The sequence below is a fragment of the Nocardia sp. NPDC127579 genome, assembly GCF_042672005.1.
GTDB lineage: Bacteria > Actinomycetota > Actinomycetes > Mycobacteriales > Mycobacteriaceae > Nocardia.
On record NZ_JBHXVZ010000011.1, the window covers coordinates 56,148 to 111,283 of the forward strand.

General features: G+C 68.6%; 58 protein-coding genes (2 of these 58 cut by a window edge). 24 read left to right on the forward strand and 34 right to left on the reverse strand.

Annotated features, from left to right (window positions below; translation table 11 throughout):
- Positions 1 to 1,065 carry the end of a protein kinase gene (locus tag ACFVMC_RS29915; RefSeq protein ID WP_379215804.1) on the forward strand. Its footprint begins 1,164 nt before the window's first position, so 1,065 of the gene's 2,229 nt are visible here — the last part of the coding sequence; its start codon lies off the left edge, out of view; it ends in the stop codon at positions 1,063 to 1,065.
- A gap of 7 nt (positions 1,066 to 1,072) precedes the next feature.
- Here the strand turns inward: ACFVMC_RS29915 and ACFVMC_RS29920 are convergent, their stop codons facing one another.
- On the reverse strand, positions 1,073 to 1,438 hold the full coding sequence (locus ACFVMC_RS29920; RefSeq protein ID WP_379215806.1) for a hypothetical protein: 366 nt from the start codon (positions 1,436 to 1,438) through the stop codon (positions 1,073 to 1,075).
- A gap of 175 nt (positions 1,439 to 1,613) precedes the next feature.
- Here ACFVMC_RS29920 and ACFVMC_RS29925 point away from each other — a divergent pair, with 175 nt between their 5' ends.
- Both ACFVMC_RS29925 and ACFVMC_RS29930 read left to right on the forward strand, forming a co-directional pair.
- Positions 1,614 to 1,838: a hypothetical protein gene (locus tag ACFVMC_RS29925; RefSeq protein ID WP_379215807.1), complete on the forward strand. Its 225-nt coding sequence runs from the start codon at positions 1,614 to 1,616 to the stop codon at positions 1,836 to 1,838.
- Complete coding sequence (locus ACFVMC_RS29930) at positions 1,835 to 3,058, forward strand: hypothetical protein (protein WP_379215809.1); 1,224 nt, start codon at positions 1,835 to 1,837, stop codon at positions 3,056 to 3,058. Before ACFVMC_RS29925 ends, ACFVMC_RS29930 begins: the two co-directional genes overlap by 4 nt.
- A 65-nt stretch (positions 3,059 to 3,123) precedes the next feature.
- Here the strand turns inward: ACFVMC_RS29930 and thpD are convergent, their stop codons facing one another.
- The 11 genes from thpD to ACFVMC_RS29985 all read right to left on the reverse strand — a co-directional run bounded on the left by thpD (position 3,124) and on the right by ACFVMC_RS29985 (position 12,714).
- Positions 3,124 to 4,059: an ectoine hydroxylase gene (thpD, locus tag ACFVMC_RS29935; RefSeq protein WP_379215810.1), complete on the reverse strand. Its 936-nt coding sequence runs from the start codon at positions 4,057 to 4,059 to the stop codon at positions 3,124 to 3,126.
- A gap of 14 nt (positions 4,060 to 4,073) precedes the next feature.
- Positions 4,074 to 4,469, reverse strand: a complete 396-nt coding sequence (locus ACFVMC_RS29940) for an ectoine synthase (protein WP_379215812.1) — start codon at positions 4,467 to 4,469, stop codon at positions 4,074 to 4,076.
- Positions 4,470 to 4,542: 73 nt separating this feature from the next.
- Positions 4,543 to 5,829, reverse strand: a complete 1,287-nt coding sequence (gene ectB / locus ACFVMC_RS29945; protein WP_379215814.1) for a diaminobutyrate--2-oxoglutarate transaminase — start codon at positions 5,827 to 5,829, stop codon at positions 4,543 to 4,545.
- Positions 5,826 to 6,380 (reverse strand): diaminobutyrate acetyltransferase, encoded by a 555-nt coding sequence (ectA, locus tag ACFVMC_RS29950; protein ID WP_379215816.1) that lies wholly within the window; start codon positions 6,378 to 6,380, stop codon positions 5,826 to 5,828. The genes ectB and ectA overlap by 4 nt, the downstream gene beginning before the upstream one ends.
- A 160-nt stretch (positions 6,381 to 6,540) precedes the next feature.
- Positions 6,541 to 7,254: a response regulator transcription factor gene (locus ACFVMC_RS29955; RefSeq protein ID WP_379215818.1), complete on the reverse strand. Its 714-nt coding sequence runs from the start codon at positions 7,252 to 7,254 to the stop codon at positions 6,541 to 6,543.
- A gap of 254 nt (positions 7,255 to 7,508) precedes the next feature.
- Positions 7,509 to 7,892, reverse strand: coding sequence for a hypothetical protein (locus ACFVMC_RS29960; protein ID WP_379215820.1), 384 nt, complete (start codon positions 7,890 to 7,892; stop codon positions 7,509 to 7,511).
- 87 nt (positions 7,893 to 7,979) lie between these two features.
- Entirely contained in the window at positions 7,980 to 8,765 is a 786-nt protein-coding gene (locus tag ACFVMC_RS29965; RefSeq protein WP_379215822.1) for an RNA polymerase sigma factor SigF, read from the reverse strand.
- On the reverse strand, positions 8,755 to 9,186 hold the full coding sequence (locus tag ACFVMC_RS29970) for an anti-sigma factor (RefSeq protein ID WP_379215824.1): 432 nt from the start codon (positions 9,184 to 9,186) through the stop codon (positions 8,755 to 8,757). The genes ACFVMC_RS29965 and ACFVMC_RS29970 overlap by 11 nt, the downstream gene beginning before the upstream one ends.
- A 77-nt stretch (positions 9,187 to 9,263) precedes the next feature.
- On the reverse strand, positions 9,264 to 9,914 hold the full coding sequence (locus ACFVMC_RS29975; protein WP_379215825.1) for a PAS and ANTAR domain-containing protein: 651 nt from the start codon (positions 9,912 to 9,914) through the stop codon (positions 9,264 to 9,266).
- A gap of 108 nt (positions 9,915 to 10,022) precedes the next feature.
- Positions 10,023 to 10,448 carry an STAS domain-containing protein gene (locus ACFVMC_RS29980; protein ID WP_379215827.1) on the reverse strand — a complete coding sequence of 142 codons (426 nt, stop codon included), beginning with the start codon at positions 10,446 to 10,448 and terminating at the stop codon, positions 10,023 to 10,025.
- Between the two features lie 145 nt (positions 10,449 to 10,593).
- On the reverse strand, positions 10,594 to 12,714 hold the full coding sequence (locus ACFVMC_RS29985) for a catalase (protein WP_379215829.1): 2,121 nt from the start codon (positions 12,712 to 12,714) through the stop codon (positions 10,594 to 10,596).
- Positions 12,715 to 12,844: 130 nt separating this feature from the next.
- Between ACFVMC_RS29985 and ACFVMC_RS29990 the strand changes: the two genes are divergently transcribed.
- The gene (locus ACFVMC_RS29990; RefSeq protein ID WP_379215831.1) at positions 12,845 to 14,068 is read left to right on the forward strand and encodes a glycosyltransferase; all 1,224 of its coding nucleotides are present in this window, start codon (positions 12,845 to 12,847) and stop codon (positions 14,066 to 14,068) included.
- Here the strand turns inward: ACFVMC_RS29990 and ACFVMC_RS29995 are convergent.
- Positions 14,065 to 14,568 carry a DUF6328 family protein gene (locus ACFVMC_RS29995; RefSeq protein ID WP_379216086.1) on the reverse strand — a complete coding sequence of 168 codons (504 nt, stop codon included), beginning with the start codon at positions 14,566 to 14,568 and terminating at the stop codon, positions 14,065 to 14,067. The genes ACFVMC_RS29990 and ACFVMC_RS29995 overlap by 4 nt on opposite strands.
- Before the next feature lie 107 nt (positions 14,569 to 14,675).
- Between ACFVMC_RS29995 and ACFVMC_RS30000 the strand changes: the two genes are divergently transcribed.
- From ACFVMC_RS30000 to ACFVMC_RS30015, 4 genes are read left to right on the forward strand one after another with little or no spacing between them, the layout of a single operon-like run.
- Positions 14,676 to 15,266: a nucleotidyltransferase family protein gene (locus tag ACFVMC_RS30000; protein ID WP_379215833.1), complete on the forward strand. Its 591-nt coding sequence runs from the start codon at positions 14,676 to 14,678 to the stop codon at positions 15,264 to 15,266.
- Positions 15,267 to 15,530 (forward strand): BON domain-containing protein, encoded by a 264-nt coding sequence (locus ACFVMC_RS30005; protein ID WP_379215835.1) that lies wholly within the window; start codon positions 15,267 to 15,269, stop codon positions 15,528 to 15,530.
- Positions 15,531 to 15,535: 5 nt separating this feature from the next.
- Entirely contained in the window at positions 15,536 to 16,270 is a 735-nt protein-coding gene (locus ACFVMC_RS30010) for a metallophosphoesterase (RefSeq protein ID WP_379215837.1), read from the forward strand.
- Between the two features lie 19 nt (positions 16,271 to 16,289).
- Positions 16,290 to 16,574, forward strand: coding sequence for a hypothetical protein (locus ACFVMC_RS30015; RefSeq protein ID WP_379215839.1), 285 nt, complete (start codon positions 16,290 to 16,292; stop codon positions 16,572 to 16,574).
- A gap of 57 nt (positions 16,575 to 16,631) precedes the next feature.
- On the opposite strand, the gene ACFVMC_RS30020 is transcribed toward ACFVMC_RS30015, so the two are convergent.
- Entirely contained in the window at positions 16,632 to 16,880 is a 249-nt protein-coding gene (locus tag ACFVMC_RS30020) for a CsbD family protein (protein ID WP_379215841.1), read from the reverse strand.
- Between the two features lie 333 nt (positions 16,881 to 17,213).
- Between ACFVMC_RS30020 and ACFVMC_RS30025 the strand changes: the two genes are divergently transcribed.
- Complete coding sequence (locus tag ACFVMC_RS30025) at positions 17,214 to 17,741, forward strand: hypothetical protein (RefSeq protein ID WP_379215843.1); 528 nt, start codon at positions 17,214 to 17,216, stop codon at positions 17,739 to 17,741.
- A 2-nt stretch (positions 17,742 to 17,743) separates the two neighbouring features.
- Here ACFVMC_RS30025 and ACFVMC_RS30030 read toward each other — a convergent pair whose 3' ends face one another.
- The 8 genes from ACFVMC_RS30030 to ACFVMC_RS30065 form a co-directional block, all read right to left on the reverse strand.
- Positions 17,744 to 18,397 carry an FHA domain-containing protein gene (locus ACFVMC_RS30030; protein WP_379215845.1) on the reverse strand — a complete coding sequence of 218 codons (654 nt, stop codon included), beginning with the start codon at positions 18,395 to 18,397 and terminating at the stop codon, positions 17,744 to 17,746.
- Positions 18,397 to 19,683 carry a VWA domain-containing protein gene (locus ACFVMC_RS30035; RefSeq protein WP_379215847.1) on the reverse strand — a complete coding sequence of 429 codons (1,287 nt, stop codon included), beginning with the start codon at positions 19,681 to 19,683 and terminating at the stop codon, positions 18,397 to 18,399. The genes ACFVMC_RS30030 and ACFVMC_RS30035 overlap by 1 nt, the downstream gene beginning before the upstream one ends.
- A gap of 23 nt (positions 19,684 to 19,706) precedes the next feature.
- On the reverse strand, positions 19,707 to 20,852 hold the full coding sequence (locus ACFVMC_RS30040) for a protein phosphatase 2C domain-containing protein (protein WP_379215849.1): 1,146 nt from the start codon (positions 20,850 to 20,852) through the stop codon (positions 19,707 to 19,709).
- Positions 20,849 to 23,245, reverse strand: a complete 2,397-nt coding sequence (locus tag ACFVMC_RS30045; RefSeq protein ID WP_379215850.1) for a tetratricopeptide repeat protein — start codon at positions 23,243 to 23,245, stop codon at positions 20,849 to 20,851. The genes ACFVMC_RS30040 and ACFVMC_RS30045 overlap by 4 nt, the downstream gene beginning before the upstream one ends.
- Positions 23,242 to 24,414: a hypothetical protein gene (locus ACFVMC_RS30050; protein WP_379215852.1), complete on the reverse strand. Its 1,173-nt coding sequence runs from the start codon at positions 24,412 to 24,414 to the stop codon at positions 23,242 to 23,244. The genes ACFVMC_RS30045 and ACFVMC_RS30050 overlap by 4 nt, the downstream gene beginning before the upstream one ends.
- A gap of 11 nt (positions 24,415 to 24,425) precedes the next feature.
- Positions 24,426 to 25,388, reverse strand: a complete 963-nt coding sequence (locus tag ACFVMC_RS30055; protein WP_379215853.1) for a glutamate ABC transporter substrate-binding protein — start codon at positions 25,386 to 25,388, stop codon at positions 24,426 to 24,428.
- Positions 25,385 to 26,656, reverse strand: a complete 1,272-nt coding sequence (locus ACFVMC_RS30060) for a hypothetical protein (protein WP_379215855.1) — start codon at positions 26,654 to 26,656, stop codon at positions 25,385 to 25,387. Before ACFVMC_RS30060 ends, ACFVMC_RS30055 begins: the two co-directional genes overlap by 4 nt.
- A 192-nt stretch (positions 26,657 to 26,848) precedes the next feature.
- Positions 26,849 to 27,709, reverse strand: a complete 861-nt coding sequence (locus ACFVMC_RS30065; protein WP_379215857.1) for an SDR family oxidoreductase — start codon at positions 27,707 to 27,709, stop codon at positions 26,849 to 26,851.
- A gap of 205 nt (positions 27,710 to 27,914) precedes the next feature.
- Here ACFVMC_RS30065 and ACFVMC_RS30070 point away from each other — a divergent pair, with 205 nt between their 5' ends.
- From ACFVMC_RS30070 to ACFVMC_RS30080, 3 genes are all read left to right on the forward strand, one after another.
- Entirely contained in the window at positions 27,915 to 28,568 is a 654-nt protein-coding gene (locus tag ACFVMC_RS30070; RefSeq protein WP_379215859.1) for a DUF6285 domain-containing protein, read from the forward strand.
- On the forward strand, positions 28,561 to 29,835 hold the full coding sequence (locus tag ACFVMC_RS30075; RefSeq protein ID WP_379215861.1) for a phosphotransferase family protein: 1,275 nt from the start codon (positions 28,561 to 28,563) through the stop codon (positions 29,833 to 29,835). The genes ACFVMC_RS30070 and ACFVMC_RS30075 overlap by 8 nt, the downstream gene beginning before the upstream one ends.
- Before the next feature lie 75 nt (positions 29,836 to 29,910).
- On the forward strand, positions 29,911 to 30,417 hold the full coding sequence (locus ACFVMC_RS30080) for a DUF4442 domain-containing protein (protein ID WP_379215863.1): 507 nt from the start codon (positions 29,911 to 29,913) through the stop codon (positions 30,415 to 30,417).
- Here the strand turns inward: ACFVMC_RS30080 and ACFVMC_RS30085 are convergent.
- Positions 30,386 to 30,994, reverse strand: a complete 609-nt coding sequence (locus tag ACFVMC_RS30085) for a hypothetical protein (RefSeq protein ID WP_379215864.1) — start codon at positions 30,992 to 30,994, stop codon at positions 30,386 to 30,388. The genes ACFVMC_RS30080 and ACFVMC_RS30085 overlap by 32 nt on opposite strands.
- Before the next feature lie 139 nt (positions 30,995 to 31,133).
- Here ACFVMC_RS30085 and ACFVMC_RS30090 point away from each other — a divergent pair, with 139 nt between their 5' ends.
- Entirely contained in the window at positions 31,134 to 31,685 is a 552-nt protein-coding gene (locus ACFVMC_RS30090; protein ID WP_379215866.1) for a dihydrofolate reductase family protein, read from the forward strand.
- Between the two features lie 148 nt (positions 31,686 to 31,833).
- On the opposite strand, the gene ACFVMC_RS30095 is transcribed toward ACFVMC_RS30090, so the two are convergent.
- The 3 genes from ACFVMC_RS30095 to ACFVMC_RS30105 all read right to left on the reverse strand — a co-directional run bounded on the left by ACFVMC_RS30095 (position 31,834) and on the right by ACFVMC_RS30105 (position 34,305).
- Positions 31,834 to 32,871: an AraC family transcriptional regulator gene (locus ACFVMC_RS30095; RefSeq protein ID WP_379215868.1), complete on the reverse strand. Its 1,038-nt coding sequence runs from the start codon at positions 32,869 to 32,871 to the stop codon at positions 31,834 to 31,836.
- A gap of 186 nt (positions 32,872 to 33,057) precedes the next feature.
- Positions 33,058 to 33,705: a TetR/AcrR family transcriptional regulator gene (locus ACFVMC_RS30100; protein WP_379215869.1), complete on the reverse strand. Its 648-nt coding sequence runs from the start codon at positions 33,703 to 33,705 to the stop codon at positions 33,058 to 33,060.
- A gap of 3 nt (positions 33,706 to 33,708) precedes the next feature.
- Positions 33,709 to 34,305 (reverse strand): TetR/AcrR family transcriptional regulator, encoded by a 597-nt coding sequence (locus ACFVMC_RS30105; protein ID WP_379215871.1) that lies wholly within the window; start codon positions 34,303 to 34,305, stop codon positions 33,709 to 33,711.
- Between the two features lie 274 nt (positions 34,306 to 34,579).
- On the opposite strand from ACFVMC_RS30105, the gene ACFVMC_RS30110 reads away from it, so the two are divergent.
- Genes ACFVMC_RS30110 through ACFVMC_RS30145 form a run of 8 tightly spaced genes read left to right on the forward strand, consistent with a single transcriptional unit; the run spans position 34,580 to position 42,391 of the window.
- Entirely contained in the window at positions 34,580 to 35,377 is a 798-nt protein-coding gene (locus ACFVMC_RS30110; protein WP_379215873.1) for an ABC transporter permease, read from the forward strand.
- The gene (locus ACFVMC_RS30115; RefSeq protein WP_379215875.1) at positions 35,377 to 36,243 is read left to right on the forward strand and encodes an ABC transporter permease; all 867 of its coding nucleotides are present in this window, start codon (positions 35,377 to 35,379) and stop codon (positions 36,241 to 36,243) included. Before ACFVMC_RS30110 ends, ACFVMC_RS30115 begins: the two co-directional genes overlap by 1 nt.
- A gap of 4 nt (positions 36,244 to 36,247) precedes the next feature.
- Complete coding sequence (locus tag ACFVMC_RS30120) at positions 36,248 to 37,276, forward strand: MlaD family protein (protein ID WP_379215877.1); 1,029 nt, start codon at positions 36,248 to 36,250, stop codon at positions 37,274 to 37,276.
- Positions 37,273 to 38,295: an MCE family protein gene (locus tag ACFVMC_RS30125; protein WP_379215879.1), complete on the forward strand. Its 1,023-nt coding sequence runs from the start codon at positions 37,273 to 37,275 to the stop codon at positions 38,293 to 38,295. The genes ACFVMC_RS30120 and ACFVMC_RS30125 overlap by 4 nt, the downstream gene beginning before the upstream one ends.
- Positions 38,283 to 39,299 (forward strand): MlaD family protein, encoded by a 1,017-nt coding sequence (locus tag ACFVMC_RS30130; protein ID WP_379215880.1) that lies wholly within the window; start codon positions 38,283 to 38,285, stop codon positions 39,297 to 39,299. Before ACFVMC_RS30125 ends, ACFVMC_RS30130 begins: the two co-directional genes overlap by 13 nt.
- 1 nt (position 39,300) lies before the next feature.
- The gene (locus ACFVMC_RS30135) at positions 39,301 to 40,386 is read left to right on the forward strand and encodes an MlaD family protein (RefSeq protein ID WP_379215882.1); all 1,086 of its coding nucleotides are present in this window, start codon (positions 39,301 to 39,303) and stop codon (positions 40,384 to 40,386) included.
- The gene (locus ACFVMC_RS30140) at positions 40,383 to 41,414 is read left to right on the forward strand and encodes an MlaD family protein (RefSeq protein WP_379215884.1); all 1,032 of its coding nucleotides are present in this window, start codon (positions 40,383 to 40,385) and stop codon (positions 41,412 to 41,414) included. Before ACFVMC_RS30135 ends, ACFVMC_RS30140 begins: the two co-directional genes overlap by 4 nt.
- Positions 41,411 to 42,391 carry an MlaD family protein gene (locus ACFVMC_RS30145; RefSeq protein WP_379215886.1) on the forward strand — a complete coding sequence of 327 codons (981 nt, stop codon included), beginning with the start codon at positions 41,411 to 41,413 and terminating at the stop codon, positions 42,389 to 42,391. Before ACFVMC_RS30140 ends, ACFVMC_RS30145 begins: the two co-directional genes overlap by 4 nt.
- A 33-nt stretch (positions 42,392 to 42,424) precedes the next feature.
- On the opposite strand, the gene ACFVMC_RS30150 is transcribed toward ACFVMC_RS30145, so the two are convergent.
- Together ACFVMC_RS30150 and ACFVMC_RS30155 are read right to left on the reverse strand one after the other, a co-directional pair.
- A complete protein-coding gene (locus tag ACFVMC_RS30150; protein WP_379215887.1) occupies positions 42,425 to 44,272 on the reverse strand; it encodes a protein kinase in 1,848 nt (615 codons plus the stop codon).
- Positions 44,269 to 46,092 carry a serine/threonine-protein kinase gene (locus tag ACFVMC_RS30155; RefSeq protein WP_379215889.1) on the reverse strand — a complete coding sequence of 608 codons (1,824 nt, stop codon included), beginning with the start codon at positions 46,090 to 46,092 and terminating at the stop codon, positions 44,269 to 44,271. Before ACFVMC_RS30155 ends, ACFVMC_RS30150 begins: the two co-directional genes overlap by 4 nt.
- 185 nt (positions 46,093 to 46,277) lie before the next feature.
- On the opposite strand from ACFVMC_RS30155, the gene ACFVMC_RS30160 reads away from it, so the two are divergent.
- Positions 46,278 to 47,531 carry a serine hydrolase gene (locus ACFVMC_RS30160; protein ID WP_379215890.1) on the forward strand — a complete coding sequence of 418 codons (1,254 nt, stop codon included), beginning with the start codon at positions 46,278 to 46,280 and terminating at the stop codon, positions 47,529 to 47,531.
- A gap of 5 nt (positions 47,532 to 47,536) precedes the next feature.
- On the opposite strand, the gene ACFVMC_RS30165 is transcribed toward ACFVMC_RS30160, so the two are convergent.
- Entirely contained in the window at positions 47,537 to 47,815 is a 279-nt protein-coding gene (locus ACFVMC_RS30165; RefSeq protein WP_379215891.1) for a hypothetical protein, read from the reverse strand.
- Between the two features lie 211 nt (positions 47,816 to 48,026).
- Between ACFVMC_RS30165 and ACFVMC_RS30170 the strand changes: the two genes are divergently transcribed.
- Positions 48,027 to 48,308 (forward strand): hypothetical protein, encoded by a 282-nt coding sequence (locus ACFVMC_RS30170; RefSeq protein WP_379215893.1) that lies wholly within the window; start codon positions 48,027 to 48,029, stop codon positions 48,306 to 48,308.
- A gap of 6 nt (positions 48,309 to 48,314) precedes the next feature.
- Here the strand turns inward: ACFVMC_RS30170 and ACFVMC_RS30175 are convergent, their stop codons facing one another.
- From ACFVMC_RS30175 to ACFVMC_RS30190, 4 genes are all read right to left on the reverse strand, one after another.
- Positions 48,315 to 48,608 (reverse strand): hypothetical protein, encoded by a 294-nt coding sequence (locus tag ACFVMC_RS30175; protein WP_379215895.1) that lies wholly within the window; start codon positions 48,606 to 48,608, stop codon positions 48,315 to 48,317.
- Positions 48,609 to 48,679: 71 nt separating this feature from the next.
- Positions 48,680 to 49,567 (reverse strand): hypothetical protein, encoded by an 888-nt coding sequence (locus ACFVMC_RS30180; RefSeq protein WP_379215897.1) that lies wholly within the window; start codon positions 49,565 to 49,567, stop codon positions 48,680 to 48,682.
- Positions 49,568 to 49,582: 15 nt separating this feature from the next.
- A complete protein-coding gene (locus ACFVMC_RS30185; RefSeq protein WP_379215899.1) occupies positions 49,583 to 49,897 on the reverse strand; it encodes a type VII secretion target in 315 nt (104 codons plus the stop codon).
- 1 nt (position 49,898) lies between these two features.
- On the reverse strand, positions 49,899 to 50,567 hold the full coding sequence (locus tag ACFVMC_RS30190; protein WP_379215901.1) for a hypothetical protein: 669 nt from the start codon (positions 50,565 to 50,567) through the stop codon (positions 49,899 to 49,901).
- Between the two features lie 213 nt (positions 50,568 to 50,780).
- Here ACFVMC_RS30190 and ACFVMC_RS30195 point away from each other — a divergent pair, with 213 nt between their 5' ends.
- Positions 50,781 to 52,157 carry an ABC1 kinase family protein gene (locus tag ACFVMC_RS30195; protein WP_379215903.1) on the forward strand — a complete coding sequence of 459 codons (1,377 nt, stop codon included), beginning with the start codon at positions 50,781 to 50,783 and terminating at the stop codon, positions 52,155 to 52,157.
- Positions 52,158 to 52,160: 3 nt separating this feature from the next.
- On the opposite strand, the gene ACFVMC_RS30200 is transcribed toward ACFVMC_RS30195, so the two are convergent.
- Positions 52,161 to 55,136 carry the 3' portion of a tetratricopeptide repeat protein gene (locus ACFVMC_RS30200; protein WP_379215904.1) on the reverse strand. Its footprint extends 465 nt past the window's final position, so 2,976 of the gene's 3,441 nt are visible here — the last part of the coding sequence; its start codon lies beyond the right edge, outside the window; the stop codon is at positions 52,161 to 52,163.

The following is a 55,136-nucleotide window of genomic DNA, read 5'->3' on the forward strand; positions in this document are numbered from 1 at the left end:
CTGTGGGAACTGCTCACCGGCGCGAAGCCGTTCGCCGACGACGGCGTCACCGGCGGTGACCGCACCACGCTGGACGGCATGCTGCGCCGCCGCGCGGCGAGCCCGGCGGCGCTGCCGTACCAGGCCCTGCCCGAGGACTGTCCGGCGGCGCTGCGCCGCGCGCTGGCCCGAGCCTTGGAGCCGGATCCCGATCGGCGCTGGGCGAACGGCGCGGAGCTGGCGCAGCAGCTGGAGGTGTCCCTGGATGCCCGCGCCCGCGATCTGGTCGACCCGCCGCCGCACAGCGCGCGCCGCCGCGCCCGCATGTTCATGCATCCGATCATGGCCTGCGCCATCGCGATTCCGAACGCGCTGGCGATCTGGTACAGCTACCACCACAATCGGACGCTGATCGTCGCCAAGTTCGACGCGCAGGCCCAGCACCGGTTCGATCAGATCGCGCTGACCACCTACGGTCTGTGTTTCCTGGTCGGTTTCCTCGTCACCAATCTGTTGCTCGCCCGGCTGTGGTCGACCGCGCGCGGGTTACGCCGCGGCACGGTGTACGACGCACCCACCCTGGCCCGGGTGCGGGCCGACACACTCCGCCTCGGCACCCGCAATGTCCTCACCTGTTTCGCGCTGTGGGCGCTGGCGGGCGTCGTGGTGCCGTTGAGCGTGCGCCTGTCCGGCAATCAGCTCGGCGCCGCGGACTATCTGCACTTCTTCATCACCCAGATCGTCTGCGGCGCCATCGCCATGGCCTACCCGTACTTCCTGGTCACCTTCTACGCGGTGCGCTGCCTGTATCCGATGTTCCTGCCGCACGGCGGCATCGGCGGCACGGACGCCCGCCGCCTGGCACAGCTGGATCGCCGCAGCACCTACTTTCTGGCAGTCGCTGCGGCCGTCCCGCTGCTCGGCGTCGCCGGGGCCACCTTCATTCCGATCGACGACATGGGCGGGGTGATCGTGGCGATCCGGGTGTTGTGCGTGGGCAGCGCGCTGGCCTTTCTCGCTGTCTACTGGCTGTTCCGCATGCTGGAGCAGGACCTGAACGCGCTGCAACGCATCGTCGTTCGCTAGGGCGCGGTCAGTTCTCGGTCTTGGCGGGCGCGACATCGGGTTTGCCGCACAGCGCGTGCTTCGCATCGTTCACCTGCGGGACGAAGGGGGCGACCATGCCGTCGGCCCGCAGCACCATGCCGACCTCGAGATCGTTGACCGAGCCGACGTAGGCGCTGTCGACCTTCGCCTCGGTGAGCAGCGCGACCGCCTCGGTGGTGTGCTGCGCGTCGATGGCGGCCTGCTTCATACCCGCGGTGGTGCAGATGGCCGACGGCGCTTCGCCGGCCTTGCCCGCCACGACGACCAGCTCGTGGTCGGCGAGGGCGGTTCCGGCCATGGCGACGAGCAGACCGGCGACCGCGACGACCGCACCGAGTGCACGGAATTTCATGGAGTGCCTTTCCGAACCGTTGATCTTCGAGCGTGAGCTCGGCTCGGGCAGGTCCCGAGCACCAGGGTGATTCGGTTCGGCGGATGAGACGGATGGGTCCGCTTTGTGAACATCCCAGCTTTCTGAGTGAATCCGCGGAATATGATCGAGATGTCAACGCGCGCAGGGGAGAATTATGACCGCCAGAGCCGAACTCGAACGCGAGCTGGGTGGCCCGATCGAGGCCCTCGACCTGCTCTCCGACGCCGAGATACGGGAATTACTGATGACCTTCCGCACCGCGCGGCGCATCGAATCGGACATGCTCGGCGAGTCCGTCGACAGTGTGGTCGGCACGCTGCCGTGGCCGCTGCGCCGGCCCGCGAAGAAGATCATGTTCGGCAATCGGCTCGGCCGATGACGGATCTGGTCACCAGGGCCCAGCTGGTGCTGCTCGCCCGTACCCTGCACGTGCCCGTGGAGCGCCTGACGCATCTGGAACGGATCGGCGCCGCGGGATTGCACGAATTGCAGCAGCGGATGGCGGCGGTGATCTTCGCCCAGCACGCCGCGACCTTCGAGCGGATCAGCAAGCTGGTGCCGGTGATTCCGCTGAATATCTCGATTCCCTTGGTACAGCGGCTGGTTCCGCCCATGATGACCGGGCGCGCCGCGGGCGCGGTGGGTGTGAAGTATCCGAAGAAGGCCGCCGACGCGGTGTGGATGCTCGAGCCCGGCTACGCCGCCGATTGCGCCCCCTACCTGGACCCGCACACGGTCGGGCAGCTCGCGGACATCGCCCCGCCGGAACCGCTGGTGCGGATCGTGAACGAGATGCTGCGCCGCGGCGACTATGTGACGGCCGGACCCTTTCTCGCCTATGCCACGACGGCGCTGATCCGCGCCGTGGAGGCGGATGTTCCCGACGACGAAGGCCTGATCCGTTCGGCGGCCTACGCGTACTCGGGTGAGAACCTCAGCGATGTCATGCGTCAGCTCCTGCACGGGCGATCGCATCGGATTCCGCGGATGGTGGCGACGGTGCTGGCCGGGTCGGCGGAGCTGCGGCTGGCGGCGCTGTCGGTGTTCGCCCGGTGCGACAGCGATGTGGTGGGCGCGGTCGGCGAGCTGATGTTCGAGTTCGGATCGACCACCGAGGTCACCGAATTGCTCTGTACCGCCGTGGATTACGGCGCGATACCGGAGCTGCTGCGTTTCGCCGGCAGCCTGCGCCCCTCGGCGCTGGACAGTCTGGCCGCCAACCCCATCCTCGGCGACGACGCCCGGATGTCGACGGTGGTGGCGGCGTTGGAGGGCGCCGACGAGCCCGCGTTGTGGCGTGGGTTGCTGTGCTGGATCGAGCGCGCCGATTTCGAGGTCCAGCGCCGGATCGCCGCGATGATCACGGATCTGACCGATCCTACGCTGCTGGCGGTGCCGGGCGCGGCCAGCGAAGCGCGGATCTGGCCGGCGCTGCTGCGGGTCCTGGCCGAATCCGATGCCGACACCCAGTCGCTGCTCGGCGAGGTGTGGGCGTTGCTCACACCCGCCGTGCGCGCCGAACTCCAGCATCGGGTCAGCGACCTGCAACTGGACACCCGGCTGGCGACTTTGACCGTCACGCTCGACATCTACGCGTGACGGGCCCGCCGCCCGCGCGCACCTCTCGCCCCGACAGCCGAGGCGCGCGCGGGTGGGCGGAGTCTCTAACGGATCGGCGTGAAGTCGCGCGCGGCGATGTACTCCGGCCGCCGGCCCGGTGCGGCGAACGGCTCCCCCAGCGCGTTGTCCACGCTGTTGAACACCAGGAAGATGTTCGAGCGCGGGAACGGGGTGATGTTGTTCGACGAGCCGTGCATGATGTTGGAGTCGAACAGCAGCGCCGATCCGGCCCGGCCGGTGAACTGCGCGATACCGTACCGGTCGGCCAGCGTCGTGATGTCCGCCGGCGTCGGTACGCCGATTTCCTGCTCCTGCAACGATTCCCGGTAGTGCTCGGCCGGAGTGCTGCCCTGGCACGGCACGAAGGTGCGGTGCGAGCCGGGCATCACCATCAGGCTGCCGTTGTAGGGGTAGTTGTCGGTCAGCGCGATCGACAGGCTCACCGCGCGTGGTGCGGGCATTCCGTCCTCGGCGTGCCAGGTCTCGAAATCGGAGTGCCAGTAGAAGCCGGTGCCGCGGAAACCGGGCATGTAGTTGATCCGGGTCTGGTGCAGGTAGACCTCCGAGCCGAGCACCTCGCGGGCCGGTCCGCTGATCCGGGTCTGGCGCACCAGATCCGCGACCGCGGCGCTGAGCTTGTGCACCTCGAAGACCGACCGCACGGTACTCGCCCGCGCCGTCGGCTTCGCTTCCTTCCATCCCCGAAGAGTCGACGACCGCTCCCGGATCACCCGATCGTCCTCGGCGAGCGCGGGATCGGTGGCCAGCCGGGCGATCTCGGCGCTGAACTCGGCCACCTCGCCCGGATCGAGCAGATCCTCGAGCACGGCATAGCCGTCGGTTTCGAATCCCGACAGCGCCGCCGTGCCGATCTCACCCCACACCGTGGGATCGGCGCGCTCCAGATGCTGTAGCCGCGCACCCGTGCGGGTGGGGTAGCGGTCCAGCAGGCTCGAATCGACGGGGTGCTGCAACACCATTGGCTATCTCTCCCTCAGTTCCCGGCGACGGCCACCAGTGGGTAGACGCCGTTCTCGTCGTGGACCTCCTGCCCCGTGACCGGTGGATTGAACACGCACATCATCCGCATGCGGGTCCGGGTCACCAGGCGGTGTTTCTCGTGGCCGTCGAGCAGATACATCGAGCCCGGCCCGAGCGGATAGGTCACATTGTTGTCGAGGTCGGTGAGTGTGCCCTCACCTTCGATCAACCACACTGCCTCCACGTGATTCTGGTAGTGGAAGACGTGCGTCGTATTCGCCTCGATGGTGGTTTCGTGGAAGGAGAACCCGACACCGTCACCGCCGAGGACGATGCGCTTGCTGCGCCAGCCCTCGTCGGCGACATCGCGATCGGTGCCGGTGATCTCCGCGGTGGACCTGACGATCACTGCTGCACCTCGCTGACGCTCGGCTCCGCAGTAACCGGCGATGCCGCGCACATGGTGACTCCGCTGCGTTCCGTCACTGAGCCACCGCCTTTCGCTGCCAGCCGGTGCATACCGTGTCGATCGCGCCGGTGAGCAGGTGCAGGCCGAGGTCGAGTTCCTCGTCGGTGATCGTCAACGGCGGCAACAGCTTCACGACCTCGTCGCTGGAGCCGGAGGTCTCCACCAGCAGCCCGCGTTCGAAGGCCACCTGGGTGACCTTGCCCGCCTGCGACGGGTCGTCGAAGGCCACGCCCTGCACCAGGCCGCGCCCGCGGACCGACAGGCCCGGGAAGTAGTCGGCAACCTGCCCAAGCGCCTGGCCGATCCGCCCGCCCTTGGCCTCGGTGGCCTGTTGCAGGGTGTCGTCGGCCCAGTAGTGGGTCAGCGCGGCCTCGGCGGTGACGAAGGCCGGGTTGTTGCCGCGGAAGGTGCCGTTGTGCTCACCCGGCGACCACACGTCCAGTTCCGGCTTGAACAGCACCAGCGCCATCGGCAGGCCGTAACCGCCGATCGACTTGGACAGCGTGACGATATCGGGGGTGATACCCGCGACCTCGAAGGAGAAGAACGGGCCGGTACGGCCGCAGCCCATCTGCACGTCGTCGACGATGAGCAGGATCTCGCGGGCCGCGCACAACCCGGCCAGGTGCCGCAGCCACTCCGGGCGCGCGACGTTCACGCCGCCCTCACCCTGCACGGTCTCCACGATGACCGCGGCGGGGCGGTCGAAGCCCGAGGAGGTGTCGTCGAGTACCCGTTCCATCCACTGGAAGTCCTGGGTGGTGTTGTCGAAGTAGCCGTCGTAGGGCATGTGCGCGGCGTGCACCAGCGGCACACCCGCACCGGCGCGCTTGGCCGCGTTGCCGGTGACCGACAGCGCACCCAGCGTCATGCCGTGGAAGGCGTTGGTGAAGCTGAGCACGGTCTCGCGACCGGTGATCTTGCGCGCCAGCTTCAGCGCCGCCTCGACGGCGTTGGCGCCGGTGGGGCCGGGGAACTGGACCTTGTAGTCCAGGCCGCGCGGGGTCAGGATCGTGTCGCGCAGGGTCTCGAGCAGCTGCCGTTTGGCGCCGGTGGACATGTCCAGGCCGTGGGTGATGCCGTCACCGGCGATGTAGTCCAGCAGGGGCTGTTTGAGCACGTCGTTGTTGTGCCCGTAGTTCAGCGCGCCGGCGCCGGCGAAGAAGTCGAGGAACTCCTTGCCGTCCTCGTCGCGTAGCCAGCTGCCCTTGGCCGTGGTGAACACGGTCGGCCAGGAGCGGCAGTAGCCGCGGACATTCGATTCCAGTTCTTCGAACACGGTGGTTTCGACGGAAATCACTTACTGGCCTCCAGGCTTATCGGGGCGATGTGGTAAAGGTCTTCGGCTTCGTGGCTGTCCGGGAACAACTCCGGATCGAACATCGGGTGCTTGCTGATCTGCGCGCCGCGTCGGCGCGCCACCGAGCCGAACATCGCGATGGAACCGGGATTGTCCGGCGCGATGGTGGTTTCCAGCACCGAAACCCCATGCGGGGCAACGGTATCGAGCAGATGCTGGATCAACGCGGTACCCGTGCCGAGGCCCTGCTGGGCCTGCTCGACGGCGACCTGCCACACGAACACCGTGTCCGGCGCCTCCGGCCGCAGATATCCGATGACGAATCCCACGACGCGGCCGTCGACTTCGGCGACCACCGAGGTGCCGGTGAAATCGCGACACCACAGCAGATAGGCGTAGCTCGAATTGGTGTCGAGCACTTGCGAATCCTTGGCGATCCGCCAGATCTGCGCGGCGTCACCGAGGCGCGGAGCGCGCAGCACCGGTGCGGCGAGCCGGTCGATTTCGGCGATCGTGCCGTCGTCGATCGTGGGCAAGGTTGGTGTGGACATACATCTCCCTCTTCGGGTCGTGCAGTACTTACACAGCCTTACGACTGAACTTTGCGGTGATCGTGTCGAACTCTTTGCGGTTGTATTACGAAGAGATCACAACGCCTGGTCGGGGCATGCCGAAATAAGCTCTCCCGCAAAATAATCCGCTGAATGCGAATTACGGCTGTTGCAGATCGACGCGATAGCCGAGACCGCGCACGGTCACGACGATGCGGGCGTCGGAGGGGTCGCGTTCGATCTTGGTGCGAAGCCGGCGGATATGGACGTCGACGATGCGTTCGTCGCCGAAAAAGCCGTCGTCCCAGACACGTTCGAGCAACAGCGCGCGAGAGAGCACCCGCCCGGGCGTCTCGGCCAGCTCGCACAGCAACCGGAACTCGGTGATGGTGAGATGGATCTCCTCGTCCCCACGCCGGATCGCGCCGGAATCGGGGGTCAGCACCAGCGGCGCCTCGGGGTCCGCGTCGAGCACGATCTCTTTGGGCACATCCCGCTCGGCGGTCAGCCGAGCCCGGCGGCGCAGCGCGCGCATGCGGGCCGAGATCTCCTTGATCTCGAAGGGTTTGGTGACGAAGTCGTCGGCACCGGCCTCCAGCGCGGCCACCACGTCATGGGTGTCGTCGCGGGAGCTGATCACGATGATCGGCACGTCGTGCTCGCGGCGGATCTCGCGAATACAGTCGAATCCGTCCATATCGCCGAGCATCAACTCGACGATCATCACATCCGGAGCGCCCTTGCTGCGCAGATAGGACAGCGCGTCCTCGGCCTCTTGCGCCTCGGCAACGTCGTAGCCTTCGTCCTCCATCGCCAGGCGCAGTTCGCCCCTGACTTTCTCGTCCTCGTCAACGATCATCAGGTTGGTGCTCAAAGGTCCTCATCCCTTGCCAGAGCGAGACCTCGCGCGGTGCGGAAATTCGCATCCCCAGACCGACGCGACATTCCGCCTTCGGGCAACTTGCCAACCCCTGGGGTACCCGAACCCGCAGTTCGGTAAACCCCTGCTGAGGGGGAGGGTTAGTTGCTGGCTACCGTCAACCCTTCGTCACCACCCGGGCGAAAAGCAAGTTGGCGGTGAGGTTCGACACAATTCGGGCAACCGGGACATGTCGCCCGAATCGCCGATCACAGCTCGTCGCGCGGTAGTTCCAGGCGGTTGAAATTGCTGCGGCTGCCGTCGGGCCGGCGCTCCTGATAGAGGAATCGGAAATGGCGCGCATCGAAGGTGTCGAACCAGCGCTCCCATTCCACGGGTTGCAGGATCGCGCCGCCGTAGCCGGGAAAATCGAAGCGCAGGTTTCCCAGTCGGCCGTTGGTCTCGCTGAACGGGGTGGTGGCCGGGCGCGCACCGCGCTGCTCGGCCCAGCGCCGGATGACCTCGTGATCGCGGGTGACGCGGGTGCGATCCGGCGGTTCGGTGGAATTGATCTGCTGTGCGGATTTCAGCGGCCGCGAATCACCCGGTCCGGAGTGCGGATTCCGGGCGACTGGCCGTCGCTGGCGGTCCATGACGACCCCTCCTTCAACGCCCTGATCGGTGGTCCGGTCCTCTATCAGGTACCCGATGGAACAACGCGGCAAACCGGGCGGCCCGGCTCAGTCTCGCAACGCCTGTTCCCGCAGCCCGGACAGAGTTTTGGACAGGATCCGGGAGACATGCATCTGCGACACACCGAGCACCTCGGCGATCTGGGACTGGGTCTTGTTCTCGAAGAACCGCATGATCAGCACCCGGCGCTCCCGCTCGGGCAGCTCCTCGATCAGCGGTTTCACGGCCATATTGTCCTCGACCAGATGGTAGGAGGGCTCGTCCGCACCGAGACTCTCCAGCAGGGGCAGTGGCGCGTTGTCGGGATCGTCGCCGGTCACCGCGTCGATGGACTGGGAGTGATAGGCATTGCCCGCGATCAGCGCCTGGGTGACCTCCACCAGGTCCACGTCGAGTTCGGCCGCGAGCTCGCGGGCGCGCGGCATCCGGCCCAGCCGCTGCGACATCCGCTCCACCGCCGGGCCGAGCGCGAGCTGAATCTCCTTGACCCGCCGGGGAACTCGCACCGCCCAGGTGTTGTCGCGGAAATGCCGCCGCACCTCGCCCATGATCGTGGGCACCGCGAAGGCCAGGAACGAGGACCCGCGCTCGACATCGAAGCGGTCGACGGCCTGCACCATCCCCAGCCGCGCCACCTGGAGCAGATCGTCGAATACCTCGCCGCGACCGGAGAATCGGCGCGCGATGTGCTCGGCCAAGGGCAGGCACCGCTCGATCAGCTGTTCCCGCAGCCACTCGCGGCGCGGATCAGCGGGCGCCAGCGCGGCGACCTTCTCGAAGAGCGGCTCGATATCGTCATAGCTGTCGCCCGGGGATCGCGACTCACCCGCCATCGGCCACCCCGCGCACCCAGCTGAAATCCACTGTCGTCGGATACCCGCCCGCCACCGGATCGAGCGGAGCCTGCACGGCCGCCAACGACACGGTCAGCGTCCGCACCACATGCCACCCGAACCCGGCCTGATCCACCATGGCGTCCGTACTCGCGATCGAGCGGACGCGCACGCTCATCCGCCGGTCGTCGTAGGTGTACTCGCAGTCCAGGATGGAACCCGGCACCGCGATCATGATCAGCGAGGTCGCCACCTCATCCAGCGCGAGCCGGATGTCGGTGACCTCGTCGAGCGCGAAATCAGCTATGAGCGAGAGGGTTTCGGCCAAGGCCCGCAACATGGTGAGCTGGTCGAGCCGGGCGGGTATCCGTATCCCGATCGTCGTGGTCCGGATCGAGGATCGAGGGGTCCACTCCCCCATTGCCCATCACCACCTTGTCGCGCGCATCGTCTCATCGGGCGCTTACCCGATGCGGCTGCGAGCAAACCCGGCGCGGGTCAGTCCTCGGCGGGGATACGTTCGTGCGCGGTGAGCAACAGATGATCGAATTCGGTGCGCAACCGCACCGCGGGATGCACCATCGCGGGCAGATCCGCCACCAGTTGGGCCGCGAGCGCGCGCAGCTTGACGTTCGTCTCCTGCGAGCGCCAGCTCAGTACCTGGAAAGCCTGCTCGGGGCCGATACCGTAGATCAGCATCAGCGCGCCTTTGGCCTGCTCGATGACCGCGCGGGCCGCGTACAGCTCCGGCAGGGTGTCGTCCAGGATCTCCTGACGGTTCTCCGCCAGCGTGTCGGTGACATCGATGTAGTACCCGGTGGTGCCGACGACCGCGCCGTCGTCATCGCTCATCCGATCGGCGACGACGATCACGTGGCGCACATTTCCCGCGGTGTCGATCACGCGGTGCCGGCTGGAGAACGGGTCGCCGTGCTCGACGGTCTTGGCCAGCGCGCTGGCCACCCGCTCGCGGTCCTCGGGGTGTTTGTGGGCCAGGAGCAGCTCGGTGGTCGGGACCACCGAGCCCGGCTGGTATCCGTGCATGACCGCGACCTCGTCCGACCATTCCCAGCGCCGGTCGGCGAACCAGTACCGGAAATGGCCGACATGCTGCGGTTGTCCCACTCCGATCACACGCGTCAGTGCCACCGCATCAGCCGATGCCGCCCGAAAACCCGATCCGCTCTCCACCACAGCGCAAGTATGCGTGGCATACGACGCGCAGGCGAGCGGATCGGGCAGTTCGGGCGCGCTGGACTAGGCGTCCAGGGCTGCGCGCATCGAGGGATAGGAAGCGAACATCGGCCGGACCCCGGTGACCTCCAGGGCCCGCTCGATATCGCGGCGATCGGTCACCAGCCGAATGTCGACACCGGAGCAGGCGGCGCGCTGGCGGGCGGCGCCGAGCCCGGCGGCCGCCCGCAGGCTGACGAACCGGGCCGCGCGCAGATCGACCACCACCGCCGGCGCGCCGGCATCGATCGCGTTGTCCAGGCCGGCTCGGAAGGCCGGATAGCCGGCGGCGTCGAGTTCGCCCGCCACACGCAGGACCACACAGTGCCTTCGGTGCCGCACATGCTGAGTGGATAGGTGGCCGGTGGATATCCGCTGGGTCGTACCGCTGTATCGGGCGGATTCGGGCGTATCGACGGGTGGGTGCAGTGCGACCGCATCCGTTGGCATGACAAACCTCCCACACTTCGGGGGGATCTCCGGTCCGCGGCCGTTTCGCGGGGAGACGGCCGCCGGGGGAACCAGGGTCGGCTGTTGTCTCAACCGCTCCCCAGTCTGGCACGCCAGTTCGGTTCTGTACACCGTCACCGGTCGGTCAAGCCGGTACCGACGCGGTCGACCGCTGCCAATTACGGTGTGCCGCCACAGCATTCGCGAACGCCGTGACGAACTCCTTGCGCGGCTCGGCGTCGGTGGTCACCACCCCGTGGTCGGCGCCGATGTCCTCGCTCGGCGCGATGTCGGTGACGATCCCGGCCACGCGCAGCACCACCGCGCCGGACCCGAACGCGCCGATCGGCTTGCCGTGCTTGAACGCCTCCAGCACGAAGTGCACCGCGGATCCGTTGCGCGCCAGGGTTTCCGCGGAACTCGACCCGCCCGCGACCACCACTGCGTCGTAGAGCACCGAGGCCACGGTGGCCAGCGCGCGATCCACCTCCAGCCGGCCGTCCGCGCCGTCCTCGGCGCGCACAGCGCCACCGTGCGGGCCGATCACCTCGACGAGCGCGCCCCGCTCGGTCAAGGCGGCCGTGAGGTCGAGCACCCCGGCGGCGTCGACGCCGTCGGCGACCAGGATGGCGATCTTGCGGGTGTCGACGCTGTCGGTGCGCGTCCGCAGCTGCGACAGCGCGGGTGAGAGGGCCACCTCGTCGATCGTGCCGTCCGCAGCGGGCACAGGCACCCCCAGCCGACCCGAAACACGTACCGCCAGATCGTGATCCACGCGCGCCAGCTGCTCGAGCGTGCGAAGGACGATCTCGTCCCGCGTCACCTTGCCCAGTTCGAAGGCGAACGCCTCGACGATGTGCTCGGCCTCCGGCGGCGTCATCGAACGCCAGAACATCCGCGGCTGCCGGTAGTACTCCTGGAAACTCGCGGCGCGCTGCCGAATCGCCGGGCCCGCGACCGTTTCCGGGTAGTGCCGGAAGCCGCTGTCGCCGGAGAGGACCGGGCAGCCGCCACCGATCGAGTTTTTCGTATAGGCGGCCTCTCCTCGCGGGATGGCGTGCTGGCCGAACCCGTCCTGCTGATGATTGCGCACCTCGGCGACCGGCCGATTGATCGGCAGCTGCGCGAAATTCGGTCCGCCCAAACGCAACAGCTGGGTGTCGAGATAGGAGAAGTTGCGCAGTTGCAGCAGCGGGTCGTCGGTGAAGTCGATCCCCGGCACCAGATTCGCGGTGTGGAAAGCCACCTGCTCGGTCTCGGCGAAGAAGTTCTCGGGATTGCGGTCGAGCACCATCCGGCCCACCGGCTGCACCGGAACCTGTTCTTCGGGAACCAGTTTCGTCGCGTCCAGCAGATCGAAATCGAAGTCGAACTCCCGCTCGGGCGCGATCAATTGGACACCCAGCTCCCACTGCGGATACCTGCCCGCCTCGATGGCATCCCACAGATCGCGCCGGTTGAAATCCGGATCGCGGCCCGCGATCTGCTGGCATTCGTCCCACACCAGCGAGTGGGTGCCCAGTATCGGCGTCCAGTGGAATTTGACGAAGGTGGCGCGGCCCTCCGCATCGACCAGGCGGAAGGTGTGCACGCCGAAGCCCTGCATCATGCGGTAGCTGCGCGGCAGGGCCCGATCCGACATCAGCCACAGCACGGCATGCAGGGTCTCCGGTTGCAACGACACGAAATCCCAGAGGGTGTCGTGCGCCGAGGCGGCCTGCGGTATCTCGTTGTGCGGCTCGGGTTTCACCGCGTGCACGAAATCGGGGAACTTGATGCCGTCCTGGATGAAGAAGACCGGGAAGTTGTTCCCGACCAGATCGTAATTGCCCTGTGCCGTATAGAATTTCGTGGCGAATCCACGCACGTCGCGCACGGTGTCGGCCGAACCGCGCGAACCGGCGACCGTGGAGAAACGCACGAACACCGGGGTACGCACGCCGGGGTCGGTGAGAAACGTCGCCGAGGTCACCGCGGCGAGCGAATCGTCATAGGGCTCGAAGTAGCCGTAGGCGCCCGCGCCGCGCGCGTGCACCACCCGCTCCGGGATGCGTTCGTGATCGAAATGCGTGATCTTCTCGCGCGCGTGGAAGTCCTGCATGAGGCTGGGACCGCGCTCGCCCGCCGCCAGGGCGTCGTCGGTGCTGTCGACGCGCACCCCCTGCTGGGTGGTGAGGCGACCGCTACCGCGGTCGATCCGGTCCCCGGCCAGTTGTCGTTGTTTGGCGTCCGCCTCCCGGTCGCCACTGTCCGATTGTGCGCTCACTGGAGTTCTCCTCTCTCCCCACTGCTCGGGCTACCCTCACCCGCGGTGATCACACTCCGGCCCTCGGGTTTGCCCGCGTACCGGGCGGGCATATCTGCCACAGACGGATGTCGTGGGATAGGAGTCCGCCGTGAAGATCGCCATGGTTGCCGAATGTGCTTCTCCGCTCACCGAACTCGGCGGCGAACCGGCCAGCGGACGCACCGTCGCGGTCGCGGCGGTGGCGGCGGCGCTGACCCGCGCTGGACACCATGTGACCGTCTATACCCGCCGCCAGGACCCGCACACACGTACGGAGGTCCCCGCCCGGGAGGGATATCGGGTGGTGCATGTGCCCGCCGGTCCACCGCGTCCGCTGCCCCGCGACCAGGTTCTGCCCTTCCTCGGCGAGTTCGGGACGTTCCTGCGACGGCACTGGTCGCTGCGCCGGCCGGACGTGGTGCACGCGCACTTCTGGATGTCGGGCCTGGCGGCCGAGCTGGCCGCGCGTTCGCACGAGTTGCCCGTGGTGGTGTCCTTCCACGGGCTCGGAACAGTGAAGCGGCGCTTCCACGGCCTGGCCGATCCCAGCCCGCGACCACGCATCCGCTTCGAGCGGCTCATCGCGACCCGCGCCGCGCAGGTGCTGGCCACCTGTACCGACGAGGTCAACGAGTTGTCGCGGATGGGGATTCCGCGGTTCCGGATCGCGGTGGTGCCCGGCGGCGTCGACCCGGCGCTGTTCACCCCCGAGGGCCCGGGCGATCGCGGTCGCCCCCAGCGCGTACTGACGGTGGGAAGACTGGTGCGCCGCAAGGGTTTCGACCTCGCGGTGCGCACGCTGGCCGAGTTGCCCGGCACCGAACTGCTGATCGCCGGTGGCGCCGTCGGCGACGAACTCGACGACGGCGAGACCCGGCGGCTGCGCCGGCTCGCCACCGATTACGGTGTGACCGAACGACTTCGGCTGCTGGGCCCGATCGCGCACACCGCCATGCCGCCGCTGTACCGCGCGTCCGACGTGGTGCTGTGCACGCCCTGGTACGAGCCGTTCGGACTGGTGCCGCTGGAGGCCATGGCCTGCGGCCGGCCGGTGGTGGCCACGGCGGTCGGCGGCATGCTCGACACCGTGGTCGACGGGGTGACCGGACGACTGGTCGCGCCCCCGGAACCGGCCACGCTGGCGCGGGCCGTGCGGATGCTGCTCGACGACGCGCAATTGCGGGCGCGCTGGGGTGCGGCCGGACGACAGCGCGTCCTCGACACCTTCACCTGGGATCGGGTCGCCGCCGCGACCCTGCGCGCCTACGAGCACGCGATCGCGACACAGGGCGGGTCGCTGGCTGCCGCGCCGATCGCCGCGGGCGCACGCTAGGCATCCGGCGGCGGTTTCGGCTCGGAACGACGGCGCCAGCGCCACGGCAGGATCAGCCACGCGAAGACGAACAGCGCGGCCACCGCCACCGCGGCCAGCACACCCACCCACGACCTGCGGACCACGACCTCGAAGACCAGCAGCACGGCGCCGGTCAACGCGACACCCAGCAGCGCCACTCCGGCCAGCGCACAGCGGTGCGCGGCCGCGACCACACTGCCCAGCCGGTGGCGGCGGAACAGGATCCGATGCCAGGACACCGGCGCGACCAGGAAGACCGTCGCGCCCACCGCCGCGGAGACGGTGAGCAGGTAGAGCACGCGCTGCGTGGTCGACAGCTGGGCGAATCCGGCTTGGAAGGGCAGGATCAGCAGCGCGCCGATCAGGAACTGGATACCGGTTTGCACCACGCGCAATTCCTGGATGAGACTCGCCCAGTTCCGGTCCAATCGCTCGGTCCCGGTCTCCGAGCGACCGCGCCGAACCGGCCCCGTGTCCATCACGTTCTCGTCCACTCGGCGTACTCGTCCACTCGGATTGCCACTACACCGCCGACATACCCGGTGCGGGGTCGATTAACCGGCGTGATGCCGGGTACCACGCCGATATGGTTCCGACCACCGAGGAGTTGCTGCACGCGCTGACCCGCACGGTCAGCGCGCTGTCGGGCACCGGCATCCGGTTCGCCGTGGCGGGCGGGTGCGCGGTATATGCCCGCGGCGGGCCGATCAGCCAGCACGATGTGGACATCTTCGTCAAACCCTCGGACACCGAGGCGGCGGTGTCCGCGCTCGCGGACGTGGGCCTGCGCGTCGGTGATCCGGCCGAGGACTGGCTGAGCAAGGTCTATGACGGCGACACCCTGATCGACGTGATCTTCCGGCCCAACAACCGTGAGGTCACCGACGAGTTGCTGGACCGCGCGCAACCGCTGCGGATCGGCCCGACCCTGGCCCCGGTGGTCAGCGGCACCGATTTGATGATCGACAAACTGCTGGTCTTCGACGCGCACCGGCTCGACCTCAGCCCGCTGCTGCACATCGCTCGCGACCTGCGCGAACAGGTGGATTGGGCCGTCGTGCGCACACGGACCGAGCAGTCGCCCTACGCTCGGGCGTTCCTCGGCCTGCTCGCCGACCTCGACATCGCCGACACCGGAATCAGCAACGCAGGCACCGACATCGAGGGAGCCGAATAGATGCAGACACCCCAGTATCTCGTCGCGCACCTGCGCCGCGCACTCGCCGAGGATCCGCGCACCAGCGAACTCGGCGTTCACGTCACCATCCGCGGCGACGTGGTGGTGCTCGACGGCGAGGTGAGCAGCGAGGAACGCAAACAGGCCATGGAAACCGTGGTCCGCGAACAGCTGCCCGCGGCACGCGTGCACAACGACGTACATGTCACCCCGCCGTACCCGCCGGAGGGCAGCGAGGACCTGTCCGCGCCCGAAAGGAGTTGAGCCCCATGCGAATCGCCGCCGTCGGTGATGTGCACCTGGGCGCGGAGTCGGCGGGACAGCTGCGTCCGGCGCTGCGCGAGCTTCCCGAACGCGCGGACGCGCTGCTGCTCGCCGGGGACCTGACCCGGCACGGCACCTTGGACGAGGCCCGGGTCGTCGCCGAGGAATTCACCGATCTGGGCGTGCCGGTGATCGCCGTGCTCGGCAATCACGACCATCACAGCGATCAGCAGGACCGGATCGCCGCGCTGCTCGGCGAGTACGGGATCACCGTCCTGGAGGGCAGTTCGACAACGCTCTCGATCGACGGCCGCACCCTCGGCATCGCCGGGTGCAAAGGATTCGGCGGCGGCTTCGCGGGTAAATGCGCGAGCGTGTTCGGGGAGCGTTTGATGCGCGAATTCGCCGGGCACACTGTCGAAGTCGCCGAATCACTGCGCGGCACGCTGGCCGAGCTGCACACCGACGTCCGGGTAGTGCTCACCCACTACTCCCCCGTCAGCGATACCCTGCACGGCGAGCCGCCGGAGATCTACCCCTTCCTCGGCTCGTATCTGCTGGGTGAGCCGATCGACGAGTTCGGAGTCGACCTGGCGCTGCACGGGCACGCGCACGCGGGCACCGAACGCGGCACCACACCGGGCGGAATCCGCGTGCGCAATGTGGCCGAGCCGGTCATCCGGGCGGCCTACGCGGTCTATGAGCTGCGGCCCGCGCCGGAGCGACTGGTCAGCCGGTAGCACCACGAGAGGAGTTCGAATGGCCGACGAACAAGGCTTTCCCGATCACCATCGCACCACCCGCAGCCACGCGGGCGAGACCATCGAGGATTCCCGCAACTGGCCCGGCATCGTGCTGGGCATGCTCGGGATCGTCGGCCTCGCGCTGACCGTGACCGCGGCCGGATACGGATTCGAGGGCTGGGCGGTGATCGGCGCCATCGCGACCGTGCTCTGCCTGGGCGTCGGCGCGTTCCTGATTCTGGCCGAGCACAAGCGGATTCGACAGCAGGACACCCTCGCCGGCGACGATCGCGGGCACTGAGACGAGCGGTGGGCCGCCCGGAACTGATCCGGGCGGCCCGTTCGGTCGCGTGGTCGGCTAGCGCTGACCGCGCTGATATGCGCGCTCACGCTGCTCGTCGACCGCTGCTTCCGCACGTTCTCGTTCGGCCGCTGCCTCCTTCTTCGCGGCTTCGCGCTGGGATTCGGCCTTGTCCTGCTGGGCTCGGCCCTCGTCACGAAGATCCTCACGCCCGAAGACGGTCCCGGCGGCCTCCTTGGCCTTGCCCTTCACGTCCTCGACGACACCTTCGACACCTTCGCGGGGTCCACTCTTGCGCTCGGTCACGACATCTACCTCCGAAAATCGGTTATCAGGTGGACAGTGGTCGTCTACCCGCCGATTCCGGCCTCAATCACGATCGGCCATATTCCCCTTCGAGTTTCGGTATCCGCAGTCGGATATGTCCCGAGCATGAGGCCATTGTGGATGGACGGACGGCAGTGTGCTGGAAGGCCCTGCGACCGAAGGGCTTTCCGCTGTGGGCCGCGTTCAGCCCTGAGCCGGCGGGGGGCCGGCGCTGGATAGGGCCGCGCCGCCACCCGGGCGGGGGTGTGGAATTGTAGGGTGACGGGGGGCCGGAGGGCGTCCGGTCGATGAGCGAACGAAGGGACAGCGGAGATGTCGGATACCTCGGTCGAGGTGCTCCTGGACGACTTCGAGAACAAAGAGAATTGGGATGTGGCGGGGCCGGGGGCGGGACGCAGCCATCTCACCACGTTCGCCGAAGGCGCCCCCGGTAAGGAACTTCGGGCCTACGCCGACGGGCGAGCGGGCGCCGACCATCGCGCACTGGTGCTGCTGATCAAGTCGGCCGCCGACGACCTCGAGGTCGACCTGGTGACCAAATCGAGCGAATCCTTCGCGGTGCCCGGACAGTTGGAGGCGCTCAATCTGTGGGTGCGTTCACCACACGCCTCGATCCGGATCTTCGCCAGCCTCGGCGGATCCGACGGCTCCACCCGCGACGTACTGGTCGGCAAGGTCACCGCGAGCGCTGAATGGCAGCACGTCGGGCATCAGCTCGACACACCGGTCGACGGCGCCAATCTGCTCGGCCTGAAGGTCCGGCTGATGGCGGTGACCAAGCAGACCGGTGAGCTCATGATCCTGCTCGACGATCTCACCGCCCGCACCCGCACCGCCTGACCTCACAGCCGCGACAGGGTGATCGTGGTCCACGCGCCGACGTGGATCCGATCACCCGGGCGCACCGGCACCGCCACCTCGCGCGGAATATCGTCTTCGGAATCGTTGAGGCTGGTGCCGTTGGTGGACCCCAGATCGGTGACGGTCGCGCTGTCCGGGCCCAGATGCAACCGGGCATGCACCCGAGACACCCCCGCGTCGACCGGCGGGATACCCAGATCGATATCGGGATTCACGCCCTGCGAGATGCTGTGCTTGCCGATCAGGATGTCGCTGCCGCGCAACACGATTCGGCGTTCCGGGAAGTAGCCGGGAAACGCCATCCGGTCGGCGTCGGGCCCGTTGCGTGCCTGCACCCGCTCGTAGAGGGCGCGGTCGGCGCTGATGGTCGCGATCCAGGTCGCCGCGACCATCGGCTCCGGCGGCGGCGCCGGATCGACCACCGCGGTCGGCGCGTCCGGCTGCCTGGCCGGTGCGCCGAGCACGATGTCGTGCCCGCATTCCTCACAGAACCGGCTGCCACTGCTCGGCGTGTCACACACCGGGCAGACGGTGGCCGCCGCAGTGGCGGCGGCGGTCGGCACTCCGATCTGTGTGCCGCATTCGTCGCAGTAGTCGGTCGATTCCGAGGCGTGACCGTCGGGACAGGTGACCATCAGGACTTCTTCGGCGGGATCCGGACGGTCTTGACCGAGCGGGCCTCGAGCGCTTTCTCGTCGAACGCCTCGACCTTGGCCCGCAATCGGACCGTGCCGTCGCGCTCGTCCACCTCGACCACATTGCGCAGCAGTTTGGCGGTCTCGGCGTTACCCGCCTGGGTGGCCAGCTCGACCGCGCGCCGCAGCTTCGCCGTGGCGGTGTCCACATCGCCCTGCTTGCGTGCGTCCAGGCCCTCCTGCACCACCTGGGCCAGCTCGGCCTGATCGGTGTATTTGGCCACCCGGTCGCTGATGCGGGCCGACAGCTCGGTGTCCTCGGTCCACACCGCGCGCACCAGCCCCTTGCCGACCTCGGCGTCGCCGGCCAACACCGTCACCCGGGCGGCTGCCTTCTCGCGCCCCGGCGCGGCCGGTTCGACCCGTACCTGGAGGTGGTATTCGCGTTCCTCCGCGCCCCAGGAACCGAGCGGGAAATCCTGCACCTGCGGACTACTCTGCGACGGAACGCCTTTCAGGTCCAGCACGGTCGGCGCCACCTGTTTGACGTAGTTCACCGTCGCCCCCGCCGGTGTCCAGACCCGCAGCGTCAGTTCGGGAATCGCCTTGGCGGCCGAGCTGACCATCATCTCCTGGAAGTCCGCGGCCAGCTGTTCGCCGTGCTCGACCACGTCGGTGCCGCCGTGCAGCGCGTCGGAGATCATCCGCATCTCCTTGACCTCGTAATCTGCGCCGACTCCCCGGCAGTCGCAGGTGAAAAGGCCTTCGGACAGCTTGATCTCGGCTCTGAGCGTTTCCTCTTCCTCGTGCTCGTTCTTGCCGTCGGTGAGCAGGATGGCGTGCACCATCGCACCCTCGTGCTTCTTGGCCAGCTGGCGGGCCAGACCCAGCCAGGTGCCCATGGCGGTGCCACCGGAGGGGCGGAGCTTGTCGAGCTGGCGGCGCGCCGCGGCGACATTCGCGCGGGTGGCCGGCAGCGAGGGCTCGTCCTTGGGAAAGATCAAGCGTGCCTTGGCTGTTCCCTCGATGATGGCGAACCGGGTGCCTTCGGGCAGCACGTCCAGCGCGGCCACGGTGGCCTCGCGCGCGCCCTGGAATTTGCGGCCGGTGGCCATCGACCCGGAACAGTCGATGATCAGGATCTCGACCCGGTCCGGGGCAGGTCCGGCGGCGACGAAGTCGGTGCCCGCTTCGACGGAGACGATCGCGTTCACGGTGTCCGCGCCCTCGGCCAGATACTCGTTCTGGTCGACGGCTACCGAGATGCCTTGGTTTTCCGAGCTCACTATGTTTTCTCCTGCACGTCGGATCAGGTGATGGGTGCCAGTGCGACGGTGATGTTGTCGCGGCCGCCGCTGCGCAAGGCGAATTCGACGAGTTCGCGGGCGGCGGGCATACGGTCGGCGCCGGTGGCGATGGCGGCCAGCTCCGCCGCCCCGGCCCGGTAGTTCCACAGCCCGTCGCTGCACAGCAGCAGCACACCCGGGCCGGTGGTGGTGAACTCACCCACGCAGCTGTCGGCGCTCGGGTCGGCGCCGGAGTCCGCGCCCAGCCAGCGCATCAGGTGGTGCGCGCGCGAATGCTGCATGGCCGTCTCCTCGTCGGTACCGAAGTCGACGAGTGTCTGGGCATAGGAATCGTCCTTGGTGAGCTTCTGCGACGGCCGGCCGGTCGCGCCCGAGGACTCGGTGCGCAGCCAATAGGCCCGGCTGTCACCGATATTGGCGTGCGCGATCTCGAACGAACCGGTGCCGTAGCCACGCACGATCGCAGAGACGTAGGTGCACGACGGGGAATGCCCGTCGGGTTTGGCGATCGCCCGCACCGCCGCGGTGGCGGCCAGCAATCCGGCGTAGACGGCGTCTTTCGGCGATTCGCCGTCGGCGAGCGCGCTCAGGCAGCCGTCGACCCCGGCGCGTACGGCCGCGCCGGAGGCGGCCTGCGGATCCTCCGAGGAGGAGACGCCGTCGCTCACCACGATCACCGTAGTGTTCGGCAGGCCACCGGGCCCGTCGACGACGGCGGCGGCCACCGCGTCCTCGTTGCGGGAGTGGCTGAGCCCGCGATCGGTGGCCAGATACACCGCACCCAGGTCGGCCTCGAAACGATCCGGCTGGGAACGCAATTGGCCGCAGCCGCGACAGTAGCCGTCCGGGTCGTGATCGCGGCCGTCGCAGCTGTCGCACGCCGACGGTCCGGCCTGCCCGCCGGCCTCGCCTACCGGCCGGGGCAGCGCCGCCCGGCGCGCGCCGATCTCCTGCCCGCATTCCTCGCAGTAACGGTCCTTGGCACCCACGGGGGCCTGACAGTTCGGACAGGCGGTGCCACGACGCCCGTCGGGCACGGACGGTGGTTCGGTCGGCAGGACACTCGCGGTCGGATTCAAGTCGGCGCTCACAGGTGGGTTCGGGGTGGGCAGGGCGGGTACCGCGTCGGGCGGCGGCTCGGCGCTCATAGCGTGGTTCTCGGCCGGACACGATTGGCCTGTTCGACCATCTCGAAACGCGTCCACATATCCGGTGTTTCGTGCGCGAGGTCGCGGAAGCAGCGTTCCAGTCCGGTTCGCACGCCGATCTGGTCCAGCGGCGCGCCCAGCAGCTGGGTGTGCCGGGCCGGGACCTTGCCCGCGTTCAGCCAGCCGAGCGCGGCCTCGAGCACCTGCATGCGCACCTGGGCACGGCGGCGGGTCGAGTCGATGGCCAGCGCTTGCACCCGCTCACCCGCTTCGCGCAGGACCTCCTCGCTCAGCTCGCCGGGGGCGCGATCGGCCAGCACGGTGGCGACGGCCGCGATGCGCGCCTCGGTGTAGAGCGAGGAGGAGGTTTCGACCTGATCCAGCACGGCGACCGCGCCGGCTCGATCGCCCGTGTGCCGGCGCAGCCGGGCCAGGCCGAACGCCGCGCTGACAAACGCGTGGTCGGTGCGCCACACCAGTTCGTAGTAGCGGGCGGCTTGGAACCGGTCGGCGGGCACACCCACCGACCGCGGATCCCCGCCCGCCGCACCGTTGGCATCGGGGCGGGCCGCCGCCGCGTGCACGGCGAGTTCGGCGACCGCGGCCAGGGCCAGCTTCGGAGCGGGCTCGCCGGGCAGCGCGGCGTAGACGGCGTCGAAATCGGTGTAGGCGGCGCCGAGATCACCGGCCAACAGGCGAGCCTGGGCGCGATACCAGGCCAGCCGCCAGTCGCCGGGCAGCGTGGTGGCGAGCGCGTCGATGCGCCGGAACGCGTCCGCGTGGTCGCCGATATCGAGGGCGGCGCGCACCAGCCGCAGCGGGATCTCCACCGATTTCTCGCCCGTGGTCACCACCGCGGCCAGCCCGGCCGCGAAAGCGGGTTCGAGTTCCGCGGGCGCGGTGCCGCCGGTGGTGGCCAGCAGCGGGGCGCCACTGTCGCTCGGGTCCACCAGCGGAACCGGTAGTGCCGCAACGATATCCGATGCACCGAAGGCGGCGTCCGCGCCGATGCCGAACACGCCGCGCGATGGACCGAAGAACGCCGACATGCCAGGGCGGGGCACGCCGTCGTCGGTGGCCAGCACCTCGCGCAGCACACCGGTCAGCTGATCGGCCATCTCCTCGGTGGAGGGGAAACGCGCCTCAGGGTCGGTGTCGGTGGCGCGCAACAGGAATCGGTGCAGCGAGTCGTAGGTCGCCAGCAGCGGTTCCTCGGCGGGATCGGGCAGCGGGCCCAGCACGCCGTCGCGCAGACCCAGCCGCAGCATGAGCACGGCCAGGGTGCGCCCGAGGGTGTAGATCTCGGTGGCCACCGTCGGACCGGTCTCGGCGATCTCGGGCGCCTGATAGCCGGGTGTGCCGTAGATCGGGCTGGACTCGTCGTCCATCGCGATGACGGCGCCCAGGTCGATCAGCTTGAGATGATCCTCGGACTGGATCACGTTGTCGGGCTTGAAATCACAGTAGGCCAGGCCGTTGGCGTGCAGATATCCCAGCGCCGGCAGCATGCCCAGCAGGTAGGCGATGGCCTGTGGCGGCGGCAGATGCCCACCCTCGGCGTCGCGATGGCGGCGCAGGATCTGCTTGAGCGAGGTGCCGCCGACATACTCCATCACGATGTAGCCGACCGCGACACCGTCGTCGCCGATGTGCTCGACGAAGTTGAAGATCTTGACGATGCTGGGGTGCTCGACCTCGGCCAGGAACCGCTTCTCCGCGAGGGCCGCCTTCATGGCGTCTTCGTCACCGGAGTTCAGCAGGCCCTTGAGCACCACCCAGCGGTTGCCGACGTTGTGGTCGACGGCCAGATAGATCCAGCCGAAACCGCCGTGCGCCAGACAGCCTTTCACCTCGTACTGGCCGCCGACGCGGTCCCCGGCGACGAGCTTGGGGGTGAAGGAGAACTTGGCGCCGCAATGCGGGCAGAACCCCTCGGTGCGCCCCGGGCGGCCGTCGCGGCTGCGGCCCACCGCTTTGCCGCAGCTGCCACAGTACCGCTTGTCCTCGGCGACCTGCGGCGCGCTCAGGATGGCCCCGAGCGGGTTCACCTTGGGCTGGCGCGGCATCTCCACCAGGCCGCCGCCCAGCCCGCCGCGCTTGCTCTGGCTCGTCGACGAGCGGCCGGTGCGGATCGAGCGCGAGGAGCGGCCGGTGCCGGTCGAGGCCTCGGTCGTGGCCATGGTGGCCGAGGTGACCGGCTGACTCGGCGCCGCACCGCACACATCGCAGTAGCCGTCGGAAATCGTTCCGGCGCAATCGGGTTCGGCGCAGTGCCCGCCCTCGGGCGACGGCGGCGCAGCCGGTGGCGCGGGGGCGGGGGCGGGGGCACTGCCGCAGCGGTCGCAGTACCCGTCCTCGATGCTGCCGCCACAGCCGGGTTCGGTGCATGTCATCGCGTTCTCCCGGCCTTCTTCTCCCCGATCAACTGCTGATAGTCGGCGACGGCGCGGGTGACCGCGGCCAGGTCGCACGGTGTGCGCGTGAGCAATCCGGCCGCGATCTGATAGGCCGCCAGCACATCTCGATCCTCGCCGATGCCCAGGCGCGCGGCCTTGGCCTGGTAGCCGCCCAGACGCCCGCGCAATTCGGCGCGCCGGTCGAGCAGCCCCTGGGCGAGGGCCTCGTCCGACAGCGCGGCCTTCGTCGCCCGGTCGATGCGCTCGCGCAGGCCGAGCAGCGCCGCGGCCGAGCCTGAATCGGCGGCCAACGTGGACAATTCGAGCTCGAACTGCTCGGTCGGGTCCGCCCGGGTGGGCAGCGGCGCGGTGCGGATGCGGCGTTCGGCGTCGGCTTTGGCCGTCGCGGCGCGGTCGCGGGCGGCGCGTAACTGCTCCCAGCGCGTTCGCGTCTCGGCCACGGCGGCGGGCCAATCCGCCTTGATCGCGTTCACCTCCGCGAGCACGGTGGATTGGCGGCGTACCGCCGCGCCGATCTCGGCGACCCGCGCGGCGATCTCGTCCGCGGTCAGCGCCAGCGGATCGGTGCCCGCGCTGCGCAACAAAGCGTCGATATCGGCGGCGATGGCACGGAATTCGGGCGTCACGCCCAGCACCGGCTCGACCTGCGCCTGCAACGGGCCCAGCCCGGCGACCACCCGCGTATTGACCGCGTCGACCGCGTCGAGGAATTCGGCGATCCGCGGGAAGGTGTCGCGCATACGCGCCAACGTATCGGCCAGGCCCACGAACAGCACATGTTCGCTCGGGCCGGTGAGCGAACGCTGCGCCATCGGGATCGGCGTGCGCCCGGCCTCGTACGGACGACCGCGCAGCAGCTGGGTCAGCTCGACCCGGGATCGATCGTCGATCCGGGAGCGGGTACCGCGCAGCGTTCGCGCCTGATCGAGGATCGCTTTCATCCGGCCGTGATCCTCCCACATCAGATCCAGCGCCTGGCGCACCGGTTCCCAGCGCTGCGCCGTCAGGCCGGTGGGCGGGAAGTGGCGCACCAGATTCAGCCCGGCATGGTTGTCCAGCTCCAGCAGCGTGGCGGTGATCGCCTCGAATTGCTGTGCGCGATCGGCGAGTTCGCGATCGATCTCGGCGACGGAGAGCGGTAGCATGGCGACCCGCCTCACTCGCTGTAGCGGGTGGCCGGTGGCCCCTGCGAGGGGCCGAGCTGCGACAGATGCGCGGCGTAGATCCGCTCCCAGCTGCCGTCGACGCGAATGCGCTCGATCACGCCGTTGACGAAGCGCACCAGTTCCGGTTTGTCCTTGGCGACGCCGATCGCGTAGGCGCCGCTGCCGATCGATTCGGCCAGCACCGTCAGATGCCGGTCCTGGGCGACCAGGCCGTGCAGGATCGGCTCGTCGGCGCTGATCGCGTCCACATGACCCTGCTGGATCGCGGCCAGGCAGTCGGTCCAGTTGGTCACACCGAGCACCGTCATGCGGACGGGCAGGGTGAACAGCGGGCCCGCCGCGGTGGTGCCGGTGGCCACGCAGACTCGTTTCCCGGCCAGATCGACACTGCTGCGGATGCCGGATTTTGCGGGGGCCGCGATACGTTGTGCCGCACGGTAGTACACGCCGGAGAAGTCGACATCGCGACGGCGCTGACAGGTGGCGGAATAGGTGCGCGCAATCAGGTCGACCTGGCCGTCGCGCAGCGCCGTGGCCCGTTCGGCGGCCGTCACCGACCGCAACTCCACCTTGGCCCGATCCCCGAACAGGCTGTAGGCGATCTCGCGGGCGATATCGATGTCGAAGCCCTCGAGTTCGCCGGTGGTCGGATTGCGGAACCCGAACAGGTAGGTGTTCTGGTCGACGCCGATCCGGACCCGGCCGTTGGCCACGATCGCGGCCATCGGCGTTCCGGCCGGCATCACGCCTGGTGGTGGCAGCGGGCCCGGGCGCAGGCTGGTCTCGGCATCGCACTCACCTTCGGCCTGCGGCGGGGTCGTGATCGGAGTCAGTTCCGGCGGTGTCGGATTCACCAGCGCGACCGTCGTCATCTCCGGTATCGCGGCATCGGCGCCGCATCCGGCCAGCAGCAGCGCCACACCCAGCAGCGGCGCCAGCGCACGAATTCTCACAGGAACTCCTTCAGGCGCGGCCACAGCCCGACCACCGTCGCCGCGGCGGCGAACAGCATGAGCAGCAGGGTGGCCGAGGGACTGAACGACAGCGCGTCACCGGCGGAGTCGACACCGCCGCGCAACTCCGCGCGGACCGCGCCCAGCTCGGTGCGCAAGGATTCGTCCAGGCTCGCGAACCTGGTGGCCGAGGTTTCGGTACCGCGGCCGATGGCCTGGTCCACCGCCTCGGTGAAGCGGGCCGCCTGATAGGCCTCGACCTGTTTGCGATGCCCGGTGGTCCAGCTCTGAAAGCGTTGCAAGGCAGCCGAATCCGCGCCCGTCACGGCGGTGAGCCGATCCTTCAGCGCGGTGGTGTGCTGGGTGAACACCTGCTCGTCCTCGGTGATGTCACCCCGGGTGATCAGCTGGAGTGTCTCGGCGGTGCGGGCCTGCTGCGCCAGAATTCGCGCCTCGGCCAGGGATTCGAACCGGTCGGCGGCGCCGTTGCGGCCACCGTCGAGCGAGGAGCCGGCCACCGTGGTGGCGACCACCGCCCAGATCAGGGCCAGCGCGGCCGCGGCCGCGGCCGCGCCCACACCGAGATTGAAGCGGCGGTTGGTCCGTCGCAGCAGGACAAACGATCCCGCGCCGCAGGCGATCAGCACCAGCAGCAGCAAGCCGATGGTGGACCACGGCAGTGCGCCGATCCGGCCCTGCTCGGCGTTCACGGCCGCGAAACGATCGGTACTGAGCTGCTGGGCGTTCTTCAACAGCGAATCCTGCATGAGCGCCGAGGCTTCGCGCAGATACGCCGAACCGACCGGGAAACCCTGCCGGTTGTTCGCGCGGGCCGCCTCGACCAGGCCGGTGTAGGCGGGGAGTTCGGCGCTGATCCGGGCCACGATCAGGCGGGTTTGCGCATCGTTGGCTCCGGCGGTGGCCTCGGCGAGCGCGCCGGCCGCGTCGGCCAGCGCTGTCTGATAGCGCACCCGCACGTCGGCGGCCTCGATACCGCCGGAGAGGAAGGCCTCGGCGGCCGCGGCATCGGCCGCAGACAGCGAGACGTAGAGATTCTGCGCGGCGTAAGCCAGCGGCTCGGTGCGGTCCAGCACCGTCTCGTGCCGGGTTATCTTGCCGCTCAGCTGATTCGCGCTGGTGAAACCGGCGAGCACGCACAGCGTGCCGACAACCAGTACGACGACGCCGATCACCCCCGGTGTCGTGGCGGCGAAGCGCCGCAACCACACTCCCGCGCCGCGCACCGCCGCTGGTAGGCGAGGTCTCACACCGTCCCCCCTTCATCGCCCGGCCGGTGTCTCCGATCGCGATAGTACGGCAGCCGCCAGCACCGCGCCGCCTATTAACCGGCGGGCGCCTCGCCACTGCTCACGGGCACTCGGCGAGCCGGGACAACGGGACTGCGCAGACCCCAGAACGACTGCGGGGCCACGGATCCGGCGCTCCCACACGACGCGACGCTACCGTGCGCGCAGCACACCCTCCTGCTCCAGAACTCGCTGCATTCCCCAGTTCATGCCGCGCATCGCCAAGTTGTAGGTCAGCGGCAGGTAGCGCTGCGCGTAATAGCCGACGCGGACATCCGGCGAGGTGAACACCAGATAGCGGTTGCGCTCCACTCCGCGCACGACGGCCTTCGCCGCGGCGTCCGGTGTCACCGCGTGCCGGACGAACAACCCGATCGCCTTCTGCACCGCCGCCGCGTCGCGATCGACACCGGCGATGTCCACACTCTCCACCATGGGTGTGGCGATAGCGCCCGGGCACACCAGGCTGACACCGATCCGGTGACGGCGCAGATCGAACCGCAGCACCTCCGAAACGCCACGCAGGCCGAACTTGCCCGCGCTGTAGGGCGCGTGCCAGGGCAGGCCGAACAGACCGGCGGCCGAGGAGACATTCACCAGGTGCCCGCCGCGCCCCGCCGCGATCATCGGCGGCAGGAACTCCTCGATCACATGGATCGGCCCCATCAGATCGATGTCGATCGTTCGCCGCCACTGCTCGTGGGTGAGCCGTTCGACGGTGCCCCAGGTCGCGATGCCTGCCACGTTCATCACGACATCGACGCTCGGCAGCTCCGCGTGCACCTTGCCCGCCAGCTCCACGACGGCCGCGTGATCACTGACATCGGCGGCCTCGGCCAGATGCACGGTGGCTCCGGCCGAACGCAGTTCGGCGGCGGTACGCCGCAACCCCGCGTCATCGATATCGGTGAGTACCAGCGACGCCCCCTTGGCCGCCACCGCGTGCGCGGTGCTTCGCCCCAGGCCGCTCGCCGCACCGGTGATCAGGCAGCTCTTGCCGTCGAACTTGGTCATGACACGACCATAGCGGTTTACGAACACTATTGTCTATTTATGGTTCGGCGCGCCGTTCACGGAATCGGCGGCGACCGCAATACGGCTCGGCGCCTGCACGACTCGGTACGCGAACTTTCCCACCGGGTCCGCGATTCGCACCCCATCCTGCCGCCGCACCTCTACCGTAGGCAGCGCCGCGGTCCCCAGCCGAACAGGAGGGCGCATGCCGCAGGATCTGCCCACCGCCGACGAGCTCGTCGACGTGGTCGCCGCGCATCTCGCCGAGCAGGTTCGCACCGGGCCACCGAGTGTGCGCCGATGGGAATCCTGGGCAGTAGCCGCAATCCTGCGACGAGCGCGCGGACTGCCGATCGGTCGGGTCGCGGCACTGCACGCCCTCGCGGACCACCTGTCGAATCGTGCGGTCACCGTGCCGGGTGGGGCGGTCTCCACGCCGGACCGGACAGCCATCGAGCCGGACGAGTCGGCCCCTACGCAGGCCGGGACACTCCCCGCGCGGTACACAACCGTCGCTGCGCCGGACGATGCGGTTGCCGAGCGCACCGCAACCGCCGCCGACCTGCTGCGGATCGCCGCGCGCGAATTCGACATGGGCGCCGGAATCCGACGCGCAGACCAGTACCGGCTGCGTCGCCTGCTCGACAGCGACCGCTCCTACAGCGAGCCGAAAACATCACGGGCACAACGCCTTCTCGACAGCGACAGGTCCTACGCCGACCTCGAAGCAGCATTGGTACGACGCCTCCGCGACCCCGCCCCCATCCCCGACTGGGAGCGCACCCTCGCCTACCTTCGCGCCTCCGCCGCCGAACGCCTGCGCATCACCAACCCCGGATACGCGCGGGGCAATGCCTGAAATATCGGCCGCCCCAGGCGAACTCGTCCTCGAACTTCTCCGACGCGCGCTCCCGGGTCCGCCGACGATCCTCGACCTCCGTTGCGCCGACGACACCTCCCGCGAGACCTGGACCTTCGACACCCTCGACACCACCGGCAACCGCCACCCACTCGCCCTGCGCCGCAACCGCGCCCGTACCCCCGACATGCTCGTCGGGCGCGCTGACGCGCTCACTGCCACAGGCGAATACGCTCTGCTGCGCTACCTGCACGCGAGGGGTATCCCGGTCCCCCGGCCGGTAGCCGCATCCGGTTCCCCGGCCGAGGCCGAACTCGACTGTGATCAGCGGGCGCCCGGATCCGATAGCGATCGCAGAACCACCGCGATCAAGCCCGGATCCGACAATGAACCCAGCACTGCCACCACCAGGCCAGGATCCGACAGCATACCCAGCACTGCCGCCGACGGGCCCGGCATCGACGGCGACCCGGCGCAGGCCGCACCCTCAGGCGAGCAGCGCGGTACAGCACGGCACACCGACTCATCCCGCGAGGCAGCTGCGTCGTCCGCCTGCGACCGGAACATCGACGACTACTACATAGCGGAACGGGTCGAGGGCGAAGCTCGGCCCGCGGCACTCGTTCACGACCCCCGATTCGACACGGTGCGTCCGCATCTGGTGCGGCAACTCGGAGCGACGTTGGCGCGCATACATTCCGGCACCGCCGCCGATCTTCGGTTTCTGCCGCACCGCTCACCGACCGCTCAACTCGATCTGGTCCGCGATCTGCTCGATATCGGCGGTGCACCGCGCCCCGCCCTGGAAGCCGGGCTGCGTTGGTGCCGTGATCGACTGCCGCAACTCGGCGCGCGCCCGATACGCTTGGTACACGGCGACTTTCGCATCGGAAACTTCGCTGTCGGTCCCGACGGCCTGCGTGCGGTCCTGCACTGGGACCACGCCCATCTCGGCGACCCCGCCCTCGATCTGGCGAACGCCTGCCTCCGAATCCGGCGCGGTGGCGCCGACGATCGAGAATGCGGCGGCCTCGGCACCCGCCACGACTTCCTTTCCGCCTACCAGGCCGCCGGCGGACCCCCGATCGACGAACCCGCCATCCACTTCGCCGAGGTCCTCACCTCCCTTCGCACCGCGGGCGTCTTCCTCAGCCGCACCATCGATTTCCGGTTCGGCACGGACCACTCGCTCGACGCCGCCGCCGATGGACGCCGCATCGCCGAAATCGAATACGACCTCTTGGCCCTGCTCGACCGAGAACCCTGACCCCCGAGTCGATTCGGTCACCCACTCCCGGTAGCGTCGAACCAGGTCAGGCCACCGGCCGGGCGGGGAGGGAGCATGTTGTCCAAGCGAAGCGCATTGATCCGAAAGGTGCTCACGCCGAACACCTTCCGAATCGGGATGAGCCTGTACCCGCCGTTCCTTTTCGCCGGTGTGCGCGTCGAACACGTCGCGCCCGACTGGACTGCCGTCCGGGTCCGCCACCGGGTCAGCTGGTGGAACGGCAATCACAACGGCGCGGCCTTCGGCGGAACACTGTCGGCCATGACCGATCCGTTCTTCGGGCTACTGGCCCTGCGACAGCTCGGGTCGGGGTATGTCGTCTGGAACACCTCGGCGAGCATCCAGTTCCGCAACGCCGGTCGCGGCAGCGTCACCGCCACCATGCGGCTCACCACGGCCGAAACCGCCGCGATTCGAGACGCGACCGCCGACGGCGGCAAGTCACTCACGACGCACTCCACCGAGATCATCGCGAGCGACGGGTCCGTCGTGGCCGTCGCCGAACAGCAGCTCTACGTGCGGGCACGGCCTAGTCGGTATCGGTCTGGCACAGCAGAGTGATCTGGGCGGTGGCCTTGTCGACCAGGATCCAGGTGTTGTCGCCGAAACCGTAGAAGAAGTCCGACCAGGCTACGCGGGTGCGATAGAGCAGGAATTCGTCGTAGCGGTCGCCGATCAGGTCGGCGGCGAAGGCGGCGCCGAGGCGTTTGGCGTCGATCGGCCGACCCTCGAACTTGTGGTAGCAACCGCCCGCCCAGAGCAGCGCGGCGATGTCACCGTCGAAGGTGAAGGCGCCACCGGGCGGCCAGGCTATCCCGAGATCGTCGGGCAGCTGCCGGGGCACCGACATCACCGAGCGCACGGTCGGCGAACCAAGGAAATGCGGGAAGAAACCATACTCGTCCAGGCGGTTGCGCGCGGCGAACCACCGTGCCACCCAATCGTCGTCGCACGCGCGGAACGACGCCATGACGATGAACTCCTCGGCGAACAGCCGCCGGAGCTCGGTGAGCGTCGCTTCGATGCCCGGGCCGCTCAGTGCGATCCGCTCGTAACGCAGCAGGTCCCGCGAGCGGGCGATTTCGCTTGCCCCAGGTAGTTTTCGGCTCCAGTCGATCTCCAGCCAGCATGTCGTCATCGGGCGAGGGTAACCACGGTCGCCACCCCCCACCACAGGTTTTGTCGCGCTCGGGCGGCGCGTGGCACCGGGTTGCGGATGTCGTCGAGATTCCTGGTCGGTACCGATGAGTTTCGAGCGCGCGGGAGGTCTACTCGTTATGAGGAATCTGATCTACACCTATGGCGTATCGCTGGACGGCTATATCAACGACCGAAACGGCGGCATCGACTGGACGGTGCCCGATGACGAATTGCACCAGTTCCACAACGACCGCTACCGCGATATCGAGATCGCCCTGCACGGCCGCCGCATGTACGAGCTGATGGCCGAGGCGTGGCCCAACGTCGCCCCCGACGCGACGCCCGTCGAACGCGAATTCGGCGAGCTCTGGACGAAGAAACCCAAGGTCGTCTTCTCCCGCACCCTCTCCGAGGTGCGGTGGAACAGCACTCTGGTCAGCGAGAACGCGGTCGAGGCGATCCGCGAACTCAAGTCCGGCGGCGACGGCACCATGGAAATCGGTGGCGCGAACCTCGCGTCCTCGGTCATCCCGCACAACCTCATCGACGAATACCACCTCTTCCTCTCGCCGATCCTCCTCGGCGGCGGCACTCCCCTGTTCCCGCCGCTCAGCCACAACATCCCGCTCCGCCTGGCCGAAACCAAACACTTCAGCAACGTGATACTGCTCCGCTACGTCGCCGCCTGACGCGCGCGGCCCCTCCACAGCCTTCTTGAAATCAGGGTTTGTACTCGCGTGCTACTGGTGGCCTCCTACATATTTGAATGCGCATATCTACAGACTGGGATGAACTACGCTCGGCGCGCAAGCGGGCCCCTGGCGACATGGGTTTGCGTCAGACCAGGACCGGGATCCGATGTCCCATCGCCCGAGCCCGGTACTCCTGAGGCGGGCACTGGTTCCAGCGCCGGAAAGCACGAATGAAGGAAGCGGCTTCGGCGTAGCCGAGCCGAGCGGCGATCTGCTCGGTCGTCAGATCGGTGTGGGTGAGCAGCTCCTCCGCGAGAACCTGACGGACCTCGTCGAGCAGGGCCCGAAAGGACGTCCCTTCCTCACTGAGGCGGCGCGACAAGGTCCGAGCGCTCATGAAAAGGGCGGTGGCGACGGCTGATTGGTCGGGAATCTCCCCCGGGTTGCGTATCAGCAGGTCGCGAACGGCGCCGCCGACCCCACTGCGGGCCCGGTGACTCGCGAGCAGTTCGCGACAGAGCCGGTGGCAGACACCGCGGGCGCGCTCCGTGGCCCGCGGTAGCGCGGCATCGAGCACGGCGGCGTCGAAGACGACCGCGTCGGCGACCGCGCCGAAGACCGGTTCGACACCGAAAACGGTGCGATAGCGCGCGGTGTCGGCCGGTGCCGCATGCCGGAAGCTGACCCGGCGCACCGGCGTCGAGACGGCGAACAAATCTCGCCCGATACCGTGGATTCCGGCGAGCACCCGTTCGGTGAGAAACGCCCGCACCTCGCCGGGTAATTCGTTGCCGTCCACCAGGAATCGGGTTTCGCCGTCGCGTTCGGTGCCGACCAGCCGCCCGAAGGCGAACCCCGGATCCAGGTGCCGCAGCGCCACATCGAGTAGTTCCCGTGGGGTCCGGCTGGACAGCAGCGCCAGACCCCACGGCCCGTCGAGCGACATCCGCTGGCGCTCAGCGGCTTCCACCCCGAGCCCGGATTCCGCGCCGCAGCGGGCGAGCAGATTGCGGATCACTCGAACCTGTTGACGCGCGGAGATCGTGGCGTCTGGGTCAATTGCCGTGCCGTACCCGATCGTGGTGCCCGCCAGGCATTCCGCGGCGGTCATCCCCCGCTCTTCGGCGAGCCGGATCAAGACGTGGACGCTCGCGGTGCCGCGCGGGTTATCCCAGTCGAACATAGCGTGAAGATCCTCTAAGCCACAGTGTTGTTTGGCGAAATGTATCAATCGACCAGGGGGTCTGCGCCCGAATACCGAAAGATTGTTACTCGCCATAACGGCCGGGTATCGCAACTGGCGATCACCGACAATCGGTTGATCTCGGCCGCCACCAGCCGGTCGACAACGTCTGGGACGGTCTGCCGCTCAGTCCGATTCGCCGAGTACCAACTCGATCGCCGCGAGAATCCGCCGCACCCCGAATTCGCGCGGATCGTCGAGAACGCGCCGCGCCAACGTTTGCAGGCAGCCCTGCACGATCTCGACGAGCACGTCCGGATCCACCGCGTCGGCGTCCGCCCCGGGCGGCAGGTCCGCCAGCCACTCCCCGAGCAGCCGCCGGAGCGGGTCGCGGAACTCGTTGCGCGCCTTTCGAATATGGTCACGCAGCAACGGGGGCACCCCGTCGATCGGGAAGTAGACCAGCCGCCACGTGTCCGGCATGGTGCCCACATCATCGAGGAATCGCCGGAGCGCGTCGATCAGCACTTCCCGTGGCGCGGCTCCGGATTCGCGCTCCCCACGCAGTGCCCGGGCGACCGCCGCCCGCATGGCGGCGGTTTCACGTTCGATCAGCGCGGCCAGCAGCTCGTCGCGATTGCCGAACGAGTCGTAGACCACCGGCCGGGTCACACCGCCGTGCTCGGCGACCGCGGCCATGGTCACCTCGGCGAATCCCCGGCTCGCGACAATACGCAGCGCGGTGTCGAGCAGCTGTTCCCGGCGCTCGGCGGGCAGCAGCCGCTTGGCGTAGCGGCGGCGCGGCGGCGCCGGTTCGACAGGCAGTCCGGCCATGGCTCAACCGATTCCGACGCTGCTGGCCACGAGCGCACGCCGGACCAGCCATCGCATGGTGCCCGCGACGGCGTCACGCCGGTCTCGGCCGCCCTCGGCCAGCACCAGGCGTGCCGCCGTCTCCGACGCGCTGATCACCGTGTAGCTGAACAGCTCGGTATCGATCTCGGCCCGCGCCGACGCCGCGACCAGGCCCAGCATCGCTTCGGTACGGACCCGCAGCGCCGCGCGGCCACCGGCGACGCGCCCGTAGACCGCGCGCGGCATCCCCTCCCCCGGCATGAGGACGAACCGCCAGGTGGCGGGGGCGGCGAGCACGATATCGAGGAAGAGCTCGGCGGCGCGCAGCGCGACCGCGGTCGGGTCGGCGCCGGGTTCGAATTCGGGGATGGCCGCGGCCGCCATGAGCAGAGCGCGTTCCTCCTCGCGATCGAGCAGCGCGTCGAAAAGGGTGTCGCGGTCGGCGAATTCGGCGTAGACGGCGGGGCGGGTGAGCCCGGCGGCGCGGGCGATGGCGTGCATACTGGCACCGGCGTAGCCGTCCCGCACGATCAGTTCGCGTGCCGAGTCGAGGATGTGCTCGCGTCGCGTGGACGGCACTCGCTCCTCCATCATGGTCGGCCGCTTTCTCGAGATCCTCGGTTCGCTGGACTCGGCCGCGCCAGTCTACGCACCCCGGCCCGCACCCTTGGCGCACAGCCGGGGAGATGCCGAATTCTATGGTGTCTCTTCCATTTTCGACTCGAAATTGACGTCGTTGTTTTACGGTGATGCGGCTGGCCTCGAGAGGCTATGGACGCGGTGCGAGGGAGGATCCATGGACGGTGCCCGGACAGCTCCCGACGATCACGGTTCATCCACCATCCTGCGGATCATGCGCGAAAATATCACCGGCACAGCCATTTCCAGTGTCCGGACGTTCGGTCGCGCGGTCGATCTCGGCCTGGAGTCGGTGCGCGGCGGCGTCGCCGAGGCGATCGGGATGCGCTTCCAATGGCACGAAATGCTGCGCCAGGCCTGGTATCTGGTCACCGTCACCGCGATTCCGGCGATCCTGATGGCCGTGCCGTTCGGCGTCGTCGTCTCGGTGCAGGTCGGCAATCTCATCCACCAGCTCGGGGCCGACTCCATGATCGGGGCCGCGGGCGGGCTCGGGGTGATCCAGCAGGGCGCGCCGATCGCGACCGGCCTGCTGCTCGGCGGTGCGGGAGCGTCGGCCATCGCCGCCGATCTGGGCGCGCGCACGGTCCGCGAGGAGATCGACGCGCTGCGCACCATGGGTATCTCGCCGGTGCACCGGCTGGTGATCCCGCGGATGGCGGCCATGCTGCTGGTGGCGCCGCTGCTGAATATCCTCATCGTCTTCGTGGGCGTGGTCTCCGGGTACGCGGTGGCGATCAGCACCCAGAACGTGACACCGGGCAGCTACTGGGCGACCTTCGGCTCGTTCGCGGTGCTGGCCGATGTGTGGATCTCGCTCGGCAAGGCCATGCTGTTCGGGTTCCTGGTCGTGATCGTGGCCTGCCAGCGCGGGCTCGAGGCCAAGGGCGGCCCGCGCGGGGTCGCCGACGGAGTGAACGCGGCGGTGGTGATCTCGGTGGCCGCGATCATCCTGGTCAATCTCGTGATCACCCAGGTGGTCACCATGTTCCTGCCGCTGCGGGTGGCCTGATGACGGCGACTCCGTACTCCCCCCGGGGCCTGCGCTGGGTGTATCGCCTCGCGCGCCGACCGGATCGACTACTGAAGCCGGTGGAGCACACCGGATTCGTACTGGGTTTCGTCGGCCAGGCCCTGTGGGCGATTCCCTCGACGCTGAAGCGGTATCGCGCCCAGACCATGCGCACCATCACCGATATGACCTGGGGCCGCGGCTCGATCATCGTCGGCGGCGGGACCGTGCCGATGCTGATCGTGCTCGGTATCGCCATGGGCGCGGGCGTGGGCATCCAGTCCTTCGCCGCCCTGGACCTGCTCGGCCTCGGCCCGGTCACCGGCGTGGTGTCGGCCTTCGCCAATACCCGGGAGCTCGCGCCGATCGCGGCCGCCGTCGGGTTCGCCGCGCAGGCCGGCTGCCGGATGACGGCCGAGATCGGCTCCATGCGTATCTCCGAGGAGATCGATGCCATCGAATCCCTGGGCCTGCGCTCGATTCCGTTCGTGGTGACCACCCGGGTGATCGCCGGCGCGGTCGCCATCGTGCCCACTTTCCTGATCGCGCTGATCCTGTCCTATCTGGCCTGTCAGACGGTCATCGTGGCGCTGCACGGTGCGGCGGGCGGGGTCTACGACCACTATTTCTTCCAGTTCACCAGTGGTTACGACATCCTCGCCGCGGTCGTGAAGATCCTGGTCTTCGGCATTGCGGTCATCCTGATCCATTGCTACTACGGCTTTTTCGCCGCGGGCGGGCCCGAGGGTGTGGGTATCGCCTCGGGCCGCGCGGTGCGGGCCAGCTTCGTCGCGATCATCGCCTTGGACATGGTGCTCACCATCGCTTTGTGGGGCATCGATTCCGCGATCGAATTCCCGGGGTGAGCCGATGCCGAACCACACGATTCCCGGCGTGAGCATGGACCGGCGCGGCGCGCGCGTGGTGGGCGCGCTCGCGCTGGTCGTGGCCGCACTCGCCACGCTCGCCGTGCGCGCCGGACTCGACGACTCCCCGGCGGGCGTGCTGCGCGTGCACCTGCGCACCGAACAGGTCGGTCAGGGCGTGATCGCAGGGACCCGGGTCCGCCTGGACGGGGTCATGGTCGGGGCGGTCGCCGCCGTCGAACCGGTCGATCAGGGCCGTCAGCTGATCACGCTGGAGCTCGACCAGGGGCAAACCGGCTCGCTCACCGATACTTTGAGCGTCGACTACGCCCCGGAGAACCTGTTCGGGGTCAGCGCCGTCACCCTGCGCTCCGCCACGGGTGGTGCACCCCTGCGCGACGGCACGGTGGTCGATCTGTCCGGCCACAACGCGAGCCGGGTCACCGACACCACCATGGGTGAGCTGCTGCGCGCGCTCACCCAGACCTCCACCGACGTGCTCACCGGGCGGCTGAGCGATTTGATCCACCGTTTCGGCAGCCAATTGCGGTCCTTCACACCGCTTTTCGAGGCCATCGTCGCGCTGGGCACGGCGGTAGCCGACACCCAGCGCTACCCGTCGGACTACCTGCTCGAGCAGTACGCGGCCTTCTTCGGCGGCGCGGGCGATTTCGCCGGGGCCACCCTGCGGCTGGTCGACGCCGTCGTGAACATCGATGTCTTCCGCACCGACCGGCCCCGCTACGACGCCACCATCGCGATGGTCACCGAGGGCGCCTTCCCCGCCATCGGCCGCCTCGGCACGGCGGCGCGCCAGGCGCTCGACGGCTATGCCGCGGCGTCGACGCCCGTGCTGGCCGCGGTGGCGGCGACGGTGCCGAACCCCCGGCGCTCCCAGGCCGAGATGGACGAACTCGTCGATCGGCTGCACCGCCTGTTCAGCACGACTCCCGACGGGCCCGCCCTCGACGTCGAGGTGAGCTTGGGCGCGATGCCCGGCGTGGCCGTGCCACTGCTCGGAGGGCGCCGATGAACACCCTGTCACCGCGCGCGATCCTGCTCCGCCTCACCCTGTTCACCTCGGCGGTCCTGGCGCTGCTGCTGCTCGTGGTGAATGCCATCACCCGCCCCGTCGACGGCGAAACCACTACCTACACAGCAGAATTCACCGATGCGTCGGGCCTGAAGACAGGCGATGACGTGCGCATGTTCGGAGTCGGCGTCGGCAAAGTCACCGGCATCGCGCTGCGCGGCGCGCACGCGTCGGTGCGCTTCACCCTCGACGACCGCCGACCCGTCTACGACACCAGCGTGTTCGCCATCCGGTACCAAACCCTCACCGGCCAGCGGTATGTCGATATCCGCCAGCCCGATCGTCCCGGCACTCCGCTTCCGCGCGGCGCCGCCATCGACGTGGCGCACACGGTGCCGTCCTTCGACATCACCCAGTTGTTCAACGGCTTGCGGCCGGTGCTCCAGGAGTTCTCCCCCGGCGCGCTCAACCAGTTCACCACCAGCGTGCTCGCGGTGATCGAGGGCAACGGCTCCGGGATCGGCCCGGCCCTGGACGCGTTGGAGAAGCTCAGTCGCTACACCACCGATCGGCAGGCGGTGATCGCCACCATCGTGGCGAATCTGCACGCCATCTCGGGTCAGATCGGCGGCAGGTCACCGCATCTGGTGACGCTGCTACGCGGCATCGCCGAGGTGATCACGGCGTTCCGCGCGAAACTCGACGGGCTGATCGACTTCGCCGCGGTCGCCCCGACCGCACTCGGCCCGCTGAACCGGCTGCTGGACACCCTCGGCTTCACCGAGCGGCGCAATCCCGATGTCTATCGCGATCTGCTGCTGCTGTTCCCCGATCCCGGCGCCGCCGCCGACGCGGTCGGCAAGCTGCCCGGACTGCTCCAGGCGCTGAGCGCCCTGCTGCCCCCGGCGCAAGCCGGTCCCGGAGCGGTCGCGCTGACCTGTTCCAGAGGCAAGGCCGAACTGCCGCAAGTCCTTTCGGTGTTGGTTGGCGGACAGCGGGTGGCGATATGCAACGGCTGACGCTGCTCGAACGGCTACTGCCGCACACTCCCGACCGGCACGAGGCCGCCGCACAGCGCCGCGAGTTCCGCCTCGGCGTGCTCGGTACGGCGTTCGTGGCCATGCTCCTGGTGGCCACCGCGGTCATCTACGCGGTGCCACTGGGCAAGTCCACCTACACCGCGGAACTCACCGAGGCGCAGTCGATTCGCGAGGGCGCGCAGGTGCGGGTCGCCGGGATCACTGTCGGCTCGGTGACCGACCTCGAGCTGCTGCCGGACCGGGTGCGGATGCGTTTCACCGTGGATCGGGAGGTGTTCCTCGGTGCGGACACCAGCCTGGAGATCCGCATGCTCACCGCGGTCGGCGGGCACTATCTCGCGCTGCTGCCGGCCGGCACGCGGGCGCTGGGCACCACGGTGATACCTCCCGAGCGAGTACGCCTGCCCTACAGCCTGGTGCAGACGATGCAGGACGCCGCCACGCCTCTCGCCCAGGTCGACGGTGAGACGCTGCGCGCCGATCTCGCCGCCATCCAGTCCGCGCTGCGCGAGAGCCCGGACGCGCTGCGCCGAATAGGTTCGGCGGCACAGAGTTTCGTCACCATTCTGCAACGGCAGAATCAGGACGTGTCCCGCGCGCTGACGGTGCTGGACGAGTACCTCACCGTGGTGAACGCCAACAAGTCCCTGCTCGGCACCTTCGTGCGGGAACTCGGCCTGCTCCTGACCATCGGCCTGAGCAAACGCGGTGAGATCGATGTGGCTCTGACCATCACCGCGCAACTGCTCTCCCGGATCGCCGCGCTGGAACCCGCCCACCGCGACGTACTGCGGCCCGTGATCGCCAAGCTGCGCGAGTTGCTGCCGCGGTTGCACGAGCTGAGCGCCCAGCTCGACGCCGCCCTGCCCGCCTGGCGCGAGCTACGCGAAAGACTCGTTGCCGCAACCGGTTCCGAGGAGGGGCTGGTCATCGACCACTCCCCGCTGACGGTGTGCGTGCCGGTTCCCGGACGGGGCTGCTGACATGCTGAAGCGGATAGCCGGCGCCCCGGGGTTCGTCAGTGTCGCGGGCGCGCTCGCGCTCGCGGCGCTCACCGTCCTCGCCTACCTGATCGTGTTCGATCCGGTACGCAAGACCGTCGGTTACTGCGCGCTGCTGCCCGATGCGGTGGGCCTCTATCCGGGCAACCACGTCACGATGCGCGGCATCCCGGTCGGCACGGTCGACAGCGTGCGGCCCGAGGGCATCGGGGTGCGGGTCGAATTCCGGATCGAGGCCGAACGGGTGCTGTACGGCGAGGTCACCGCGACCACGGTCGCGGACAGTCTCGTCGCCGACCGCGACCTCGCCGTGCTCGGCGAGGCCGGCTCCACGGCGGCCTGGGATCCGCGCCACTGCGTGCGCAAGACCTTCACCCCGAAGAGCATCAGCGCTACGCTACAGAGCTTTTCGCGGCTCGCCGAGCAGCTCAACGGGGTCACCGTGCCGGGCGAGCGGACCCGGATCCAGGACGGTGTGCTGGCCCTCGCCGACGCGACGGCCGGCACCGGGCCCGCACTGAACAGATTGATCAAGGACCTCGGCCAGGCGCTGCGGGCGCCCGACGCCGCCGTCGGCCATCTCGGCGCGCTGCTCGATTCGTACGCGGACCTGATCAACAGCATCGCGCTGAACTGGGACGACATCACCGCGACGCTGGCCAGGACCGGCGCCGGGATCGCCTTCATCAATCAGCTGTGGAACACCATGGTGCAGTTGATCGATTCGCTGCTGGTCATCCTGCCGTGGTTCAACGATCTGGCGCGGGAATGGGGGCGAGAGCTGCTGGGGGCGCTGGACGGCGCGCTGCCCGGATTGCGGCTGCTGGCCGCCAACGCGGGGACGCTACAGCAGATCCTCACCATGATCCCGCCGATCGTGGACTCGTTCACCCAGGTACTCGACCCGGTCACCGGCCGACCGCGGCTGACCTACGCGCCGCCGCGAGTCGCCCTACCGCCCGCGCAGTCCGAGCAGATCTGCGCGGCGATCGGCACGCTGGCGCCTGGCCGCTGTCACACCGGCGCGAGCCTGCTGCCACTACTGCTCGGATCGGCGGGTAACCGATGAAACGCACTGTCGGAGTGTTGCTTTCGATCATCGTCGGGCTCAGCGGCTGCGGTTTCGACCCCGCTCGGGTCCCCGTTCCCGGTGCGAGTGTCGCCGGGCCGACCTATCCGGTGCGCATCGAACTGGCCAACGCGCTCAATCTGCCCGCTCAGGCCAAGGTCGTAGCAAACGGCGCCCAGATCGGCAGCCTGCGCGAGGTACAGGTGATCGATCCGGCGCCGGACCGGCCGGGGCAGGTCGAGGCGATCGTCGACATCCGGGAGTCCGTGCGGCTGCCCGTCGAGACCACAGTGCAGCTGCGGCAGAACACCATCCTCGGCGATATCTTCATCGGGCTCACCACGCCCGCACACGGTTTCGATCGCACCATCGCGCCGGGCGGCACCATCCCCCTGGAGCGAACCCGGCCCGCGCTCCAGATCGAGGACCTGCTCGCGGGCATGTCCACCTTCGTCGGCGGCGGGGCCGTGCAGCAGGTACAGGACATGATCAACCGGATGAACCGCGTGCTGCCCGAACGACCGGCCGACACCGCGCGCATCGCCGACGTGCTCGGCCGCGACGCCCAGGATCTCGCGGGCAATCTCGATTCGGTGGACCGGTTCCTCGCCACGGTCGAGCAGAACCTCGGCGTGGTCCTGCACCATCCCCGCGAGCTCGGCGAGATACTCAGCGCGCGTGGAGCGGTCGAGATCCCGGCCGACGCCAGGTCGCTGGTACTCACACTCGGCGTCGTCGGCGGACTCGGCATCGTCGGGCATGCGGTGGCCTGGCTGGGACCACTACTGGAGGCGGGCGACGCAACCGCCAAAGCTCTTGTCCCCCTCCTCTTCACGAACCGGCCGCTGGATCTGGACGCGCCGTCGAATCTGAATCGGCTGGTGGCACTGTTGCGGGACACGATCATTCCGTTCACCCAGGATCCCCGGCTGAATATCGGCCTGGTCGATGCCGGTGGCGCGGTGCCCACCGACGAGCAGGTCGCGGCGATCATCGGCGCGCTCACCATGATCGGGGTGGTTCGATGAGCACCCGGCCGGTCGGCTCGCTGCCCTCGCTCGCCGCCATCGGCGCGATCCTGGTACTGGGTGTCACCTACCTCGCGGTCGGCGTGGTCGAAGTCGACTGGTTCGCCGAACGCCGCACCGCCACCCTGGTGGTCCCCGACTCCGGCGGGCTGCTGCCGCGGTCGAAGGTGCTGCTGTCCGGCATCGAGATCGGGCGGGTCGACACCGTGCGGCACACCGGCGCGGCGGTCGAGGTCGCGTTCGGCTACGACGCCGCCTATCAGCTGCCCGAGACCAGCGCCGTGCGGATCGAAGCGCTGTCCGGACTCGGGGAGCCCTATATCGAATTCCGGCCCGAGCGCTCCGGCGGACCGTACCTGCGGGACGGGCAGCGCATCGATGCCGCCGCGGTCAGCCCGCCGATCTCGATTCCGGAGGTGGCGCGGGCGGCGACCGAGCTACTGCGGCAGGTGGATCCACGGGCCCTGAGCGCCATCGTCGACAATTTCACCGTCGCGCTGGAGGGCACCGAGGCCGTCGTCCCACAGCTGTCGCGGGCCACCGACCTGCTCGCCTCGACCCTGCTCAGCCGCACCGACCTGATCCGCCGCATGCTGCTCGACATGCAGGCCCACGCGGAGCGAATGGCCTGGGCCGGTGGGGAACTCGCGTCCGCGTCACCGGACTGGGCCGATTTCGGCCCGCGGGTCGTCGCCGTCGCCGACGCCATCGCGCGGGTGGTCCACACCGGCGACACGCCCGGCGACTACCTCACCGATACACCCGAGGTCACCGGACTGGTCCCGCTGCTCGATCGCCTGGCGGCGGCTGTCATGCGTCTCGAACCCGAATTACGAGCGCTACTCCCGGTATTCGAGCCACTTCTGGCCCAGCTGCCCGGGACGATCACCCGGATCGATCTGGGCGGGCTCATCACACAGGCGCTACACGCAACCACCCCCGACGGTGCGATCCGATTGCAGATCGGGGTCCGATAGCGCGGGACGGTTCGGCCTACTGCCCGCGACCGACTACGACAACGATGGAATCAGCGTGCGCATGATGTCGTCGGCTGCCGCGCACGAGGTGGGGATGTTGCCCTTGCTGAGCGCGACCTCGACCACCTCGGCCTGGTTCGCTCCGCGAGTGCGGTGCTGGTAGTGGCGGTGACAGGGTGTGCCCTCGGTGGCGGTTCCATACACCGTCATACCTCCGCCCAGGTCCACCGGCCGGTATTGGGGACCGTCGACCGGACCGCCCAGTCGCGCGCGCACGTACAGGAGGTTCGAGTTCCGCCACGAGCACACATGGGGGGCAGTGGGTGCCGGTGTCGCGCCCGCACCCAGCACGCGGTCGACTGTCACCTGATCGAGAGCCGCGCAGACGTCCAGAACCGCCAGCGTGCTGCGCGCGTCGGGGAATTGCGGCGGCGCCGCACGCAGACTCGCGACCACGCCCGGCAGCACCGTGTCCAGTCCGGCGCAGCCACCGCTGACGGTGACGACGATCCCGACCTGCGGCGACGCCGTCGCGGGTCGCAGCGCCCTGCCGCATTCGTCGGCCGACGGCCCGGGCGATTCGAGAACCGGAACGCCGTCGACGGTGCGCCCGCTGTCGTGAAACCTGCCCGCATCCGCGAATTCGATTCTTACCCAATCAGTTTCGCCACGCTTGACGGTGCATTGTTCCCAACTCGACGGCTTGAACTCCGCACTGTCCGGTAACGGGGACAGCGCCTGCTTCAGCACTGCACACGGATCGATGGTCCGCAGACCCGCCAGCGACAGGGGCGCGAGCGGGTTCGGCGCGATCCCACCGCCGCCACCGCCGTCGCGGGCCACGACGATGACCGCCGCGATCAACATCATGATCGCGGCGAGCGCGCCCGTAGCCACCGGGGCGCGACGACGGTTGCCGCTTCCGCGCGCGAAAACTCGTGCGTCGCTCACCTTTTCGGCATGCCTCGGCCGGATCATGGTCGCGTTCGGGTCGGCCAGCAGATCGCGCAGCCCACGTTCCTGCTCGTCGATCATCCGATGCAGCTGCGGCGACCAGGGCCGGACCGCGATCGGCAACGGATGCAGGTGGTCCAGCACCTGTTCCGGCGTCGGGCGCTCCCCCGGCTCCTTACGCAGGCACCAGGCGAGCAGCGACCGCAACTCCGGCGGCACCTCGGACAGCTCCGGCTCACCGAACACGATGTTGTACAGCAGGTTCGGCACCGAGACGCCGGTGAACGGAGCGCGTCCCGTCGCCGCCGTCACCAGGACCGATCCGAGCGCGAAGATATCGCTCGCCGGTGTCAGCGGCGAGGAATCCGCCTGCTCCGGTGACATGTAGGCCGGGGATCCGAGCACCGATCCGGTCTGGGTCAGCTGCGCGCCACCCTCGTAGGCGCGCGCGATCCCGAAGTCGATGACCTTCGGCCCGTCGGCCGCCAGAATTACGTTGCCCGGCTTGAGATCCCGGTGCACCAGTCCGCGCCGATGAATCTCGCGCAATGCCGAGGCCAGTCCGGCCGCCAGCATCCGAGTGGCGTCCGGCCCGAACCGGCCCTGCTCGGACACCGCGATGTCCAGCGGCACACCGGGCACGAAAAGCGAAGCCAGCCACGGTGTCTCGCCGTCGACGTCGGCATCGACCACGGCCGCTGTGAAAGCACCGGACACCCGGGCCGAGGCGTGCACCTCGCGACCGAAACGCGCCCTGGACTCCGGGTCGGCCACCAGGTCCGCGCGAATCAGCTTGATCGCGACCGGCCGCCCGTCGGGCCCGACACCGAGCAGCACACGGCCCATACCTCCGGCGCCGATCACACCGAGCACCCGGTAGCGACCGATGGCGCGAGGATCGTCGTGCTCGAGTGGTGTCCACTTCACGACCGGGGCAACCTCGCGAGGACAGTGGTCAGCACACGGCCCGTGGTGTCGCACAACGCCTCCTGCGATTGCTCCTTCGATAGATCCTGCACGGCCACCTCGACGGTCTCGTACATCGCGCCGGACTTCCGGACCGGATAGGTCAGCTGGCACCGGTTCGGATCGGGCACACCGGTCCAGCGGTAGGTGGTCAGGCCCGCCACCGGGAACGGCTCGCTCAGGCTCGCCGGATTCGGCTCGGCCGACAGCGCCACGGAGATCGACAGCCGCACACCGGTCCAATCACACCGGTAGATGTCGAACAACGCCGGCTGGCGCTGCAGAGCACCCACCACCGCGGTCGCTTCGTCGGTGGTCAGTGCCGCACACGGCGCCAGCGCCAGCACCGAACCGGGTTCGCGCACGACCAGCGGCGGATTGACCGCGAGCCGGAACACCACGGCGCGCAATACCTCGTCCGCGGTGCGACAGGGCTCACCGGCGTCGCTGCCGACCGAGACCTCGATACCGGGCAGGGCGTCCACCCGCGCCACCGCCGTTCGGCGGCACCGCCGGTAATCACCGGTCCCCGCGGTGCTCTGGGGCTGGTCGCCGAAGACTCGCATGCCACCGAGCGACGTCCCGAGATCCTTGGTCCCGACCGCAGCGGACATGTTCCAGCCGATGTCCAGACTCACCAGGACGGTCTCCCCGGTAGCCCTGTCCCGCACCGAGACCCGGCAGGAATTGCCCGAGTAGGGCGCCGGCGCGCTCTTGCGCTCCCCGATGTCGCCGGTCACCCGCTCCGCCAGCAGCACGCATTCGTCGACCCGACGCAGTTCCTCCGCGCCGAGCGTCATCGGCGGATCGATCATCGACTCCGGGACGCCCGCAACCACCTCCCGTGGCAGCACCGCACCCGTCGCCAGTCCGGCGGCCACGCCGAGGACTCCGACCGCCGCCGCCACCGCCAGGACACGCCACCCGCGCCGCGGGCGCTCCTGACCCACCCCAGCGCGCCGATCCCATTCCGCGGCTTCGGCTTCGCGCTGCGCGATCCGCTGCCGGATCGCGGGCGGCCAGGCGGGTTCGGCCGGGATCCGGGCCGCGGCGTCCAGCAGTTGGACGAAGGTGGGCCGGTCGGCGGGATTCTTGCTCAGGCACGCGGCGACGAGCGGGTGCAGCAGCGGCGGCACGCGGCTGATCTCCGGCGCCGCGTGCACCACGTTGTACAGCGTCTGTGGCGCCGAGGTCCCGCCGAACGGGCCGATTCCGGTGGCGGCCATCGCCATGATCGCGCCGACCGCGAAAACATCACTCGCCGAGGTCGGTTCGAACCCCTCGGCCTGCTCGGGCGCCATATAGGCCGGTGACCCCAGCACCGTCCCGGTCGCGGTCAGCTGCCCGTCCGCGTCCAGGGCACGCGCGATCCCGAAGTCGACGATCCGCGGCCCGTCGGCGGCCAACAGCAGGTTGCCGGGCTTGAGATCCCGGTGCACCAGACCGGCCCGGTGCAGCTCGCCCAGCGCGGACGCCAATCCGGCCAGCAGCAGGCGCAGCCCGCCCAGGTGCAGTGGACCATCCGCGTCGACGGCTTCCTGCAGCGAAGGCCCCGGTACGAAAACCGAAGCCAGCCACGGATCGGCCGAATCCGGATCGGCGTCGGTGATCGCCGCCGTATATGCCCCCGTCACCCGGCGCGCGGCCGCGATCTCGTGGGCGAAACGCGCACGCACCGCCGGATCCTGGACCAGAGAGCGATGGATGCGCTTCACCGCTACCAGACGCCGATCGGGCCCGCGCCCCAGCAGGACGCGCCCCATGGCCCCCTGGCTGAGCACTGCGAGAATCCGGATCTTCCCGACTCGGCGTGGATCCACAGAACCCAGTGGTCGCATCGCACCCCCAAGTTCGAACTTCGCACCGACGGTACTCCGCGCCCGCTTGCGACCAAACCGGTTTTCCGGTCGGCGCACAGCCGAGTGGCGGCGGCTGTGCGCGAGAGCCGGCTATAGGCTGGGCGGCTATGAGTGCGCTTGCGGGCAGGCTGGTGACGGTGGGTACCGATCTGGGGGCCGTGACCACCATCGGGGACGAGGACGATCCGCGCGCGGCCGGGCTGTCGGCTGCCGCGATCGATGCCCTGTGGCGCTCGATCCTGGAGTGGTACGCGCTGGGCACGACGCCGGCGATCCAGGTGTGCCTGCGGCGCGAGGGCCGGATCGTGCTGAATCGGGCCATCGGGCACGGTTGGGGAAACGCGCCGCACGACGCCCCCGATGCCGCGAAGATCCTGGTGACCACCGCGATGCCGTTCTGCGGATTCTCGACCGCCAAGGGTGTCGCGGCGACCGTGATGTCCATGCTGATCGAGCAAGGCGTGTTCGCCGCCGGCGACCCGGTGTGCGAGTACATTCCGGAGTTCGCCGCCCGGGGCAAGGACCGGATCACCATCGGTCACGTGCTGTCGCATGCGGGCGGATTCCCGTTTCTGACGCCGCCGTACCGAGGCAACGAGGTCGTTCTCGACGAAGACCTCGCCGTGCGCGCACTGGCGGATCTGAAGCCGACCTGGCCGCCGGGGCGATTCCGGGTGTATCACGCCCTGACGGCCGGGCTCACCCTCCGCCTCCTGGTGCAGCGCGCGACCGGGAAGCGGATGCGCGACCATCTCGCCGAACAGGTGCTGACCCCATTGGGCTTCCGCTGGAACAACTTCGGCGTCGCATCCGCCGATATCGGCGCGGTGGTGCCGAGCGTCAAGACCGGGCCGCCGCCGTCGCGACTGGCGAAACTGCTGGCGAGCAAGGCGCTCGGCGGGCGCATGGACAAGGCGTCGAAGTCCGACGGCGCGGCGTTTCTCACCGCCGAACTCCCGTCGGGCAATCTGATCACCACGGCCGAGGAACTCTCCCGGTTCTACGAGATCCTCACCCGCGGTGGCGAACTCGACGGAACTCGGATCATCGGCCCGGTCGCGCTGCGCCGTGCCATCGCGCCCGCGGAGCGTATTCCCGGGGTCGCCGGGCGGGTCAGCGCCGCCGGTTTCGAGCTGGGCGGACGCCGATCCAAATTCGGGCGCGACACCCGATTCCATTTCGGCCGGAGCGGATTGACGACCCAGTACGGCTGGGCCGATCCTGAGCGCGGGCTGGCCGGCGCGATACTCACCAGCGGTAAAGCGACCACCGACACCGACCGGCCCTGGCGGTTCGTCGCGCAGGTCTCGGCGACGATGCCGCAGCTGCACCGGGTACCGGAGTGGCTGGACCAGCGGTAGCCCGACTACAGGACCTCGGCGTAGATCATCCCGTTCAGTGTGCCGAATTCGATCTGCACCGGGAACAGCGACGGACTCCCCTCGGCGCGCCGCTTGAAGTTGTCGTCGATCACGCTCGCCGCCCAGCCGAACAGCGAATCCGGAATCCGCAATCGAGCGCCATCGGTACAGAGCAGGCTCACCGACTCGGCGGGGTCGTCCACCGAGAGTCGCTCGACATCGAGAATGATTCCGGTCTGCCCGGCGGACTCCACCACCGGCGGCACCAACACACAATCGGTCATGCCGCGGAAGGTAGCTGACTTATTGCCGACGCGTCCGCCGAATCGCCGAAATTCCACCCTCAGCGCCGAAATTACCGTTATCTGTGGTAATTCGACCATGTTTGCCAGCGATCAACCCTCGCCCCCCCGGAGCGCCACAGACCCCACCGGACCCACAGGTGCGGCTCGATCACACCCGGAACCGTGTGCGCTCGTCGGTACGCTGGTGCGCATGGGTGGGGACTTACTGCTACTGGCCGCGACCGTCGGCCCGCCGATCCTGTTCGGATGGGCGGCGATCCGGGCGAAGCGGCACGGACTCGGCGGCTCGTTCGTCGGACCGTTCCAGGAGATGTGGGACCCGGGAGCGGCACGCGCACAGATCGTCATCGAGGAGCAAGCGCAACTACCCGACCCCGGGGACTCCGGCGACCCGGACGACGATGATCGCCCGAACACTGTGGTGTACAAAGGAATTCGCCTGCGCATCAACCCGGACCGGGCGCGAGGGTAACAACCGTCAGCCATACGGCATCCTGCCCTCCAACAGCAGGACGACGCCGGCAACCATGACCACCCCGATCACTGCACTGATCACCAGCCCGGCCACTGCGAGGCGACGAACCGGCGCCGACGCCCGCCTGGACTCCGCGACCGACCAGAAACACCAGACCACGCCGGCACACCAACACACCAGTTGCGCGATCCCGGCCCCCAGCGCCCCGGCCGGAACGACCAGCACCGCGGCGATGAACCCCGCCACCGCCTTCCGCTCCCCCGGTGCCCCGGATGCGGGCTCGCTGAGATCTCGCATGCCCTCCGATCCTACGGACCTGCTCGATTCATGCTCAGAGAACAGTCGGCACCAGCGCCAGCAAGCTTGATTCACTGCGTGACACGGTCGGTTCGCACGGACCATTGGTTCGTGCCGTCGGTGACCGTGGCGTCGTCGAACTTCGCGGTTCCGGACACGACCATCGCGGGCCACTTGTTGTCGGGTAGGCCGTCGATGTCCGAGCTGGCCTGGGCTATCCGGTTTCCGTTGATCATCGAGTTCTGGGCCGAGGAGGCGATACTTCCCACCGCTGTGGCGATAGTGCCGTAGAGATTGGCCAGCGCTTTGACGATTTCCCCTGTTTGCGCAACGACGCCGGGACCAGACGCCGCGATACCGGCGAGCTCCGCGAGGGAGGTGATCATCGAGATGAGCGCCGCGACGATCTCGCGGTAGAGTTCCAGGGTCTTCACGGCGACGTCCTCGAGGGCGACGGCGATCGTTTCGCACGATGCCGGAATCGCGCCTTGCGAACACGGTTTCGCCTGTCTGAGCCGAGAGTTCTCGTAGCTTTCCGCGGCTATGCCGGACCACTGCGCGGTCAGCTTCGTCTCATCGATCTGGTTGCCGGCCTCGGTGACGGCACTGGAGATATCGCGCCAGGTATTGGCGTAGTCGATGAAGGTGATCGGTATCGTGATGCCTTTCATCACGTCGCCGAGCTTCTTGTCGACATCGGCAATGATCTGCAGCACCCGATCGCGCTGCTGCCACAGTGTGTGCACGGCCGCCTCGGCCGCGCCGCCTCCGACGACGGGCCCGAGCGGCCCGAGGGCAAGGCCACCACCGTAACCGGCGATTCTGACTCCCTTGACTATCCTGCCGAAGGCGTCGTTCACCGCGCCCGGCTTCTTCTTCAGCTCGTCGGATTTCGTTCTGATGTCCTCGACAACCTTGGTCAGCCCGCTGCGTGTCTGCGGATTCGTATCGCCACTCATCGTCGGTACTTCCGTCTAGTACAGATTCCGGATGGCGTGTTCGTTCCGCTCATCCTCGGCCTGATACGTGTCCGCCACATGACGCATAGTGTGCGCGATGGTTCTGCAAACTTCCATTCCCTCTGTCATTCGATCGCGCATGAAACCCGGGGCATCTTTGTATTTGTCGTACGCCAGCGCGAACACCCCCGCTTCGGCCTTCTCGAACTTGGCCTTCTCGGCAGCCTGTTTCGCCTTTTCCAAAGCGTCGGCGGCTACTTCCCAATGGTGAGCGGCAGCGCGCACGGCGTCGACTGCCACCGATATCGCCTGCTTCGTCGGTGTGCCCATACTAAGTTCGCATTCCCTCGATCAGATATTCACGATGACGTAGATGGTGATACTCGAGGTCCTCGTCGGAGTATCGCGAGTAATCCCCTCGAACCCGATACGCGGGGCGCAGCGAGCGGATCTGGTCCGCGCAGCACAGCACCTCGTCGGCGATCTCCGCTACGGCGGCACGTTCCGCCCATTCCGGCCAGATCTCCAGGGTTCGCACCTGGAAACAGTCGGCTCGCAGTGTGACGACCGGCTCGCGGTCGACCTGCGCGCGACCGTGCACTTCGAACCTGTTCCTGGTGGCGATCTCGTCCTGGACGGCCCGGTAGTCCGGCCAGCTCGAGGCTTCGAGCAACAGTGCGAGCACGGTGCGCCGGTCGGGAAAGCCGCAGGCGTGCCGAAACTCGCCACCGGCGAACTGCCCGGTCGACATCGCCTCGAAAAGGGTCGCCTCGACCGTACTTTCGTATACCCGCAGCAGCTCGTCGGCGGCATCCTCCCCGGCGACACGGTCATGCCAGTGCGGGCTCAATCGCAGGCTGATCGGCAACAGTCCCCGGTCCAGCACCATGCTGGCATAGGTACTGGCAGGCGGCGGGTGGGCAGGCGGACGGCTCGGCACCAGTGGCGCCTCGTCCCATTCGTCGTCCCATGGATCGTCGTAGTGGTTGAACACGAGCACGACCCAACAGCGCCGGCGCGATTCCGGACAGTCCGGTCTCCGGAACGCATCGCGGTCACCGCAGATCACCACCGGATTCACGGGTTTTCCGGACCGGAACCCGGTCCCTAGCAGCATCTTTCACCCCGTCCGGGATTACCGTGGGTCGGACAGGGCGGGCCCGACCTCCTACAGTGTGCGAGTGGACGATCGGCACCGGAGGGAACAGCAGGCATGAACAATCCCAAACCGGTGTCGACCTCGCGACTGGTCCGGGGGACGAAAATCGGCGCGGTGGTGGCGGCGCAGGCGATCCGCAAACGCCGGACCAAGCTCTCGATGATCGGCCGGTCCGAGGAAGCGCGTGCGCGGCTGGCCGACGAATCCGCGCTTCGCCTGGCCGAACAGCTCGTGACCGTGCTCGGCGATATGAAGGGGCTGGTCATGAAGATCGGCCAACTGTTGTCGCTGCTCGATCTGGATCTGATTCCACCGCAGCAGCGCGAGCTCTTCCAGCGCCAGCTGTCGGTCCTGTTCGCGAACGCGCCCGTGGTCGACTTCGACGATATGCGCCAGGTGATCGAGGAGGATCTCGACCGGCCGCTCACGGAGCTGTTCGCCGAGTTCGATCCGAACCCGATCGCCGCCGCGTCGATCGGCCAGGTGTATCGCGCCCGGTTGTTCGACGGCACCGAGGTCGCGGTGAAGGTGCAGTATCCGGGCATCGATCTGGCGGTGCACGCCGACCTGCGCAATCTCGGGATGCTGCGCGTGCTGTTGAAGCAGGTCCTTCCGGGCTTCACCACCGGCGTACTCGAGGAACTGCGCACCAGCTTCGAGCAGGAAATCGACTATATCGCCGAGGCGCGCACTCAGCAGCGGGTGGCCCGCAGATATGCCGGGCATCCGTTCATCACTGTGCCCCAAGCCTTTCCGGAGCTGAGCGGGCGCCGGGTGCTCGTCACCGAATTCTCGCCCGGCGTCGATTTCGACGCCATCTGCCGCTTGCCGGAGGCCGAGCGCGATCGAGTCGGCGAGATCATCTACCGCTTCTACGTCGGTTCGCTGTACGAGTCCGCCGAGTTCTGCGGCGACCCGCACCCCGGCAATGTGCTGTTGCACCCGGACGGCCGCGTGGTGTTCCTGGACTTCGGGATGTACAACCGCATGGCGCCCGAACACATCGCCTTCGAGATCGCCTGCCTGCGCGCGGCCTCGGAGGAGCGCGTCGAGGATCTGCACGGTTTGATGGTGGGGCGCGGGGTCATCGCGGATCCGGCGGCGGTCAGCGCCGAGGAGGTCTACGACTATGTGCTGTCCGCGAGCGAATGGTGTCTCGTCGACGACGACCTGCCGCTGACCCCGGAGCTGGCGTGCGGTGCGATCCTGCACGCGATCGACCCCCGGCGCAGCGAATTCGACGGCATCCGCGGCCAGTACCTGCCGCCCGAGCACCTCTTCTCCCGGCGCGTCGGCTTCTGGACCTGCGGCACGCTCGGCCGTCTCGGGGCGACCGCGAACTGGTATGCCATCGGCCGGGAATGGGTCTACGACGCGCCGCCGGTCACCGAACTCGGTCGGCAACACCGAGATTGGAAGACCCGCGCCTGAGGATCACCGCGGATTGTCGGGCACCGGCAGATCGCGCCAGACGCGGCGTTTGCGCCATCGGACCTGGATCTCGCGCCCCAGCCTGGCTGCGTCGATATAGGACAGCACCGCGTTCTGCGGTTCGGCCAGATCCCACAGTTCGGCGATCCGGTCGAGCATCTCGGCCTGTCCGGGCCGTTCGCCGATCTCCCGGAAGACGGCCAGCATCTGCCGGAGCAGATCGGCCACACCGGAATGGTCACCGGACCGGTATCGGATCAGGCCCAGTCCCATGAACGCGTAGGCCTCACCGAGCCGGTCGCCGATCTCCTGGAAGATCACCGGCGCCTTTTCGACCAGTTCGGCCGCTCCGGCCTGATCACCGGAGCGGAAGCGCACCACGCCCAGGCAGATGTAGGCGTAGGCCTGCCCGACCCGGTCACCGATCTCGACGAAGATCGCCAGTGCCCGCTCCGCCAGCTCCGTCGCGGCGGCATAGTCGTCACACTGGAACCGCAGCATCGCCAGACCACCCAGGGCGACGGCATGCCCGAATCGGTCGCCGACCTCCTCGTACATCCGCCCGGCCTGGCGGACCAGCCGCTCCGCGGCGGCGGAATCGTCCTGGGCGAAACACAATCGGCTCAGGCAACTCAGCGCGTACGCCTCGCCGACTCGGTCGCCGATCTCCTCGAAGATCGACACCGCCTGGCGCACCTGCTCGACCGCGGTCCGAAGGTCATCGACCGCGTAGCCCAGCCGACCCAGGCTGCACAGCGCGTAGGCCTGGCCGACCCGGTCACCGACCTCTCGAAAGAGCGCCAGCGCCCGCTCGGTCAGCTCGGTCACCTGCGGGTACTCACCGCTCACGTAGCGACCCAGCCCGAGCATCAGGAGTGTGTACCCTTGGCCGGCCCGATCGCCGATCTCCTCGAAGATCGTCAGTCCGTCCCGCATCCGCCCGACCGCGACACCGTAGTTACCGGTCGAGAGCTGGACGAAGCTGAGATCGCCGAGTGTGTACGCGGTCCCGACCCGGTCGCCGATGTGCTGGAACAGGGCCAGCGCTCGTTCCATATAGTCCGCGGCGCCCGACAGGTCGCCGATGGCGTGCCGCAGCCGCCCGAGCGCGCTCAGCGCGTACGCCTCGCCCAGCCGGTCGCCGACTTCTTGATAGCTGGCCAGCGCCTGCGCCCCGAGCGACGCCGCCATCGGGTAGTCGGCGGTCGAGAACCGCACCGCCACAAGGTCACTGAGTGCGTGTGCGGCGGTGAGACGGTCGCCGATCTCCTGATAGATCGCCAGCGCCTGTCCCAGGACCTCGGCGGCGGCGGGATAGTCCCCGACCGCGAACTCGACCATGCCCAGCTGGTTGAGCGCGTACGCCGCCCCGAAACGATCGCCTTCCCGCTGAAAGATCGCCAGCGCCTGCCGCACCAGATCCGCCGTACCCGGATAGTCGCCCACCGCGTAGCGCACCACGGCGAGCCCGATCAGCGCGAAGGCCTCGCCGACTCGATCGCCGCCCTCCCGATAGATCGCCAGGGCCTGCCGCACCAGATCCGCGGTGGCCTCGTATTCGCCTGTCGCATAACCCAATCGGCCCAGACTGCTCAGCGCCCGGGCCTGCCCGTCACGGTCGCCGATCTCCTGATAGATCGCCAGCGCCTGCCGCACCAGATCCGCCGTACCGGGATAGTCGCCCGTCGCGTAGCGCACCATGCCGAGGTCGTTGAGCGCGTCGGCCGCACCGCGCCGATCCCCGGCCTGTTGCGCGGTCACCGCTGCGCGCCGGTGCAGCGCGATCGCCTGCGGCCAGGGGCCATCCAGCCGCAGCAGGCCCGACAGCGCGCTGGTCAGTCCGAGGACTCGATCCGATTGCTGGTGGGCCGCAGCGTGTTCCAAGCACGCCAGCAGATTGCCGCGCTCGGCACGCAGCCAGGCCAGAGCCTGCGGACGGCCCGGAAAGTAGTCCGGCTGCGGTTCACCGGCCAGGCAGCGATCGGCGCTGCCGCCCAGCTCTCGGTAGTGGTCCAGGAGCCGATCGAGCACGGCCCGGCGATCCGTCTCGGGATCCTGCTCGGCGAGCGCGCGCCCGAACTGGCGCAGCAGATCGTGCATGCGGTAGCGGCCACCGGCCGGTTCGTCGAGCAGATGGTCGGTGAACAGCGCATCCAGTTCCCGGCGCGCGACGGCCACCGATATGCCGTCCAGCACCGCCGCGGCCTCGTGATCGAGATCGGGCCCCGGGTGCAGGCTGGCGCGCCGGAACAGCCGCTGCCGCTCCGGCGGCAAGTCGCGATAGGACATCGTGAACGCCGCGTAGACGGCACGTTCACCGGCGGCGAGCTCGCCGAGCGGATCCTGCGCCCGGCCCAGATCCGCGGCCAGGGCGGCGATCGTCCAGCTCGGATGGTGCGCCAGCCGACTGGCCAGCAGCACCAGGGCCAGCGGCAGATACCCGCACAGGCGCGTGATCTCGTGCACCGCGTCGACTTCACCGCCGGCGGGCGTGCGATGCGCCAGCGTGCAGAACAGCTCGGCCGCCCGGTCCGGATCCAGGGTGTCGAGCGGAAACGGCTGTGCCCCATCCAGATCCACCAGGCGACGCCGGCTGGTGATGATCGTCAGACAGCCGGGGCCCTTCGGCAGCAGGGGTTCCACCTGCGCGAGGTCGGCCGCATCGTCGAGCACCAGGAGAACTCGCTTGCCGGACAGGCGATCCCGCCAGATATTGCGGCGATTCTCCAGCTGCTCGGGGATGCTGTGCGGATCGATGCCGAGGTCGGTGAGCAGGCCGGCCAGCACTTCCGCCGGCCGAGCGCTCGCGTGCCCGACAGTGTGCGCGTGCAGGTTCACGAAGAAGCGGCCGTCGGGGAATTCGTCGGCCAGTACATGCGCCGCCCGGATCGCCAAGGCGGTCTTGCCGATGCCCGGCATCCCGTCGATCGACAGAATCGACATCGCACGACCCGGCCCCGCGGCGTCCACCAGTTTGCT

Excerpts from the sequence above, each read along its gene's own strand:
- ACFVMC_RS29970 (WP_379215824.1), bottom strand. The coding sequence starts at position 9,186 with ATGGGGGAGTGGACCCCTCGATCCTCGATCCGGACCACGACGATCGGG.
- ACFVMC_RS30000 (WP_379215833.1), top strand. The coding sequence starts at position 14,676 with ATGGTTCCGACCACCGAGGAGTTGCTGCACGCGCTGACCCGCACGGTC.
- ACFVMC_RS30015 (WP_379215839.1), top strand. The coding sequence starts at position 16,290 with ATGGCCGACGAACAAGGCTTTCCCGATCACCATCGCACCACCCGCAGC.
- ACFVMC_RS30125 (WP_379215879.1), top strand. The coding sequence starts at position 37,273 with ATGAACACCCTGTCACCGCGCGCGATCCTGCTCCGCCTCACCCTGTTC.
- ACFVMC_RS30040 (WP_379215849.1), bottom strand. The coding sequence starts at position 20,852 with ATGAGCGCCGAGCCGCCGCCCGACGCGGTACCCGCCCTGCCCACCCCG.
- ACFVMC_RS30095 (WP_379215868.1), bottom strand. The coding sequence starts at position 32,871 with ATGTTCGACTGGGATAACCCGCGCGGCACCGCGAGCGTCCACGTCTTG.
- ACFVMC_RS30080 (WP_379215863.1), top strand. The coding sequence starts at position 29,911 with ATGTTGTCCAAGCGAAGCGCATTGATCCGAAAGGTGCTCACGCCGAAC.
- ACFVMC_RS29920 (WP_379215806.1), bottom strand. The coding sequence starts at position 1,438 with ATGAAATTCCGTGCACTCGGTGCGGTCGTCGCGGTCGCCGGTCTGCTC.
- ACFVMC_RS30075 (WP_379215861.1), top strand. The coding sequence starts at position 28,561 with ATGCCTGAAATATCGGCCGCCCCAGGCGAACTCGTCCTCGAACTTCTC.
- ACFVMC_RS29995 (WP_379216086.1), bottom strand. The coding sequence starts at position 14,568 with ATGGACACGGGGCCGGTTCGGCGCGGTCGCTCGGAGACCGGGACCGAG.
- ACFVMC_RS30160 (WP_379215890.1), top strand. The coding sequence starts at position 46,278 with ATGAGTGCGCTTGCGGGCAGGCTGGTGACGGTGGGTACCGATCTGGGG.
- ACFVMC_RS29980 (WP_379215827.1), bottom strand. The coding sequence starts at position 10,448 with ATGCCAACGGATGCGGTCGCACTGCACCCACCCGTCGATACGCCCGAA.
- ACFVMC_RS30085 (WP_379215864.1), bottom strand. The coding sequence starts at position 30,994 with ATGACGACATGCTGGCTGGAGATCGACTGGAGCCGAAAACTACCTGGG.
- ACFVMC_RS30115 (WP_379215875.1), top strand. The coding sequence starts at position 35,377 with ATGACGGCGACTCCGTACTCCCCCCGGGGCCTGCGCTGGGTGTATCGC.
- ectA (WP_379215816.1), bottom strand. The coding sequence starts at position 6,380 with ATGTCCACACCAACCTTGCCCACGATCGACGACGGCACGATCGCCGAA.
- ACFVMC_RS29925 (WP_379215807.1), top strand. The coding sequence starts at position 1,614 with ATGACCGCCAGAGCCGAACTCGAACGCGAGCTGGGTGGCCCGATCGAG.
- ACFVMC_RS30045 (WP_379215850.1), bottom strand. The coding sequence starts at position 23,245 with ATGACATGCACCGAACCCGGCTGTGGCGGCAGCATCGAGGACGGGTAC.
- ACFVMC_RS30185 (WP_379215899.1), bottom strand. The coding sequence starts at position 49,897 with ATGGGCACACCGACGAAGCAGGCGATATCGGTGGCAGTCGACGCCGTG.
- ACFVMC_RS30195 (WP_379215903.1), top strand. The coding sequence starts at position 50,781 with ATGAACAATCCCAAACCGGTGTCGACCTCGCGACTGGTCCGGGGGACG.
- ACFVMC_RS29965 (WP_379215822.1), bottom strand. The coding sequence starts at position 8,765 with ATGGCGGGTGAGTCGCGATCCCCGGGCGACAGCTATGACGATATCGAG.
- ACFVMC_RS30030 (WP_379215845.1), bottom strand. The coding sequence starts at position 18,397 with ATGGTCACCTGTCCCGACGGTCACGCCTCGGAATCGACCGACTACTGC.
- ACFVMC_RS30090 (WP_379215866.1), top strand. The coding sequence starts at position 31,134 with ATGAGGAATCTGATCTACACCTATGGCGTATCGCTGGACGGCTATATC.
- ACFVMC_RS30170 (WP_379215893.1), top strand. The coding sequence starts at position 48,027 with ATGGGTGGGGACTTACTGCTACTGGCCGCGACCGTCGGCCCGCCGATC.
- ACFVMC_RS29960 (WP_379215820.1), bottom strand. The coding sequence starts at position 7,892 with ATGGACCGCCAGCGACGGCCAGTCGCCCGGAATCCGCACTCCGGACCG.
- ACFVMC_RS30130 (WP_379215880.1), top strand. The coding sequence starts at position 38,283 with ATGCAACGGCTGACGCTGCTCGAACGGCTACTGCCGCACACTCCCGAC.
- ACFVMC_RS30100 (WP_379215869.1), bottom strand. The coding sequence starts at position 33,705 with ATGGCCGGACTGCCTGTCGAACCGGCGCCGCCGCGCCGCCGCTACGCC.
- ACFVMC_RS30140 (WP_379215884.1), top strand. The coding sequence starts at position 40,383 with ATGAAACGCACTGTCGGAGTGTTGCTTTCGATCATCGTCGGGCTCAGC.
- ACFVMC_RS30010 (WP_379215837.1), top strand. The coding sequence starts at position 15,536 with ATGCGAATCGCCGCCGTCGGTGATGTGCACCTGGGCGCGGAGTCGGCG.
- ACFVMC_RS30120 (WP_379215877.1), top strand. The coding sequence starts at position 36,248 with ATGCCGAACCACACGATTCCCGGCGTGAGCATGGACCGGCGCGGCGCG.
- ACFVMC_RS30165 (WP_379215891.1), bottom strand. The coding sequence starts at position 47,815 with ATGACCGATTGTGTGTTGGTGCCGCCGGTGGTGGAGTCCGCCGGGCAG.
- ACFVMC_RS29930 (WP_379215809.1), top strand. The coding sequence starts at position 1,835 with ATGACGGATCTGGTCACCAGGGCCCAGCTGGTGCTGCTCGCCCGTACC.
- ACFVMC_RS30050 (WP_379215852.1), bottom strand. The coding sequence starts at position 24,414 with ATGCTACCGCTCTCCGTCGCCGAGATCGATCGCGAACTCGCCGATCGC.
- ACFVMC_RS30005 (WP_379215835.1), top strand. The coding sequence starts at position 15,267 with ATGCAGACACCCCAGTATCTCGTCGCGCACCTGCGCCGCGCACTCGCC.
- ACFVMC_RS30065 (WP_379215857.1), bottom strand. The coding sequence starts at position 27,709 with ATGACCAAGTTCGACGGCAAGAGCTGCCTGATCACCGGTGCGGCGAGC.
- ACFVMC_RS30145 (WP_379215886.1), top strand. The coding sequence starts at position 41,411 with ATGAGCACCCGGCCGGTCGGCTCGCTGCCCTCGCTCGCCGCCATCGGC.
- thpD (WP_379215810.1), bottom strand. The coding sequence starts at position 4,059 with ATGGTGTTGCAGCACCCCGTCGATTCGAGCCTGCTGGACCGCTACCCC.
- ACFVMC_RS30135 (WP_379215882.1), top strand. The coding sequence starts at position 39,301 with ATGCTGAAGCGGATAGCCGGCGCCCCGGGGTTCGTCAGTGTCGCGGGC.
- ACFVMC_RS30025 (WP_379215843.1), top strand. The coding sequence starts at position 17,214 with ATGTCGGATACCTCGGTCGAGGTGCTCCTGGACGACTTCGAGAACAAA.
- ACFVMC_RS30070 (WP_379215859.1), top strand. The coding sequence starts at position 27,915 with ATGCCGCAGGATCTGCCCACCGCCGACGAGCTCGTCGACGTGGTCGCC.
- ACFVMC_RS30175 (WP_379215895.1), bottom strand. The coding sequence starts at position 48,608 with ATGCGAGATCTCAGCGAGCCCGCATCCGGGGCACCGGGGGAGCGGAAG.
- ACFVMC_RS30110 (WP_379215873.1), top strand. The coding sequence starts at position 34,580 with ATGCGCGAAAATATCACCGGCACAGCCATTTCCAGTGTCCGGACGTTC.
- ACFVMC_RS30180 (WP_379215897.1), bottom strand. The coding sequence starts at position 49,567 with ATGAGTGGCGATACGAATCCGCAGACACGCAGCGGGCTGACCAAGGTT.